Annotated in this window: 52 protein-coding genes and 1 pseudogene (2 of these 53 only partly in view); 24 read left to right on the forward strand and 29 right to left on the reverse strand. The window is 50.9% G+C overall.

Translation table 11 applies throughout. The features are described 5' to 3' along the window. Both ACPV3A_RS03155 and ACPV3A_RS03160 read right to left on the reverse strand, forming a co-directional pair. Window positions 1–347, reverse strand: the beginning of a protein-coding gene (locus ACPV3A_RS03155; RefSeq protein ID WP_426198113.1) for a carbohydrate ABC transporter permease. Its footprint begins 478 nt before the window's first position; the window shows 347 of its 825 coding nt (coding positions 1–347); the start codon lies at window positions 345–347; its stop codon lies off the left edge, out of view. Then, window positions 344–1,276 carry a carbohydrate ABC transporter permease gene (locus ACPV3A_RS03160; RefSeq protein WP_426198114.1) on the reverse strand — a complete coding sequence of 311 codons (933 nt, stop codon included), beginning with the start codon at window positions 1,274–1,276 and terminating at the stop codon, window positions 344–346. The genes ACPV3A_RS03155 and ACPV3A_RS03160 overlap by 4 nt, the downstream gene beginning before the upstream one ends. Window positions 1,277–1,595: 319 nt before the next feature. On the opposite strand from ACPV3A_RS03160, the gene ACPV3A_RS03165 reads away from it, so the two are divergent. Next, the gene (locus tag ACPV3A_RS03165) at window positions 1,596–2,195 is read left to right on the forward strand and encodes a TetR/AcrR family transcriptional regulator (protein WP_426198115.1); all 600 of its coding nucleotides are present in this window, start codon (window positions 1,596–1,598) and stop codon (window positions 2,193–2,195) included. 159 nt (window positions 2,196–2,354) lie between these two features. Then, entirely contained in the window at window positions 2,355–2,909 is a 555-nt protein-coding gene (locus tag ACPV3A_RS03170) for an HXXEE domain-containing protein (RefSeq protein ID WP_426198116.1), read from the forward strand. Between the two features lie 123 nt (window positions 2,910–3,032). Here the strand turns inward: ACPV3A_RS03170 and ACPV3A_RS03175 are convergent, their stop codons facing one another. The 7 genes from ACPV3A_RS03175 to ACPV3A_RS03205 all read right to left on the reverse strand — a co-directional run bounded on the left by ACPV3A_RS03175 (window position 3,033) and on the right by ACPV3A_RS03205 (window position 9,792). After that, window positions 3,033–3,695 carry a class II aldolase/adducin family protein gene (locus tag ACPV3A_RS03175; RefSeq protein ID WP_339218964.1) on the reverse strand — a complete coding sequence of 221 codons (663 nt, stop codon included), beginning with the start codon at window positions 3,693–3,695 and terminating at the stop codon, window positions 3,033–3,035. A 77-nt stretch (window positions 3,696–3,772) separates the two neighbouring features. Further along, a complete protein-coding gene (locus ACPV3A_RS03180) occupies window positions 3,773–5,053 on the reverse strand; it encodes a TRAP transporter large permease (RefSeq protein WP_426198117.1) in 1,281 nt (426 codons plus the stop codon). Beyond that, the gene (locus ACPV3A_RS03185) at window positions 5,053–5,553 is read right to left on the reverse strand and encodes a TRAP transporter small permease (RefSeq protein ID WP_426198118.1); all 501 of its coding nucleotides are present in this window, start codon (window positions 5,551–5,553) and stop codon (window positions 5,053–5,055) included. Before ACPV3A_RS03185 ends, ACPV3A_RS03180 begins: the two co-directional genes overlap by 1 nt. 30 nt (window positions 5,554–5,583) lie before the next feature. Beyond that, entirely contained in the window at window positions 5,584–6,570 is a 987-nt protein-coding gene (locus ACPV3A_RS03190; protein ID WP_426198119.1) for a TRAP transporter substrate-binding protein, read from the reverse strand. Between the two features lie 78 nt (window positions 6,571–6,648). Then, window positions 6,649–7,671: a zinc-dependent alcohol dehydrogenase gene (locus tag ACPV3A_RS03195; protein ID WP_426198120.1), complete on the reverse strand. Its 1,023-nt coding sequence runs from the start codon at window positions 7,669–7,671 to the stop codon at window positions 6,649–6,651. A 54-nt stretch (window positions 7,672–7,725) separates the two neighbouring features. Continuing rightward, a complete protein-coding gene (locus ACPV3A_RS03200) occupies window positions 7,726–8,382 on the reverse strand; it encodes a GntR family transcriptional regulator (RefSeq protein ID WP_426198121.1) in 657 nt (218 codons plus the stop codon). A 21-nt stretch (window positions 8,383–8,403) separates the two neighbouring features. Next, the gene (locus ACPV3A_RS03205) at window positions 8,404–9,792 is read right to left on the reverse strand and encodes a four-carbon acid sugar kinase family protein (protein ID WP_426198122.1); all 1,389 of its coding nucleotides are present in this window, start codon (window positions 9,790–9,792) and stop codon (window positions 8,404–8,406) included. A 242-nt stretch (window positions 9,793–10,034) separates the two neighbouring features. Between ACPV3A_RS03205 and ACPV3A_RS03210 the strand changes: the two genes are divergently transcribed. From ACPV3A_RS03210 to ACPV3A_RS03225, 4 genes are all read left to right on the forward strand, one after another. After that, window positions 10,035–11,228, forward strand: a complete 1,194-nt coding sequence (locus ACPV3A_RS03210) for an oxalate decarboxylase family bicupin (protein WP_426198123.1) — start codon at window positions 10,035–10,037, stop codon at window positions 11,226–11,228. Window positions 11,229–11,415: 187 nt separating this feature from the next. Then, window positions 11,416–11,868, forward strand: a complete 453-nt coding sequence (locus tag ACPV3A_RS03215) for a MarR family winged helix-turn-helix transcriptional regulator (protein WP_071223214.1) — start codon at window positions 11,416–11,418, stop codon at window positions 11,866–11,868. Continuing rightward, window positions 11,865–15,032: an MMPL family transporter gene (locus tag ACPV3A_RS03220; RefSeq protein WP_426198124.1), complete on the forward strand. Its 3,168-nt coding sequence runs from the start codon at window positions 11,865–11,867 to the stop codon at window positions 15,030–15,032. The genes ACPV3A_RS03215 and ACPV3A_RS03220 overlap by 4 nt, the downstream gene beginning before the upstream one ends. A gap of 266 nt (window positions 15,033–15,298) precedes the next feature. Continuing rightward, window positions 15,299–18,433, forward strand: a complete 3,135-nt coding sequence (locus ACPV3A_RS03225) for an ATP-binding protein (protein WP_426198125.1) — start codon at window positions 15,299–15,301, stop codon at window positions 18,431–18,433. A gap of 163 nt (window positions 18,434–18,596) precedes the next feature. On the opposite strand, the gene ACPV3A_RS03230 is transcribed toward ACPV3A_RS03225, so the two are convergent. Continuing rightward, window positions 18,597–19,277 (reverse strand): O-methyltransferase, encoded by a 681-nt coding sequence (locus tag ACPV3A_RS03230; protein WP_426198126.1) that lies wholly within the window; start codon window positions 19,275–19,277, stop codon window positions 18,597–18,599. A 130-nt stretch (window positions 19,278–19,407) separates the two neighbouring features. Here ACPV3A_RS03230 and ACPV3A_RS03235 point away from each other — a divergent pair, with 130 nt between their 5' ends. Then, window positions 19,408–20,295 (forward strand): LysR family transcriptional regulator, encoded by an 888-nt coding sequence (locus ACPV3A_RS03235; protein ID WP_426198127.1) that lies wholly within the window; start codon window positions 19,408–19,410, stop codon window positions 20,293–20,295. 55 nt (window positions 20,296–20,350) lie between these two features. Here the strand turns inward: ACPV3A_RS03235 and ACPV3A_RS03240 are convergent, their stop codons facing one another. Next, window positions 20,351–20,866: a TetR/AcrR family transcriptional regulator gene (locus ACPV3A_RS03240; RefSeq protein WP_426198128.1), complete on the reverse strand. Its 516-nt coding sequence runs from the start codon at window positions 20,864–20,866 to the stop codon at window positions 20,351–20,353. A gap of 192 nt (window positions 20,867–21,058) precedes the next feature. On the opposite strand from ACPV3A_RS03240, the gene ACPV3A_RS03245 reads away from it, so the two are divergent. Continuing rightward, on the forward strand, window positions 21,059–21,415 hold the full coding sequence (locus tag ACPV3A_RS03245; protein WP_426198129.1) for a VOC family protein: 357 nt from the start codon (window positions 21,059–21,061) through the stop codon (window positions 21,413–21,415). A gap of 195 nt (window positions 21,416–21,610) precedes the next feature. On the opposite strand, the gene ACPV3A_RS03250 is transcribed toward ACPV3A_RS03245, so the two are convergent. The 5 genes from ACPV3A_RS03250 to ACPV3A_RS03270 form a co-directional block, all read right to left on the reverse strand. Continuing rightward, window positions 21,611–22,540 carry a carbohydrate ABC transporter permease gene (locus ACPV3A_RS03250; protein ID WP_426198130.1) on the reverse strand — a complete coding sequence of 310 codons (930 nt, stop codon included), beginning with the start codon at window positions 22,538–22,540 and terminating at the stop codon, window positions 21,611–21,613. Next, window positions 22,540–23,451 (reverse strand): ABC transporter permease, encoded by a 912-nt coding sequence (locus ACPV3A_RS03255; RefSeq protein WP_426198131.1) that lies wholly within the window; start codon window positions 23,449–23,451, stop codon window positions 22,540–22,542. The genes ACPV3A_RS03250 and ACPV3A_RS03255 overlap by 1 nt, the downstream gene beginning before the upstream one ends. Window positions 23,452–23,461: 10 nt before the next feature. Beyond that, window positions 23,462–25,078: an ABC transporter substrate-binding protein gene (locus ACPV3A_RS03260; RefSeq protein ID WP_426198132.1), complete on the reverse strand. Its 1,617-nt coding sequence runs from the start codon at window positions 25,076–25,078 to the stop codon at window positions 23,462–23,464. Window positions 25,079–25,408: 330 nt separating this feature from the next. Further along, window positions 25,409–27,682, reverse strand: a complete 2,274-nt coding sequence (locus ACPV3A_RS03265) for a helix-turn-helix domain-containing protein (protein WP_339218981.1) — start codon at window positions 27,680–27,682, stop codon at window positions 25,409–25,411. A gap of 145 nt (window positions 27,683–27,827) precedes the next feature. Further along, complete coding sequence (locus tag ACPV3A_RS03270) at window positions 27,828–28,172, reverse strand: winged helix-turn-helix transcriptional regulator (RefSeq protein WP_426198133.1); 345 nt, start codon at window positions 28,170–28,172, stop codon at window positions 27,828–27,830. Between the two features lie 201 nt (window positions 28,173–28,373). On the opposite strand from ACPV3A_RS03270, the gene ACPV3A_RS03275 reads away from it, so the two are divergent. From ACPV3A_RS03275 to ACPV3A_RS03295, 5 genes and pseudogenes are all read left to right on the forward strand, one after another. Beyond that, window positions 28,374–29,549, forward strand: a complete 1,176-nt coding sequence (locus ACPV3A_RS03275) for an MFS transporter (RefSeq protein WP_426198134.1) — start codon at window positions 28,374–28,376, stop codon at window positions 29,547–29,549. Between the two features lie 157 nt (window positions 29,550–29,706). Further along, a pseudogene (locus ACPV3A_RS03280) lies at window positions 29,707–30,238 on the forward strand (cupin domain-containing protein); the annotation flags it as partial. A 576-nt stretch (window positions 30,239–30,814) separates the two neighbouring features. Beyond that, window positions 30,815–30,988 carry a LysR substrate-binding domain-containing protein gene (locus ACPV3A_RS03285; RefSeq protein ID WP_426198135.1) on the forward strand — a complete coding sequence of 58 codons (174 nt, stop codon included), beginning with the start codon at window positions 30,815–30,817 and terminating at the stop codon, window positions 30,986–30,988. A 136-nt stretch (window positions 30,989–31,124) separates the two neighbouring features. Beyond that, window positions 31,125–32,486 (forward strand): dipeptidase, encoded by a 1,362-nt coding sequence (locus tag ACPV3A_RS03290; protein WP_426198136.1) that lies wholly within the window; start codon window positions 31,125–31,127, stop codon window positions 32,484–32,486. Between the two features lie 1,503 nt (window positions 32,487–33,989). Further along, window positions 33,990–35,129, forward strand: coding sequence for a zinc-dependent alcohol dehydrogenase (locus tag ACPV3A_RS03295; protein ID WP_194543994.1), 1,140 nt, complete (start codon window positions 33,990–33,992; stop codon window positions 35,127–35,129). A 206-nt stretch (window positions 35,130–35,335) separates the two neighbouring features. Here ACPV3A_RS03295 and ACPV3A_RS03300 read toward each other — a convergent pair whose 3' ends face one another. Both ACPV3A_RS03300 and ACPV3A_RS03305 read right to left on the reverse strand, forming a co-directional pair. Continuing rightward, entirely contained in the window at window positions 35,336–35,707 is a 372-nt protein-coding gene (locus tag ACPV3A_RS03300) for a hypothetical protein (protein ID WP_194543995.1), read from the reverse strand. Window positions 35,708–35,794: 87 nt separating this feature from the next. Beyond that, window positions 35,795–36,715, reverse strand: a complete 921-nt coding sequence (locus ACPV3A_RS03305) for an aminoglycoside phosphotransferase family protein (RefSeq protein ID WP_426198137.1) — start codon at window positions 36,713–36,715, stop codon at window positions 35,795–35,797. A 208-nt stretch (window positions 36,716–36,923) separates the two neighbouring features. Here ACPV3A_RS03305 and ACPV3A_RS03310 point away from each other — a divergent pair, with 208 nt between their 5' ends. The 3 genes from ACPV3A_RS03310 (at window position 36,924) to ACPV3A_RS03320 (ending at window position 38,786) form a co-directional block, all read left to right on the forward strand. Further along, window positions 36,924–37,421, forward strand: coding sequence for a DinB family protein (locus ACPV3A_RS03310; protein ID WP_426198138.1), 498 nt, complete (start codon window positions 36,924–36,926; stop codon window positions 37,419–37,421). A gap of 64 nt (window positions 37,422–37,485) precedes the next feature. Continuing rightward, on the forward strand, window positions 37,486–38,478 hold the full coding sequence (locus tag ACPV3A_RS03315; RefSeq protein ID WP_426198139.1) for a helix-turn-helix transcriptional regulator: 993 nt from the start codon (window positions 37,486–37,488) through the stop codon (window positions 38,476–38,478). Between the two features lie 5 nt (window positions 38,479–38,483). After that, window positions 38,484–38,786 carry a putative quinol monooxygenase gene (locus ACPV3A_RS03320; protein ID WP_071223237.1) on the forward strand — a complete coding sequence of 101 codons (303 nt, stop codon included), beginning with the start codon at window positions 38,484–38,486 and terminating at the stop codon, window positions 38,784–38,786. Between the two features lie 63 nt (window positions 38,787–38,849). Here the strand turns inward: ACPV3A_RS03320 and ACPV3A_RS03325 are convergent, their stop codons facing one another. Next, complete coding sequence (locus tag ACPV3A_RS03325; protein ID WP_216530313.1) at window positions 38,850–39,677, reverse strand: AraC family transcriptional regulator; 828 nt, start codon at window positions 39,675–39,677, stop codon at window positions 38,850–38,852. Between the two features lie 119 nt (window positions 39,678–39,796). On the opposite strand from ACPV3A_RS03325, the gene ACPV3A_RS03330 reads away from it, so the two are divergent. The 3 genes from ACPV3A_RS03330 to ACPV3A_RS03340 all read left to right on the forward strand — a co-directional run bounded on the left by ACPV3A_RS03330 (window position 39,797) and on the right by ACPV3A_RS03340 (window position 43,050). Continuing rightward, the gene (locus ACPV3A_RS03330) at window positions 39,797–41,146 is read left to right on the forward strand and encodes an alpha-L-fucosidase (protein WP_426198140.1); all 1,350 of its coding nucleotides are present in this window, start codon (window positions 39,797–39,799) and stop codon (window positions 41,144–41,146) included. A 231-nt stretch (window positions 41,147–41,377) separates the two neighbouring features. Next, window positions 41,378–42,262 (forward strand): ATP-binding cassette domain-containing protein, encoded by an 885-nt coding sequence (locus ACPV3A_RS03335; protein ID WP_426198141.1) that lies wholly within the window; start codon window positions 41,378–41,380, stop codon window positions 42,260–42,262. Continuing rightward, complete coding sequence (locus ACPV3A_RS03340) at window positions 42,262–43,050, forward strand: ABC transporter permease (RefSeq protein ID WP_426198142.1); 789 nt, start codon at window positions 42,262–42,264, stop codon at window positions 43,048–43,050. Before ACPV3A_RS03335 ends, ACPV3A_RS03340 begins: the two co-directional genes overlap by 1 nt. 370 nt (window positions 43,051–43,420) lie before the next feature. On the opposite strand, the gene ACPV3A_RS03345 is transcribed toward ACPV3A_RS03340, so the two are convergent. The 4 genes from ACPV3A_RS03345 to ACPV3A_RS03360 form a co-directional block, all read right to left on the reverse strand. Beyond that, the gene (locus ACPV3A_RS03345; RefSeq protein ID WP_426198143.1) at window positions 43,421–44,218 is read right to left on the reverse strand and encodes a TetR/AcrR family transcriptional regulator; all 798 of its coding nucleotides are present in this window, start codon (window positions 44,216–44,218) and stop codon (window positions 43,421–43,423) included. Window positions 44,219–44,365: 147 nt separating this feature from the next. After that, entirely contained in the window at window positions 44,366–44,716 is a 351-nt protein-coding gene (locus tag ACPV3A_RS03350) for a VOC family protein (protein WP_426198144.1), read from the reverse strand. Window positions 44,717–44,851: 135 nt separating this feature from the next. After that, entirely contained in the window at window positions 44,852–45,589 is a 738-nt protein-coding gene (locus ACPV3A_RS03355) for an SDR family oxidoreductase (RefSeq protein ID WP_426198145.1), read from the reverse strand. Window positions 45,590–45,654: 65 nt separating this feature from the next. Next, the gene (locus ACPV3A_RS03360) at window positions 45,655–45,918 is read right to left on the reverse strand and encodes an Atu4866 domain-containing protein (RefSeq protein WP_426198146.1); all 264 of its coding nucleotides are present in this window, start codon (window positions 45,916–45,918) and stop codon (window positions 45,655–45,657) included. A 200-nt stretch (window positions 45,919–46,118) separates the two neighbouring features. Between ACPV3A_RS03360 and ACPV3A_RS03365 the strand changes: the two genes are divergently transcribed. Further along, window positions 46,119–47,048 carry an AraC family transcriptional regulator N-terminal domain-containing protein gene (locus ACPV3A_RS03365; RefSeq protein ID WP_426198147.1) on the forward strand — a complete coding sequence of 310 codons (930 nt, stop codon included), beginning with the start codon at window positions 46,119–46,121 and terminating at the stop codon, window positions 47,046–47,048. Window positions 47,049–47,153: 105 nt separating this feature from the next. Here the strand turns inward: ACPV3A_RS03365 and ACPV3A_RS03370 are convergent, their stop codons facing one another. The 3 genes from ACPV3A_RS03370 to ACPV3A_RS03380 all read right to left on the reverse strand — a co-directional run bounded on the left by ACPV3A_RS03370 (window position 47,154) and on the right by ACPV3A_RS03380 (window position 50,396). Beyond that, window positions 47,154–47,987, reverse strand: a complete 834-nt coding sequence (locus ACPV3A_RS03370; RefSeq protein ID WP_098748258.1) for a carbohydrate ABC transporter permease — start codon at window positions 47,985–47,987, stop codon at window positions 47,154–47,156. Between the two features lie 16 nt (window positions 47,988–48,003). Then, a complete protein-coding gene (locus ACPV3A_RS03375) occupies window positions 48,004–48,894 on the reverse strand; it encodes a carbohydrate ABC transporter permease (RefSeq protein WP_426198148.1) in 891 nt (296 codons plus the stop codon). Between the two features lie 101 nt (window positions 48,895–48,995). Then, entirely contained in the window at window positions 48,996–50,396 is a 1,401-nt protein-coding gene (locus ACPV3A_RS03380) for an ABC transporter substrate-binding protein (protein WP_426198149.1), read from the reverse strand. Between the two features lie 323 nt (window positions 50,397–50,719). On the opposite strand from ACPV3A_RS03380, the gene ACPV3A_RS03385 reads away from it, so the two are divergent. The 3 genes from ACPV3A_RS03385 (at window position 50,720) to ACPV3A_RS03395 (ending at window position 53,041) form a co-directional block, all read left to right on the forward strand. Beyond that, complete coding sequence (locus tag ACPV3A_RS03385; RefSeq protein WP_426198150.1) at window positions 50,720–51,205, forward strand: DUF1772 domain-containing protein; 486 nt, start codon at window positions 50,720–50,722, stop codon at window positions 51,203–51,205. Window positions 51,206–51,381: 176 nt separating this feature from the next. Continuing rightward, complete coding sequence (locus tag ACPV3A_RS03390) at window positions 51,382–52,068, forward strand: G1 family glutamic endopeptidase (protein ID WP_426198151.1); 687 nt, start codon at window positions 51,382–51,384, stop codon at window positions 52,066–52,068. 85 nt (window positions 52,069–52,153) lie between these two features. Then, the gene (locus ACPV3A_RS03395; protein WP_426198152.1) at window positions 52,154–53,041 is read left to right on the forward strand and encodes a DUF2268 domain-containing protein; all 888 of its coding nucleotides are present in this window, start codon (window positions 52,154–52,156) and stop codon (window positions 53,039–53,041) included. 72 nt (window positions 53,042–53,113) lie between these two features. Here ACPV3A_RS03395 and ACPV3A_RS03400 read toward each other — a convergent pair whose 3' ends face one another. Continuing rightward, window positions 53,114–54,340, reverse strand: coding sequence for an amidohydrolase (locus ACPV3A_RS03400; RefSeq protein ID WP_426198153.1), 1,227 nt, complete (start codon window positions 54,338–54,340; stop codon window positions 53,114–53,116). 32 nt (window positions 54,341–54,372) lie between these two features. Then, window positions 54,373–55,059, reverse strand: coding sequence for an ankyrin repeat domain-containing protein (locus tag ACPV3A_RS03405; protein ID WP_426198154.1), 687 nt, complete (start codon window positions 55,057–55,059; stop codon window positions 54,373–54,375). Window positions 55,060–55,184: 125 nt separating this feature from the next. Between ACPV3A_RS03405 and ACPV3A_RS03410 the strand changes: the two genes are divergently transcribed. Beyond that, complete coding sequence (locus ACPV3A_RS03410) at window positions 55,185–56,054, forward strand: LysR family transcriptional regulator (protein ID WP_194544013.1); 870 nt, start codon at window positions 55,185–55,187, stop codon at window positions 56,052–56,054. A gap of 91 nt (window positions 56,055–56,145) precedes the next feature. Here ACPV3A_RS03410 and ACPV3A_RS03415 read toward each other — a convergent pair whose 3' ends face one another. Next, a protein-coding gene (locus ACPV3A_RS03415; RefSeq protein WP_426198155.1) for an ABC transporter ATP-binding protein crosses the window boundary here: on the reverse strand, window positions 56,146–57,671 show its 3' portion. 325 nt of this gene lie beyond the right edge of the window; 1,526 of the gene's 1,851 nt are visible here — the last part of the coding sequence; its start codon lies off the right edge, out of view — the gene reads right to left on this strand; it ends in the stop codon at window positions 56,146–56,148.

The raw sequence follows: 57,671 nt of genomic DNA on the forward strand, positions 1-57,671 counted from the left end.
ATCATCATCGTTGACAAGAAGAGTCCGAACAGCAGTGCCTTGCCCTTAAAATTCAAAAATGCAAACGCGTATGCAGCCAGACTCGATGTAATAACCTGACTGATCATGATGGCCGTCGAGACGATGAAGCTGTTCAGAATGAAGCGAATGATCGGGAAGCCGGAGATGGCCTCCGTAAAGTTGCCCAGATAGAAGCTCGACGGGAACAGCGGTGGTGGAAAATTAGCTACCTCCTTCTCGGTCATAAAGGATGAGAACACCGTAAAGATGAGCGGATATAACACAATCAACGACAGGAGGATAAGCAGCAGATAGGTGAACATGGACGTGATTCCGCGCAGGGTCATTGGTAATGCACCTTCTTCTCCAGAACTCTAAACTGCAGCAGCGTAAGGAGCAGAATAATCGCAAACAGGATCAGAGCCTGTGCGCTGCCGATGCCAAACCGGAAATTGACGAAGGCATCCTGATAAATGGAGTAAACGATGACATTCGTAGAGTTGATCGGGCCTCCCTTGGTCAGAATGTGAATTTGCCCGAAGGCTTGAAATGCACCGATAACCGATACTATCAAGGCAAAGAAAATCGTGGGCGACAGCAGCGGCAGTACGATTTGGATAAAGGTCCGGATCGGCCCGGAGCCGTCCATTTTGGCGCTTTCGTAGATTTCCTCCGGAACTCCCTGTAAACCGCTGGACAGCACAATAAACAGAAACCCCATGTTCATCCAGATCGTCATGATCGAGATCGAGATCAGAGCCCAGGAAGGATCGGTTAACCAAGGGATCGGCCCCAGATGAACGAAGCTTAGAAAATAGTTCAGCATGCCCGCCGTAGGATGAAACAACAGAAACCATATAATCGAGCCGGTCCCGACGGAAATGACAATCGGCAGTGAGAAAACAAACTGAAACACCTTCATCCCTCGCAGCTTGTTGTGGGTAATGGCGGCAAGAAACAGCGACCAGATCAATGAGGTGGGCACGGTAAACAAAATAAACATCAGCGTTACGCCAAGATTCTTATAGAATGAATCGGTTGATAGAAGCCGGATAAAATTCTCCAACCATACAAATTCAACAACCTGACCCCGCGGATCCGTTATCGTCATGCTGAGATAAACCGATTTCAGCATCGGGTAGAACAAGAACATCATAAACAAGATGATGGAGGGTGCCAGAAATCCATAAGCTAAAGCATGCTCACCCCAGAGCCTTTTTCTTACTGCTGTGCTTTTAGGTTTCTTGCCATGTAAAACGCTTTCATTACTAGACAACCGACATTCCCCTTTCTTCGAAAATTTCTGCTTTGCCATTCGAAAAGACGCAAGGATTCGCAAAAAAGAGAACAAAAAAACACATAAACTGCATGCCGAAAAACAGACAAGCAATTAATGTGATTCTCCTCTTCTCCATCACATATGCAGATGCTCTTAACCATCCTCCCTTCATTATTATCAATAACAATGAAAATTTAGAACATTCCATGCCTTGATATTTCGAAAGTTGACAATACTTGGGAAACGATTGTGATATTGAGTAAACACTCAGTTTTTTTAAGATTCGTCATTACATGATAAAGGAAGCCATCTGCCTATGACTACAACCAATCGAAATACCAAGAAGGAACGGATATTGAACGCTGCTCTGAAGCTGTTCTCCCATCAGGGATATCATGCGACGACAACCAAAGAGATTGCCGCCGAAAGCGGCGTTGCCGAAGGGCTGATCTACTACCACTTCGGAGATAAGCGGAAGCTGCTGCTCTACCTTGTAAACAATTTTTCCTTTGTTACACAGCTTCAGGAGGAGGCGGGGGAATTGTCGAAGCTTCCTGCGGAGGAGGCCTTGTTTCAATTCGGCTTGGCATACCTTGGGTTCCTCAGGACAAACATGGATTATCTAATGCTCATTTGGTCACCGGAACTCATAAAGGATGCCGAGGTATCGAATGAGGTATCACAGCTGATCGGAGGTATTGGGACAGCAGGCAGCAGCATACTCAAACAGGCGGCGGGATCGAAGCATCAACCAGAACATACGGTTCAGACCGCGATGATGATGATGACCTCCTCCATCCTGGTCTATTGCATGCTCCATGCCCGCTTCGGACAGGAAACGCTCCCTCTTGGGGACGAATCGTATATTCGCGAGCTCGTTCGGCTGCTGATGCATGGTTTGACTGAAGATTCCTAAGCCGCCAGTGTTCATTACAGGAAGGATTGAATAGAAAAGCTGATCGCAGAACAGAACCAGCATCTCTGCATCAGCTTCTTTTATCCTTTGAATTTGAGTGCACACTCAGTTTATATAGATATCGAAAACATTGTTAGATTGAAGGGAGAAATGAAGATCATGCTGTCATTCATGTCAGATTGGAGTATCGTCATGATATTGTGGCTGCTGCCGGTTGTATTTTTCATTCACGATGGAGAAGAGATTGCCACGATGGAACGGTGGCTCAGGAAGAACAAGAATAACCCTGTGCTATCCAAAATCTCGCCTGTCTCCACTCCGTGGGATAAAAATATCACCCTGCAATTCACCTTTGCCGTTCTGCTGATTGGCTTTATTCTCACCGGCGTAACGCTCCTTACGTCTCTTAACTTCGACATCGGCAGTCCATTCAATGCGCTGTTCGCGGGATTTGTCACGGTGTTCCTGCTGGATGGCGTGAAACATGTGGGCGCGTCGATCGCCCTCTCGGCATACACCCCGGGTGTCATTACAGCCGCCCTCCTTGAAATTCCTTACGGGATTTATGCGCTCTATCACCTCCTCCATGCAGACATCATAGATATGACTTCTCTCACCCTCGGAACCATCATCGCCCTGCCGATCACCCTGCTGCTGGTATGGACGGGTCTGACGCTTGGAAAACGCATTGCGCCACCCCGCATAAATATGTAGGCTCCGACAAGCGATATGTAGAAGAAAAGCGACTACTCAACGTTCAAGGCGCATCTTATTGAATCTCAAAAAAGAATGCTTCCGGATCATCCGGAAGCATTCTTCTCAACTCTTTCGCAAATCCTACAAACTCCAATTGCGTCTAGGCTTATAACCCGCCTTCTCCAGAAATTCCCGCTCCGTCTCCGGTCCAAGACCCTGAATCCCCACCTTGGCGCTCATCGAAGTAATCAGCATGCGGCTGGCCATCTCCAGCGTTTGCAAGGCCATCCGCGCTTCGCGAATGGACGTGTCATAAATAACTACACCGTGGTTCTCGAGGAGCAGCACATTGGCGAGCTTTGCCTTTTCCCGGACGCCCTGGCCCAGCGCGTCACTTCCCGGGTGATAGTAAGGCACACGTTCGATTCGCTCAAGATAATACATCGTCTCGACGAACATATTGGACGGGAGCTCCAGGTCGGAGCAGGCAATCAGCGTAGTATAGAACGGAGAAGCATGGAGCACCGCACCGATCTCCGGACGGCTTTCGTAAATCGCCCGATGCATGGGCGTTTCTTTGGACGGTTTGCGCCCTTCTGCCCCATACACGTTCCCGGACAGATCACATTCGATCAAGTCTGCTTCCTCCAGTTCGCCAAGGAAAGTCCCGCTGGCCGTCACCACATAACGGTCCCCTTCCGTTCTGGCGGAGATATTCCCCGCATTGCCCCACGCGAGGTCATATTGCATCATATATTTACCGGTGTGCTGCAGTTCTTTTCTAATCGTTTCTACACTAGCCATGACATCTACCTCCTGTAATAAAGTCTGGATACTTCTCCATAAATCGCTTGCTAGATGAACATCAACTAACGTGCTTCCTATTTACCGCCTAGCAGATTCGGCAGGAACATCGACAATTGCGGAAGATACGTGATCAGCATCAGGTCAATGATCAACACAATATAGAACGGCACCATGCCCCTTGTAATTTGATCCAGCCGGATCTTTGCGATCTGGGCCGATATGAACAGATTAATGCCGAGCGGCGGCGTGCACATCCCGATCGCCAGGTTGACGATCATAATAATCCCGAAATGCGTCGGATCGATCCCGAATTCGGCCGCTACCGGCGCCAGCAGCGGTGCCAGAATAATGATCGACGCATTGGATTCCATAAACATGCCCACGATCAGCAGGAACACGTTGACCAGTAACAGGAACACGATCGGGTTATCGGATATGTTCACGAAGAAACCTGCAACCGCCTGGGGAATTCCTTCACGCGTCATGATCCAGCTAAACAACCCCGCGCTTGCAATGATGAACATAATCACGGATGTCGTAATCGTGGATTGCGTTAGAATATTTATCAGCTTGGAGAATTTAATCTCCTTATACACAAATACACCGACAATGAATGCATACGCAACGGCAACGCCCGCGGCTTCGGTCGGCGTAAAGATTCCGCCGTAAATTCCGCCAAGAATGATGATCGGCATAAGGACGGCCCAGAAGGATTCCTTGAAGGCCTGCCATACTTCTGCCGGCGTCTTTCTCTTCTCGCGCGCATAGCCTTTTCGTTTCGCGATAATATAAACGGCAATCATCAGCGATAAACCAATCATGATTCCCGGAATGAGACCCGCCATAAACAGATCGCCGATGGAAGTTTCGGCTGCTACTCCGTATAGAATCAACGGAATGCTTGGCGGAATGATAACCCCCAACTCACCGGACGTCGCTTGAAGAGCCCCCGTAAAGTTCTTATGATAACCCCGGGAGATCATGGCCGGAATCAGGATGCTGCCCAGCGCCGCGGTTGCCGCCGCGGAGGAACCGGATATGGCGGCAAAGAACATCGAGGTTACAATTGTTACTAGTCCAAGTCCGCCCGGCAAATGGCCTGTAAGTGCATTCGCCAGATTCACCAATCGTCTGGAAATCCCGCCAAATTCCATCAAGGTACCCGCGAACACGAAGAAGGGAATCGCCATCAGCGGGAATGAGTCCGTAGACGTGAACGAACGCTGGACCAGTACAAGCAGCGGCGTACCGCCTTCCCACCAGATTGCTACAGCCGACGCCATCCCCATCGAAACGGCAATCGGAACACTGATGGCGAAGAACAGGATCAGACATCCAAACAGTACGATAGGCATTATAATCCTTCCTCCTTCGCTTGCGGAACGGCATCGGACACGATCGTTTCCAGAATAACCGCTACCGCATTCATGATGAGCAGCACCGCTCCAATCGGAATGGCTGCATAAGGAATCGACATGCTAAGCCCCATCGCTGCCGACGATTGCACGGAGACCCGGCCCAGAATGTCGATGCCCTGGACCAGCAATAGAATGAAAAACACGATGCATATCGCCATGACCATGATTCGAATCACCTTTCGGTTGACTTCACTCACCAGCTCCGGCAGCAGCTCGATCGCTACCAGACGATGATGACGCAGCGCCAGCGAGGAACCCAGAAATACAAGATAAACCATCAAGTATCTGGCAAGCTCCTCGGACCAGTGAAGCGGATACCCGACAATCCGGTAAATAATCTGCATGATAATCAGGATGGACATGACACCCAGGATCATGGCCACTGCGATGCCCACGAGTTTGTTTAGCGTATCGATTGCTTTTAATGTCTGCCGCATGGCTTATCCCCCCTCTTGAAGAAAAAATGGTTATGGCGTATTGATGATTTTGTCGTACAGCTCTCTTCCGTACATGTTGGCAAAGCGTTCATGCACAGATTTAGCTGCCGCCTCGAACGGCCCCTTATCCACTTCCACGAACTCCGTACCGAATTCTTTAAGCTCATTGATAATCTGCTCTTCTTGTTCAAAGACCAGCTGATTCTCGTATTCCGTCGCTTCTTTGGCCGCTTCTTCAACAGCTTGACGCTGAGACTCATTCAAGCGTTGATACGTCACTTCACTCATCGCGAGCATCACGTAACCGTATACATGATCGGTCATCATCATATACTTCTGGACTTCCTGAATCTTGGAGCTGGCTGTAAAAGCAACCGGATTCTCCTGTGCGTCAATAACCCCGGTTTGCAGCGATGAATAAACTTCGCCAAAGGCCATTGGCGTCGGCGTCGCCCCCATTGCTTCCCAAGCCGCAATGGAAGCCGGAATCTCCGGCACGCGGATTTTCAAGCCGCGCAGATCGTTTGGCGTTTCAATCTTCTTGTTAGCAGTCAACTCGCGCGGGGTTCTCATCCAAAACTCCAGACCGCGGACCTCGGCATTATCCAGCAGGCTCTGCTTCAGTTCATTACCGACATCCCCATACAGCACGTTCTCCAAATGCTGCTTGTCCCGGAACAAATACGGCAGCTCCAAAATGGCATAAGGGCTGTAGAAATTCGATAATACGCCCGCCGGCAGGGCAAAATCCACCGATCCGATCTGCATCCCTTCGATCAGGTCTCGGTCATTCCCGAGCATCGAGCTGGCATACACCTCTACCTCGATCTCACCGCCCGTTTTCTCCTTCACCAATTCCGCAAATTTAAGCGCGCCCAGATGCCACGGATCGGATTCGCCCGTTATGTGACCGAGCCTCAGCTTGATCGGGCCCTCATCCGTATTCGGCTTCGTTATAAATAAAGCGCTTACAATGAGTAGTGCAGCCACCATGACAACTGCGAGTCTTTTCCACATTTGTCGTTCCCCCAATCTGATATGAAGTTCCTGCAGCCTCCGCCACTAGAAGCAGAAGCTGCGGGGAAATGTTGGTAATTAAAAGGTGACGATGACCTTCAGGGATGAGTCCTCCTTCTTGTCGACCAGGCGGAACCCTTCCGCGGCATCTTCATAAGACAGCCGATGGGAAATGACGGCTCTGGCGTCCACCGCTCCGCTTGCCAACAAATCGATGGCGGAAATGGTATCCTCGCGCGTGTACGTCATGCAGCCCACAATCTCCTTCTCGGTCTGCTGCAGATTCACGATATCGAAGGTTTGCGTGCCATGGAACATGGCTATCGTTACGCAGCGGCCGCCTTTGCGAAGCAAGGCAAGGGCATCATCCACGATCCCGGAGACCCCGGCTGCAATCAGTACCTTATCGAATTCGCCGGCAATTTCCACCTTCGCTTCCTCGGTCCAGCGTCCCTTGCCGCGAATGTTCAAAGTGTGGGTAGCCCCCATCACTTTGGCGGATTCAAGCGCATAATCCATGACGTCGGTCACCATGAGCGTTGTAGCACCGGCAGCCTTCGCAGCCGTCATGGCGAGCAGCCCGATCGGTCCGGCACCGAGAATAGCGACCTTGTCTCCGACTTCGATCCCGGCCTTGCGTACCGCATGGACCCCTACCGCGAAGGGCTCAACCAGCACACCCAGCTCATGATCCAGCTGATCCGGCAGTTTGAATACGCATGCTTCCGGCGCAGCAAAGTACTCGGCCATCGAGCCATACCAGCCCTTCAAGCCCGGCGCTCCCCGCTCGGCGCAATAATTCGTTCTGCCCGTCAAGCAGTAATCGCATTTGCCGCAGCCGACCTGAGGCTCCACGGTTACCCGATCACCAATCTGAAAGGATGTGACGTCCTTACCCACCTTCACGATTTCGCCGGACACTTCGTGGCCGATAATGACGGGCGGCTTCCGGAACAAGTGCAGTCCCTTGTAGGTATGAATATCCGATCCGCAAATGCCGGCGGCTTTGACCCGGATCAGAACCTCCCCTGCCCCGATCTCCGGTACGTCCACGTCTTTAACGACAACTTTGTACGCATCCTCCACATATACAGCCTTCATTGTCTCTCCCCCTTGTAGTCATTCAAGATGGCGGTCTGATCCCGTATCTCTCTGTTATATAAAAAGCGCTTGCTTCGATTCCTGCAAATGCTTGCGCATCACCTCGGCGCTGCTCTCCTTGCCGGTCATGAGCGCCTCATAGATCTTCCAGTGATCCTCCAGGAACTTCTCCATCCGGTGCGGATCCTTCCGCAAATGCCGGCGGGTGATTCGCTGCAGATGATCATGGTAGTTCAGCAGCACCCGGTGTATTTCCTGGTTGCCCGTACATTCGCAAATGATCAAGTGGAAATCATGGTCGGCTTGAGCGAAATTTTTGACATCAAGCCGGCTGACAATGTCGGCAGTTTCGGCAAGATTGCCCTCCAGCTCCTTCTCCTGCTCAGGCGTGAGTCTGGATTCGATCTGCTGGCAGTTGAACGTCTCCAGCGCAATCCGCAGATCGTATATGTCTACAATCCGGTTCACGGATAGATCATTGATGATGATGCCCTGCTTCGAGGAAACGGTGACAAAGCCCTCTGTCTCCAGACGCGTCAACGCCGCTTTGATCGGCGTCTTGCTCATTCCCAGCAGCTCAATCAATTCTCGCTCGGACAAGAATCGACCCGGCTCGAATTTCTCGTTCAGAATGCTTTCCTTAATCTCGTTATAGGCCACATCTTTTAACAGAAGAGAAGAAGCTGCCCCTTTGCTTTTATCCATCGTCATTCGTGTATTCTCCTATCTTGGCTATTGATCCGGTTCAGGAAAACCGGCATCCCGCACTTTGATAAAATAATCCGGCGATCCCAGCTGTCCGCCCTTAAGAGCCAATTCCAGACCGTCCAGGCTTGCGTCGTCCGAATATACCTTGCACAGCGGAGCCCCCGGGGATACGTCCCATATCATCTCCAACCCGTAAGCACCCATCTCGCTGGTGACAAAACCGGAGGTGTCTCCCCCAGCAATGACAATTCGGCGCAGCCCGGCTTGATCCATGACATGCTTGGTTAACTTCCCGAGGCTTCTGCCGATGTACTCGCCCGCTTCCGCTCCGGATAGTCCCATGGTCTTCAACCGTGTTCGTGTCTCACCGATCGCTTCATCCTCGGGGCCCAGCGCCGTGTAGAGCACCACGCTTTGTCCTTCTTGGAGCTTATCCACCGCTTGCTGGACAAGCCCCAGCCGGGCAGCATCATCTGTACCCCCGATCATGGCCGGCGTAATACGCATGCCGTGATACCCTTCGGCTATCGCACGCTCAATCTGAAGCTGACTAACCGGTGAAGCGCTCCCGGACACTACCAGAATGGCATCGGTTGGCCGAATGGTCGCATCAGGTTTGTTATTCTCCGACGAAGGAGAAGCAAGTCCGAGCTCATCCCAATGGGCAGCCAAAGCGTATTCGACGCCGGACGACCCGACAACGAATGCCCCCGCCCCTTCGGGTTTATCCTGAATCAGCTGGCCGCACCGCTTGAGCCTGTCCTCATCCAAGGCATCAAACAGCAGAATTCCCGGCTTCTCCCCCAGTTTATCACGATATCGGCGAAGAACCGTATCGTTGTCTCCATCCAGTTCTACAATATCCATTAAAGTTATGGAATCCGCCGTCTGCTGCGCAAGATGAAGACGCAAATCCGCCTCATGCATCGGCGTGGAAGGGTGCTTCGACATGACGGGATGCCGATCCAGACGGTACACCGTATCATGCATTTTCGCGAAATGCTGGCCAAACAGCGTATAACGTCCAAGGCGGGGCGCGCCGACCAGCAGCGGAACCGTCACCTGATCTGGAAAATAGTCTCTTGCCACCCCAATCGCGTGGCCGACACTGCCAACCTCGGGCGAAGAGTCGAAGGTGGAGCATGTCTTATAGTGGACGAGCGGCGCGCCGCTCATGGACAGCTTCTCAAATACCGGCCGGAGCTCGGCCTCCATATCCTCCGGAGATTTGGCTCGGCTTGTACCTGCCACCCCGATGCAACGGATGCCTTCAAACTTTTTCAGCCGATCAAGCGAAGGAGCTTCCAGAAACAATACCGTGCGGTAACCGCTTCGGGCCAGCGCCTCCATCGCATCCGTTGAACCTGTAAAGTCATCGCCATAGAAAGCAAGCAGCAGCTCATTGTGGTTCATGCTTGTCCCTCCCGAATCTATGATAGATCTATCATAGATCTATTTGAGACTTATTGTATTTGCAGCGCTTTCAAATGTCAACCACCTTTTCGTTTTGACGTGAGAAATATCATTGCGAAAACCGTCTTTGACTGACCTCACATTCCTCAACATATTAGCCAAGCGATGGCTCATAACCATTATGGATAGCCGTTTAACCGGGATATGTTACGCAAAAAACCTAGAGAGGGAGATATCGATTCATGGAGGATCAGAACCGGAACAGAGGAAATGACAACCGCGTACCCCAGCCGATACGCAGCGACGGAGCAGGCGGGCCGGACTATGGCCCGCGGGATGTGATGAGGGATAGCGAGAATCCCGACATGCTTGTGCCCCCGGCCACAGATGCGGGCTTGATGCCCAATCTGAAAATGTCGTTCTCCGACACGCATATGCAGCTAAATCATGGCGGCTGGTCCCGGGAAATTACGGTACGGGACCTCCCGATTGCAACCACGCTGGCTGGCGTGAATATGAGCCTTACGCCCGGCGGCGTCCGGGAGCTTCATTGGCATCAGCAGGCGGAGTGGGCCTATATGATCTGGGGCAGCGCCAGAATTACGGCCATGGATGCAAGCGGCAGAAATTTCATCGCGGATGTGGGGCCTGGCGATCTGTGGTATTTTCCGGCCGGTCTCCCCCACTCGATCCAGGGACTCGAGGAAGGCTGCGAATTCCTGCTGGTTTTCGATGACGGCCACTTCTCAGACCTGAGTACCCTATCGATCTCCGACTGGTTTGCCCACACGCCAAAGGATGTGCTGTCCGCCAACTTCGGCGTTCCGGAGAACGCGTTTAGCCATATCCCGAAGGAACAGGTTTATATTTTTCAGGATCAGGTGCCAGGTTCGCTCGAAAGCCAAGAGGTCCAGTCTCTTTACGGGAAGGTGCCGCTGAGTTTCAAGCATCGGCTGCTGGCGCAAGAACCGATCATAACTCCCGGTGGAAGCGTAAGAATCGTGGATTCCAGCAATTTTCCGATCTCCAAAACCGTAGCGGCCGCGCTTGTCGAGATCAAACCGGGCGCCATGCGGGAGCTTCACTGGCATCCGAATCAGGACGAGTGGCAGTATTACTTGACCGGACAAGGACGAATGACCGTATTCGCCGGCAATGGAGCGGCACGGACCTTCGATTACAGAGCCGGCGATGTCGGTTATGTCCCATTTGCCTTCGGCCACTACATACAGAACACGGGTACGGAAACCCTGTGGTTTCTGGAGATGTTCAGAAGCGACCGGTTCGAGGATATCTCCTTGAATCAGTGGATGGCCTTGACCCCTCGGGATCTGGTCCAGGATAACCTGAAAGTCGGAAACCAAGTCACCGATGCTTTGCGCAAAGAAAAGTGGCCCGTCGTGAAATACCCGGGATATTCGTATTACCCGAGGTAAGTTCCAGCCTCCCCGCGTCGAGGACATTGATCTGTAGAATTAACGTCATACAGACCTGCCCAGAGGATTTTATTCCAAGGCGGTCTGTTATGTGCCGTCATGCGGATATTGACTTTTCTTTCCTTCTGCCATATAGTTCATTAATGAAACTATTTCATACGTGAACTATTTGAGAGGAGAACTATCATTGAACGACAAGGCAAAGCAGTGGATCGACCGGTATGTCGATGTCTATCTGCTTGTATCGAGGCGGATCAACGCCCAGATTCGAGAGCAGCTCGGCGAGGATCTGACCAGTGACCAGTTTCAAGTGGTACGCTTGATCAACGGCACGGATCACTGTACTTCATCCTATCTGGCGGAAGCTCTCGCGGTTGGCAAAAGCTCGGTTACGGCTATCGTCAACCGTCTCGTGGATGCCGGCATTATCGACAGAACCCGGGACGAAGCAGATCGCAGGCTGGTGTATCTGACATTGACGGAATACGGACATACGATTTTTGAATCTGCCCAGGAGCAGATGAGGGAGATCGTCTCCCCTTACCTGCAGCATTTTGAAGAAAAAGATATCGAAATGTTTATCTCGATGTTCGAGAAACTGGGGCAATTGATGTTTGAATCAGGGGGGAGAAAGAATTGAAAGCCATACTGAAAGCAAGATGGGCCATTATCGTTCTGTGGCTAGCTGCCGCAGTTGTGCTGTTTTTGTTCGCGCCGTCCATGTCGGATCTGGTGCGGGAGAAAGGGCAATTATCCGTACCGGACGGTTATACCTCTTCGCGCGCGGCGGAAATTCTCAAGGAGGCCTCCGGCGGCGAGGGTGGGGAAACCCTGCATCAGGTAGCTCTCGTCTTCAATAAACCCGATGGGTTAAGCGAATCGGATAAGGAGAGCATCCGGGAGGGTGTTCAAGCTTTAAACGATAATAAACAAAGCCTCCATATCGATTCCATCAATGAACCGTTCACGCAGACGGAGCTGGAAGACACACTCATCGCCAAAGACGGCAAGACCATCATGGTCGCGCTTCAGGTCAGCGGCGGCCAGGAAGCCGTTAAAGAGCTGCCACAGAAGGTTATTCAGGTGCTGGAAGGCGTTCAAGCCGATCATTACCTGACAAGCGAAGGCCTCATTAATGAAGACACCATCGTCAGCTCCGAGGAAGGCCTGAAGAAAACGGAATACATTACAGTTGTCTTTATTCTCCTCATTCTGTTCGTTGTATTCCGTTCCTTCGTGGCACCGTTCGTCCCGTTGTTGACCGTAGGGCTCAGTTATATCGTGTCGCAGTCGGTCGTTTCTTTTCTTGTGGACCATTTCAACTTCCCGATATCGACCTTCACTCAGATCTTTATGGTAGCCGTCATGTTCGGGATCGGGACCGACTACTGTATCCTGCTGATCAGCCGGTTTAAGGAAGAACTCACTACGTCGGAGGATACCAAGACGGCGATCATCGAGACTTACCGAAAAGCAGGCGGCACCGTGATCTATTCCGGGCTTGCCGTATTTGTCGGCTTTGCAGCCATCGGGTTATCCAAATTCATTCTGTACAAATCCGCGGTTGCGGTTGCAATCGGCATCGCCGTTATGCTCCTGGCATTGGTTACCGTCGTTCCATTCTTCATGGCGGTGCTGGGCAAGAAGCTTTTCTGGCCGTCACGCGGCAAGCTGGAGCATAGCGAAAACAAGCTTTGGGGGGCGGCAGGTTCCTTCTCACTTAAGCGTCCTTGGGCTGCATTGCTGGTCGTAGCCGTTATCGTTGCCCCTTTCCTGGCTACATACAGCGGCAAGCTGTCGTTTAACAGCCTGGAGGAAATCGGGCCAAGTTACGCTTCGGTCAAGGGCTTTAACATTATTTCCGACAGCTTCGGCCCCGGACAATCGCTGCCATCCACCATCGTGATCAAGAACGATGACCGCATGGATACGGCGGAATACATGGGACTCGCTGAAAAAATCAGCCGGGAAGTAGAAAAGGTTGATGGCGTGTCCAGCGTACGCGGGCTCTCCCGGCCAACCGGCGAGCAAATCAACGATTTCCTCATTCCGACTCAAGTGAAAACGTTAAATGAAGGATTGGGAGAGTCCAAAGACGGACTGACCCAGATTCAGAATGGACTATCCGAAGCAGGCAAGCAGCTCAGCGAGAATACGCCGAAGCTGAATGAAGCCGCAGCGGGAGCCAAGGAGCTGACCAAGGGAACCGCCGACCTCAAGGACGGCATCACGGAGCTTGGCCAAGGCCTCAGCGCTATCCAAAAAGGAATCCAGAGCGGCAGCGCAGGCGCAGGCGAACTCAAAGCAGGGCTTGCCCAGGCTGCGAAAAGCGCGAAAGAGTTAGCTGCAGCTCATGCCCAGCTACTCCAAGGTTATAAACAGCTTGATACCGGATTAGCAGCTCTTGAAGGCGGCGTTGCCGGACTTCAAGAACAGCTGGGCGGCGTTGCGGCTGCACTGAGTGGACTTGAAGGCTCCTTCACGGGACTGGAGAGCAACCACCCGGAACTCATTCAGGATGCCGACTATCAAACCATCAAAGGTACCGTTACGCAAACAGCCGCAGGCACAGCCGAGCTGGCAGCAGGGTTAGGACAAATCTCCGAGCAGCTTAAAGGCGCGTCAGCCGGCTTAACGGAAGCCAACGCCGGCTACGCCAAGGCAGCCGCCGGGCAAACGGCGCTTGCCAACGGTCTTCAGCAGCTTGTGACCGGTATCGCCGAGCTTCAATCCGGCCTTTCGCAGGCAGCTAACGGGCAAGGACAGATCGTGAGCCAAATCCCTTCCATTACAGGCGGTCTGGACCAGCTGCAAGACGGCCAGAAGCAGCTTGCCGACGGCTTTGGCGATCTAACCGGCCAGATCGGAGAACTAACGGAAGGCCTGAACGCCAGCGCGGACGGATTGAAGCAAATTTCGGACGGACTGCATTCCGCACAGGATTATCTGCAGCAGATCCAGGACGTTCAGGATGAAGAGCTCAGCGGGTTCTTCATTCCGCAGGAAGCCCTTGAGAATGAAGAGTTCCAGACGGTATTCGATACCTATCTCAGCGATGACCGCAAAGTAATGACGCTGGATGTGGTTCTGGCAACCAATCCGTACAGCGAAGAGGCGCTGGGCAGCGTCGAACAGATTCAATCCGCTGTAGATCGCGCAGTAAAAGATACGAAATTGGAGAATGCCGAGGTTGCCATCAGCGGCATTACCAGCACGAACAACGATTTGCAGAACATATCGAATGAAGACTACACGCGAACCGTGATTCTCATGCTGAGCGGAATCTTCATTATCCTGGTCGTGCTGCTGCGCTCCATCGTGATGCCGATCTATCTGATTGTTTCACTGGTCATCACATACTTTACCGCTGTCGGCGTTACGGAGATGATATTCGTTCACGGCTTCGGGTATTCCGGCATTACCTGGGCCACGCCGTTCTTCAGCTTTGTCATGCTGATTGCGCTTGGGGTGGATTACAGCATCTTCCTAATGGCGCGTTTCAACGAGAACAAGTCCTGGAATGTTCAGGATGCCATTCTGCATGCCATGCGCAACATGGGTACTGTGATCCTGTCCGCAGTAGTCATTCTTGGCGGTACCTTTGCGGCGATGTATCCGTCCGGCGTACTGTCCATGATGCAGATCGCAACGGTTGTCCTGGTTGGACTTGTGCTATACGCACTCCTGTTCCTTCCATTCTTCGTACCGGTGATGGTCCGTATCTTCGGCCGGGCTAACTGGTGGCCGTTCACCCCGAAGGAGCAGGATGCAAAGAGCCCTTCCGGACATGACGTAGGAATGTAGCCATTACAAGGGTGACCCCAATCTAACAATGATCACCATAACCGTCTTTTTCCTGATTCATGACAGGTAAAAAGGCGGTTATTTTCTATGCCATTTCAATAAAAGTGAACGGAAACCTTAACCGTGAGTACTTGGGACTACTACCAAAGAACCGAACGAATGCTTTTTGTTGGAGAATAGCTATACGATCGTCACATTTTCTCGTATATTAAGAAGAAGAATTCTCGGATTTCAAACCATACCAAAACTAAAAGGGAACGTGAACAGTGCCAACACGATCTGCAAACCATACCTATCGCATTCAAACTAAAAAGATTCTACAGTATATATTGGCCGTTGCTGTTTTTCTGTCCGTGCTCCTCAGCCTTCGGTGGTATTGGATCGAGGCCTTCGTTCCTCCCCACCATCCGAAAGCTTCCCAAGGGGTGCTCGACTTACGCAGCTGGGACCTCACTCATTCCAAATCCATTACATTGGATGGAGAATGGAAGTTCTATCCTGACATGCTTGCCACAAAACAAGAACTGGAGCAAACCAATCCGCAGCATCGCTATGTGCAGGTACCGGGAAATTGGCGGGGGAGCCAAACGGAGGAATCCGGATCTGCCTATGGTACCGGAACCTATCGGCTTCGTATTCTGGTCGATCCATCCTTAACCGCTCCCCTTTCGTTCTGGATCCAGCAGATCCAGGCTTCGGCGAGTGTCGAGATAAACGGCCTTAAGATGGGAGAGATGGGCAACACCGGAGAGGACGGCAAAGACAACTATTCACCGGCTCGAAGTCCCTTCGTTGTCGATTACGCTCCCGCCAAACACACGCAAGACATCGATTTGATTATACGCGTGGCCAACCATGAGCATCCGCGCCAAGGCGGAATTGTAAATTCCATCAAGCTGGGATCCAGCCAAGCCATCCATGGTGAACGCGGACTTTCCATCGATCTTCAGCTCATTACATTCGTTGTGCTCATCCTTCACAGTCTGTATTCCTGCATCCTGTTCTTATTCAATCCGCGGGAATGGACGCTTCTTGATTTTTTTCTGCTGCTTCTCACCGCATCTGTGACGATTGGAGTGTCAGATGACGATTTACTGCTGAAATGGCTGTCCATCAATTACGATTGGGATCTTAAAATCTCCATATTGTCTTATTCCTGGCTATCTTTTTTCATATTGAAGATGACCAGAAGTTTCACCATAAAGACCCGCAGCCGATGGTTTACCGCATATTGCGTTTCCCTGCTTCTATATTCCGGATTTATTGCAATCGCGCCTGCTTCGCTTGTTTTTTGGACTGTGGAGTATAAAGTTTTTGCCATTTTTTATATATTGCCAATCATCATCTCGATCTATATGTTCGGGAGAATGGTGGCTGCAAGCCGGGATGACGCGATCTTTCTGCTCTTGGCAGCCAGCGGCGTTTTCTCCAGTGTTATTTGGGGAGCACTCATTAAATATCAGGAACTTCCAAAAGTGTATTACCCCGTTGATGTCATCGCGGCCATCATCGGTTTCTCTGCCTATTGGTTTAAGCGTTATTTCCGCAACGTCGATAAAATCAGCAAGCTCAACCGCGAATTGCAGAAAGCGGACAAAATGAAAGACCGGTTCCTGGCCCAGACGTCACATGAGCTGCGAACGCCGCTGCACGGGATCATGAATATCGCCCAGAGCGTCTCAGACAGGGAACAGCATAATATGGACAATCGAAGCTCGGAGGATATGAAGCTCCTTGTTAAGGTTGGACGCCAGATGTCGCATTTGCTGAATGATCTACTGGACGCCGTAAGGCTGAGGGAAAAGCGAATCGTACTGCATGCCGAGCCGCTATCCCTTCCCTCTATCGTAAATGGCGTTATCGATATTCTGAAGTATCTGCTCGAAGGAAAAGCCGTGCAGTTGAAAATGGATATAGACACATCCGAAGCCCTCCCTCTCGTTATGGCTGATGAAAAGAGGCTGGTGCAAATCCTTATGAACTTATTACATAATGCCATCAAACATACCGAGGAAGGATTCATTGCCGTAACAGCCAACGCCAAGAACGGGCAAATGTTCATCAAGATAACGGATACGGGAACGGGAATGGATCAGGAAACACAGCAGCGGGTATTTCTGCCATACGAACAAGGCGATCCCGGATACGGCGACACCAACGGCATAGGTTTGGGCCTTAGCATCAGCAGAGAATTGGTGGAGCTTCATGGCGGCTGGATGACGGTTCACTCCGAAATCGGAAAGGGCTCGACGTTTACATTCACGCTTCCTTTGGCGGATTCGACTGACGTAGAGATGGCCCCGAACCTATCGGCCGTTCGGCTTGAGGCCTATGAAGAGATGGCGGCAAGCCGGAACGACCTGAATGACCAGCCGCTTCTAACCGCAGAAGTCCCGTTAGTGGAAGAGCAGATGAACATTTTAGCCGTTGACGATAATTTTGTGAATTTGAGAGTGCTTGCAAATATATTGATGACGGAACCTTACCACCTGCAATTAGCAACATCGGCCGGGGAAGCGCTGGAATTGCTCGGAACGAAACCATGGGATTTAGTAATTGCAGACGTGATGATGCCGCAGATTTCTGGTTACGAGCTGACACGGAAGATAAGAGAACGTTATTCCCCTTCCGAACTCCCTGTGCTTCTGTTGACGGCGCGAAGCGAGCCCTCCGACATGTATGCGGGGTTTCGAGCGGGTGCCAACGATTATGTCACGAAACCAGTGGATCCGATGGAGCTTAAATACCGTATCCAGTCATTGATTACGTTAAAGCAGTCCGTGAACGAGCGTCTGCGTATGGAAGCTGCCTATCTGCAAGCTCAAATCCACCCGCATTTTTTGTTCAACACCTTGAATTCAATCCACGCATTGAGTGAAATTGATGTGGAAAGAATGCGAAAACTTAACGAGGCCTTTAGTTCATACCTGCAAATCAGTTTTCAATATCAAAACTCCGGCAAATTTGTCTCACTATCGGAAGAACTCGAACTTGTACGCGCATATTTGTACGTTGAGAAGGAGCGACATGGCAACAGGCTCCATGTCGTATGGAACGTGGATCAGGACATTCACCTCCTGCTCCCTCCATTAACGATTCAGCCTCTGGTTGAGAATGCCGTACAGCACGGTATTATGCAAATCGCTAAGGGCGGAACCGTACACATTCGTATTGAACGTCAGGAGCTTTCCACGCTGATTCAGGTCAAGGATAACGGCATGGGAATGAGCAGAGAAAAGGTACAGGGGTTGCTGGATGCTCCGCGAGAGGACAAGAGAGGAATTGGCCTGTACAATACGAATCGCAGATTGATTCAGACGTATGGGAGCGGTCTTTCCATTCAAAGCGAGGTCCGTGAAGGGACAAGCGTATCTTTTGTCATTCCCGATTCGGAGCAATAGCGTTTCTTAACCGTAATAGGAGGGTATCCCGCCAGATCTAAGATCTTGGGACACCCTCCTTTTTTTCAAATACAGACGGATCCGATTGCTGCGTGTTCTTATTCCTTCTGCCATTAACCCGATACAGATCGCCGTAAATGGAACGATGCTCCAGTCTAGCAGCTTACGATACAACTCCGATATAAAACCCGTCATACCCCTTACTTCCCACCGTTTGAATCGCCGTGCCGGAAATCGCGGAGTGGGCGGACAGCATATCCATGAATTTGCGGATACCGTGCACCCGAGGGTCTGTGCTGTGATGATCGATCACTTCTCCATTCCGGATCACATTATCGCTAATAATGATCGTACCCGGCCGTGAGAACTGTAACGCCCACTTCAAATAATTCGGATTGTTGGGTTTATCGGCGTCAATGAAGATCAGATCGAACGGCTCCACCTTCTCCTTGGCCAGCTGCTCTAGCTGCAGCACAGCATCGCCTACCCGGATTTCCACCCTATCCTCCAGTCCGGCCAACGCAATATTGGATGTGGCAATCTCGGCATGATGCGGATCGAGCTCCAGTGAAATCAGCCGCCCCCCATCCCCAAGCGCTCTAGCCATCCAGATCGTACTGTAACCTCCCAGCGTACCAATCTCCAAAATTCGTTTCGCACCCTTGATCTGAACGATGAGGTTCAGCAGCTTCCCTTGAGCCTTGGATACATCAATCTCCGGCAATCCGGCCTCCCGATTTGCAGCTAAGACCCTCTCCAAAACCTCATCATAAGGAATCAAATGTTCTGTGATGTAGTCGTCTACTTTATCCCAAGTCGCAGCTGTATCATCCTTCTTTTTCATGCCCGCTTCCTCCCTTATTCTCCATATGGATCTTACAAAATCATTGTATGTGATTTATTGTTATAGATATAATATATATTTAAAGGACTTATATAACTTAAATATATGAATGAATAGGAGTGCGGCACTCATGAATTTACACGCATTACGGCTCTTTCACGTTATCGCCACAACGGGCAGTGTTACCCGTGCTGCTGAATTGTTGAATATAAGCCAACCCGCCATAACAGCCCAGATTAAAAAATTCGAGAAGGAACTCTCCCTTACTCTGTTCAAGCCGCAGGGCAGGGGCATCGGATTGACGGCAGCCGGAGCCGAGCTCGTTCCGCTTGCCAAAAGACTCTTCTCCGTCGAGCAGCAGATTGAACAATTCTGCCTGGATTACCGCAGCGGTTCGAGGGGACAGATCCGCATGGCGGCTACCTATCTTCCTTCCCATTTTCTTCTGCCGGCCTGGCTTGCGAAATACAAGCAGCGGTACGAAGAAGTAGAAATGAGCATAACCACCACGAATTCAAGCGATGCACTTAAGCAGCTGTTACATATGAATGTCGACCTTGCGATATACGGCGGTCTGCCAGAGGAATCTCCGAATACGATACAGATCGAGGAGCTGTTCCGGGATGAGTTATGGTTTGTCGTATCCCCCGATCACCGCTATGCCAATCAGCGTATCTCCTTGGAAGAGATGATGAGAGAGCCTTTTGTTATGCGGGAGGAAGGCAGTTCAACGCGAGAACGTTTATTTGCCTTATGCCGTACCCATAGCGCACCTTCCCCGCGGATTATGCTGCAATTCAACGGTCTGCACGAAGCGATTATGGCCGTCATTGCCGGATACGGTGCAAACTTTGTGTCCTCACTCGTTGTACGAGAGTATGTGGAGCGCGGCGAACTAAGCCGGGTCTATGTCGATGGAATCGAGCTTCAAAATATCATAGCAGTCTGCACCCGCAAGCATGAACCGTTATCTGCTGCCGCCATGAACTTCGTGGATATGATCCGGAATCAGTCATAAGTAACCGTTACATTTCATTACCATATTAATGTGAATGATAACCAAAACATTCCATTCATGACGTTAACAATCTGTTTAGTACCGACCTCATGGCAGCCTCACTGCCGTCATGTTCCACGACTTGCGCAAACGCGGCACGCAATGCCTCCGCCAGAATGATGCCCAATTCTTCGCCAGCCTCTTCTCCTGATGCTGCGGCCAGTTGACCGAGATAACGGGCAACGGGATTGTCTCCTTTACGGGGATCGGGCTCAGACAGCAATCGCCCCGTTTTAAGGCGAATCATGCTGTCGTAAGCGGTCAATAGAGCCGATTTCAGGCGCTGATCGGGAGGGGCTGCATCGGCAACAGCTTCCATGCGATCCAATATTCGAAGTGTTACGTCATCCCGAAGCAAGCCGTAAAATTTCTTTTTGGATTTGTAATGATGATAARGAGCTCCCACGGTCACTCCGGCATCGGCAGCAATGTCGTCAACTTCCGCTTTGTGGTATCCCATCTCGGCAAAACGCTTCAATCCTGCCTGTATGAGTTTGTGCTGCGTGGTACCCGGTATTGGTATATGACTCATGTAACTCCCTCCGAAACGTTCATGTAAAGATATCTAAATTCTAACATAGCAACTCTTTAAGAGATATAATCTTGATAGCGGTGAATAGCCATTTCTAAAAAAACAGCTTGATTATACAACATAACTCAGTTATGTTAAATATAACCCAATTATCCTACATCACGAAACTATACTTTAGTTCGAGGTGAGACCATGGAAGGACACGTTATTTTTTATTTTGTTCCGGTCAAAGATATCAAGACAGGCAAGAGCCTCTATCGCGACACGCTCGGTTTGGAAGAATCATGGCGCGAAGGAGATTACACGGTCGCCTTCAAGCTTCCCGGTACCGACGTTGAATTGATGGTTGAACAAGTCTCGGAAGGAGGCCCGGATGCAGCCGGACCTGTTTTTCTCGTGCCATCTGTTCGGGAAATATACGAGAACAATCCCGGCAAGCTGCAATTTATCGGCGAACCGGGTGAAACACCGGACGGCCTCTGGTTGAGTGCCAAGGATGATTCCGGCAACGGAATCTACTTCACGGATGAAAGCCTCCATGAATCCTGATCCCATTTGCGCCGCTGGCCCCCCTGCCCTCTAGGGAGTGACGGCGGCAAACGCCAATATCCATCGGCTTCATATACTGCAGTAACAACAAGAACATACAAATAGGGACGTCCCGCCAGATCCTGGGATCTTTCGGGACTGTCCCTATTCTTTGTCTACTCCTCCCAAGCTTGATTAGTAAATTTACCGAACGTGTTAACCTTTAATGGAGCCGATCATGACGCCTTTCTCGAAATATTTTTGCATAAACGGATAAATGAGCAGAATCGGAAGCGTCGATACAATAATGACCCCGTACTTGATCTGGTCGGCATAACGCTGCGCATACCCCCCTGCATCCCCTCCTGTTCCGGCACCGCTCGAGAACACCTGGTTTGACAGCAGAATATCCCGCAGAACGATTTGCAGCGGCTGGAGCTTCGTGTCCCGGATATAGATCAGCGCGGTGAAGAAGTCATTCCAGTGCCCCACCAAATAATAGAGTCCGATGACGGATACCAACGCTTTGGACAGCGGCAAGGCCACTTTAAAGAAAAAGGTAAAATGGGAGCAGCCGTCCATGACAGCCGCCTCATGCAGCTCCTGCGGCAGCGAGTTCTCAAAAAAGGTCCGGGCAATGATCAAATAAAACACATTCACGGAGAAGGGGAGAATAAACACCCAGATGGTGTTCGTCAGACTAAGCCCCTTCATCAACAAATAGGTGGGAATCAGCCCGCCGTTGAAAAACATCGTGATCACGAAAATAAACATAATGAGCCGTCTGGCGCGGAATTCCTTTCTGGATAGCACATAAGCTGCCGGAAGCGTGAACAGCATGTTAACCAAGGTGCCGAACACCGTATAAAACAGCGTATTCCGATATCCGGTCCAAATCCGCATATCTTTGAAAATCTCCTGGTAACCGAAAAAACTGATATTTTTGGGGATAAACAGGACCTTCCCCGTCGATACGAGCGTTGAGTCGCTGAACGATGCAATGATGATAAAGTACAGCGGATAGGCGATCAGCAGAAAAATTATACTGCACAGAAAACCTAATGTGATCTTAAACGCTAACTCCTTGCCGTTTAAACGCGTTCTCGTATGTTCATGTTCCACAACCGTTTCTCCTTCCCCGATCATTAGAATAGGCTCGTTTCCGACATTTTCTTCGAGATCGTGTTCATCGCATACAAGAATACGAAATTGATGAGCGTGTTAAACAGACCGATGGCCGAAGCCAAGCTGAATTGATTGGAGATGATCCCGATTTTATAGACGTAGGTGGCAATGACCTCCGAGACGGGAAGGTTCAGCGAATTCTGCATCAGAAATATTTTCTCGAAGCCGGTCCCGAGGATATTCCCCATGCTGAGGATAAACAGGATGATGATGGTCGGAATGAGGGCGGGAATATCTACATACCGGATCGTCTGCCATCGGCTGGCCCCATCGATTTTGGCGGCATCATACAGCTGGGGATCCACGGTGGACAAGGCTGCAAGATAGATAATGCTGTTCCAGCCGCAGTGCTGCCATATGTCGGAGAGCACATACACCGGAATAAAAGTCGAGGTGGATGCCAACAGATTGATATGTCCCAGCCCCACCGCCTTCATGAAGTGACCGACAACTCCGGTTTCGGAGGATAGCAGCACATTTAGCATGCCGACCAGCACGATAATGGATATGAAATGGGGCAGGTATACGGTAGTCTGCATCAGCTGCTTCATTCTTTTTCTGCGGATCTGGTTAAGGATGAGGGCCAATATGATCGGAGCCGGAAAGCCAAGCACGATCGTGGCCAGACTGATCAGAAACGTGTTCCGCATCAAATCCGTGAACAGGTAACTGTCGATGAATTGCTGAAAGTAAGCAAGCCCTCGCCACTCGCCGCCGGTCAAGCCTTTGCTGAAATCGTAGTCCCGAAAAGCAAGCTGGATGCCGTACATCGGGATATAGTTAAACAACAGGATGACGATAATAGCCGGAAAAATCATAATCCACAGCTGGTAGTCTCGTCTGAAGGTGTTCTGTCTTTTACGGGATTCCATATCCTCCCTCCTAGTTTTGATTCATGTACTCGTCGTAATATTTTTGCATAATCTCTAGATTCTGCTTCAGGCCTGCTTTCTCGCTTTCCTTGATGTACGCGTCCCATTCGGCTTCCACGCCGCCCTTGGTCACCCATTTGGCAAAGCTGGATTCCGCCAGATTCATCACATTCGTGTTGTTCAGGCTCATGCCGTTATTGTCCATGGTGGAATACTTGATGAACATGCCGGGGAACACGTCTTTATCGGGATCCACGTCCAAGGCCGCCTCCAGCGGCTCCGATTGACCCAGCACCTCCTGCATATCGGTGCCAAGCGTAAGCTCTAAGGTATCGGGGATATAAAATGCGCCGTGGTCCGCCATCGTCGAGGTCCATTTCCATGTGCCCGGATCCATCTTGGCATCGGCTGGAGGCAGAACGGCATATGTACCGTCTCCGTTATCTTTAATATTCGGTCCGAGGGATCCGAACAGCACCTGCATGCCCACCTCGGGCGCATAAAGCTCGTTGATGAATTTCATGGCCGCTTCCTTGTTCTTGGTCTTGGCGGACATGACGATCTGGTTGGTACCATAATTCAGGGAGTAATGATCGTAGCTCCATGACAGCTTCCCTGCATAATCTGCCGACACCTTCATCGGTGGCATGGAAGCATACTGCGGTGCCAGCTGCTCGCCGAACCGGTCGGACGCCACCCATCCCCAGGTAAAGCCGACCTTGGCCGTATCCCCTTCCCCGCGGGAGATGGATTGAAATTTCGTATAATCATGTGTGAACACTTCCGGGTTAATCAGACCCGCCTTGTACAATTTATTCAGAAAGGTGACCATCGTTTTGTACCGTTCATCCGTCAGGAAGTTCTTCACTTGACCGTCTTCCACAAAATAGCCCTGTCCGCTGCCGTCCGTCAGCGTAATGCCCATGCTGCCCAGAAGCACCGCCGGGTTAAAATATCCGCCGATGCCTCCCGGCCAATCCATCGGAATCTCGTCATTCGGATCGCCATTGCCGTTAGCATCCTTCTCTTTGAAGGCCACCAGGACTTCATACAGCTCATCCCATGTGGTCGGCATGCTCAGGCCAAGTTGATCAAGCCACTGCTGGTTAATGAACTGCCTGCTGGCGGTAGCGGGCCAGAACCGCTGATATTTCGGGAGACCGTAGATTTTGCCGTCCGACTGCGTGGCAATCACTTTCGTATCCGGCTTTTCATTAAACATGTTCTGTACGTTGGGCGCCTGATCCAGCATGCCGGACAGATCCTGGAATAAACCCTGGAATTGCGCAAAGTCCGCATCCGTAATGACGTTCGGCCCGATGAACAGATCCGGAATATCGCCGCTGGCCAGCATCGTCCCTTTCTTCTGTCCCCAATCCGCGGTAATCTCCTGCCATTCGATGTCCACGCCCGCCGTCTCCTCAACCTTTTGCAGCCATTCCATTTCAGCCAGCGGCTTCGTGAGCGGATGCTTGGTAATGATGGCGGTGAGCTTTACTTTTTTGCCTGTTTGATCCCCGGGTGTTTCGGCTGACTCGTTCGTGTCACCTCCGGACCCGCTGCATCCTGTTAACAACATGGCTGTGATGGCGACGAGCGAGATGAAAACGTTTACCCTTTTCTTCATTCCATTACCTCCTGGTTTCGTTTGTTGGTCTGGTCCATGAGGGTATGCGGCCATATATTGGCCTTGCCTTGGGACACATTTCACTCTAAACGGAGGGGAAGAGCCCCGTAAACGGACAATTTTTTAAGCATCTTCATTTTTTGAAAGCGCTTATAATAAAATGAATGAAAGCGCAACCAATCCGGATCGCTACAGGGAATTCAAATATTGTATACGTTCAAAAAATGAAGCTGCTCAGCTTCACGAAAGCGCCCGCACAAGAAGCTTATAACCAAAAGGTTCGTCAAAAGACCGCTGTAAGCTGCCTTATCCAGCATCAGCGGTCTTCGTTTATGCTTTATGTGTATTTCGATATTGTCCGGGTGTCGTACCCACCATCTTTTTGAAGGAACGGATAAAACTCGAGGTGTTGGTGTATCCGACCTGTTGGGAAATGGATTCAAGGGTCTCCTCGCTATCCCGTAAAAGCTGAATGGATTTCTGGATGCGAAGCTGATCGATATACTCTTTGAAATTTTGCCCCATCGTTTTCTTGAAGTGATGACTGAAGTTGGAGACCGACATATCAAAATAATCGGCCATCATCTGCAGCGAGCAGTTTGGATCCATTCCTTTCTCCGCTATGAGGGACAGAATCTCCTCCTGCGTTGCCGTACGGGACACGGGGAGCGTTTCGCTGATCATCTCGCATAGCTTGGCATAACTCTCCCTGATAATCCCGATCATCTGCTCCAGCGTATAACGGTGGTTAAATGCCGCCTCGGTGAGCCGAAGCAGGCTCTGGTCGTCATGACGGAACCGTTGGAGGCCGTTGAAGATGACGGTAACCGTATTGAGATACACGCTCCGTATCATATGCGGCGGCAGGCTGTCACTGCTTAAATAACCGATCATTCGCTCCGCCAAAGAGGCCAGCATGGCCGCATCGTTCTTAAGGATCGCAAGTTCGAGGGATTGCAGGATTTCGGCAAAATAGGACACGGCTCCGGTTTGGGGGATCTCGAGGTTATCAAAGGTCAGCACGGTCCCGATCTTCCGGATGCGCAGAAACTCCGCTGTGCGGAGCGCCTGCAGGTAGGAGAGATGGAGGTCCACCGGCGATTGGGCAGCGCTAGACTTGCCGATGCCAATCGCCGTCTGTTGGCCCGTACGCTCCAATATTTCATCCTGAAGCCGCTCTACGCAAGATTTGATAGGGAAATCGGCTGTATGGGAGCACACCAGAATCAATTCCTGCTGATAGATGCTCTTGAAGAAGTAACCTTGGGCATCATCAGGCAGCAGTCCCTCGTAATCCCGGCAGCAAGCCAATATCTTGTCCAGCCCTGCTCCATCCGCTTCGCAGCACAACACGGCAACCGTGTAGTTATCATGATGAAACCGGATGCCGACCCTGCGGGCTTCCTGTTCAAAGTTCTCCCAGTCAGGAATATGCCCACTCACCAGCTCAAACAGCAGGTTGTCCCGCATAATCGGCAACGATCCCCTCACATGCTCGTCCAGCTTGCTGTTAGCCTGCGAAAGCTCCTCCAACGTATACTTAATCGTATCAATCTCGTTCATCGGTTTTCGCTCCAGTGGTTCAAACACATGTACGGCGAGATCAACCAGACGGCGAATCGGCTGGTAGTTCTTCCGGATGGATACATAGATGATGAACACTTCAAGCAGCAGAATCAGCCCGACCAGGATAGCCGTATTCAGCTGAATCGTCCGAATGCCCTGCAGGGACTTAGATACCGGCAGCAAACTCACATATTTCCAGCCATTCTTATCCGATACCGAGGACGATACCAGATAGTCCGATCCGCTGATGGTATGAATACCCGAAGAGGAAACTGACTCTTCCCCTAAACGATGCACAAGCTTCTTGAAATCATCGGAAGATTGGTAAGACGTATCATTGGAGGATACCAATCGCCTTCCCTGGCCGTCTAGCACAAAAAAATCGCCGCTGTAGGTTTCCGAAACGGATTTCATCATCCGGACAATCGTATCCTCCCTAACCATGATCATAACGGCCCCGGGGGAATTCGAGCCCCCTACCGGCAGCGGCTGCACGAAGGTCAGCATTCTGACCCGGTTATTGCCGGGCACGACCACATTCTCCACAGGCCTCACGACAGGAGAATGAAGATCATTCAGAGTCTGGATCATATCTTCGTGGGCCCAGTTTTCATAATAGTAACCAACACCCGGAATGGATAGGTCGTCCAGGCTGTATGCGCTTCCAGTTTTGGAAAACAAATAACCGATGTTCTTCACATACAGCAAGGTGTTGTAAATAAACGCATCGGTTGCATTGTATTTTTTCATCTCATTGGCAATAAGCACCCGCTGGTAGTCGCTTTCCTCCGCCTTATACATCTTGAATTCCCGGTTCTGCACCAGCTCAAACGGTAAATTGTACACATATCTTGTAAACGTATCCATCGATGTCATGAACTGCTCCGTAATATGCGCATTCCAGTCCATTTCCTTCTCTTTCACCACTTCTGCCGAATAAGGATAGTAATAGCACAGGATGACGATCACGGGAAACATCAGCACAAGCAAATAGGAAATCAACAATTTTGTCAGCAGGTTAACCTTATGGATTCGCAAGCGGTGACCACCTCCCTATCCTTCGAACCAAATCTGAAAATGTTATCTATAAGAATACGTAATTTTCAAAAAAAAGAAAACTCATTTCCTGTTATACACTTTCGGAAATGAGTTTTTGATATGTGTACTATAGTTGTTGCAGCAGTCATGAGGATTGTTCCACTCCCCATTTTTCGGCCCACTTCTCCATCTCCTTCAAAGAATCCAGGAAGTCCAATCCCTTGTCGGTCAATGAATATTCCACGGAGACCGGAACGGTAGGAAATACCTCGCGTCTTACGATCCCGCTGCCTTCCAAATGCCGCAGCACATCCGTTAAGGACTGCGTCTTGATGATGGCTGCATCCCGGTGAAGCTGATTAAACCGTTTCGGTCCTTGGGCTAATTGCGCAATGACTAGAAACGCCCATTTGGCTCCGAGAATTTGCAGCACTGAGCAGATATGATTGAAAGCCGGCGTTTCCTGCAGCTCTTCTCTATCAGATTCCACGATCTCACCCCATCGCTAACTAATCGTAAGTTAGTCAAAATGATTGGATAATATCCAAATACTTTGCCTTCTTACATAATATATGCGTCTTACTTATAATACAAACACAAAGAGATTTCAAGTTATACCAACCCGCCTTGCGGCATGTGCTAGCCATGATCGCAGAGGGTATTGATCTTCTAACGAAGGGATGAATTGGATATGAATCGATTTACGATATATTTATTGGCGCTTGGGGTTTTTCTTACTGCCACCTCGGAACTGGTCGTCTCGGGTATTCTGTATGCGATCGCAGACGATCTTCATATTTCTTTGGCCTTTGCGGGCCAGCTGATTACCGCGTATTCGCTTGCTTTTGCGATCGGAACACCGTTTCTGGTGTCGCTCACCGCTCGGTTCAACCGTAAAAAAGTGCTGCTCGGCTCTCTTCTGCTGTTCATTGCCGGCAGTCTCGTTTCCTATTTCAGCACCGAAGTCTGGATGCTCATGGGCTCCCGCGTCATCCTGGGGGTAAGCTCAGGGGTGTATCTGGTAGCCGCAATGGGTACAGCAGCCAAGCTGGTACCCCCGGATAAGTTAGGCCGTGCCATCGGTACCATCGTGCTGGGTTTTAGCAGCGCCATGGTGCTGGGCGTTCCGATCAGTATATGGATCACGAATCTGCTGAACTGGCAATCGATCTTTCTGCTGCTGGCTCTGCTCAGTCTGCTGGTCGCCTTTGTCCTGATCAGACTCCTGCCGGATGTTGAAGGGGACGCTCCTGTTCCCTTTTACCAGCAATTCAAAGTGCTGGGGAGTGTCGTAATCGTGAGCGCGCTGCTGCTTACGTTCTTCCGGGAATCCGGCAACTCGGTACTGTTTACGTATGTTACGCCATTTATCCAGGATATTTTCCATATCGCGCCATCAGGAATCAGTATCATAATGCTTGGCTTTGGACTTTTTGGAGCGATCGGCTCGAGGCTCGGCGGATATGGGGTCGACCGGTTTGGCCCTGCGAAAGTGATTACGCTCAGCACGCTCATTCATATCGCGGTATTCTCGCTTCTTCCGCTGCTCGCCGGTAAATCGTTCATAGGACTTGTGCTGATGGGAATCATGGTGCTGTCCATGTTTGCGGCGGGTCCGGCCGTTCAGAGTTATTTTATCCAGCAAGCACCAGGCTCTTCTAATCTGATCCTCAGCTTAAACACCTCCATTGTCCATCTCGGGTTAGCCGCAGGCGCGGGCGCAGGAGGCTTCATGGTCAATACGACATCCACGCTTCAATATCATCCATGGCTCGGTGGATTCGTGCTCGCGCTTGGCCTGGCCGCAGGACTGGTCAGCTTCTCGGCCGGACGGAAGTCGCCGGTTACCATCCCGAAATCGGCCTGACCTCGCCTGCTCCATCATATGAAATTTGCCCAAGCCACCCTCACAAGGGTGGCTTGCATGCTGCTGGTTCCAAAAATGGGCTCACGTATGCTTGCCTATGGGAATACCGTATTTTATGGGTCAAACGCCTATTACATTATGAAGGGCAGGAATCACAGTGGCAGTCTCTTATATGGATTTCACCTCTCCATCTGTTCGCTATACTTATGATCTGAGAAACAATCAAACATTCAAGAAAGACAATCAGAATTTCATCTATTCTCTCTCCGTAAAAGAATTGAACACGCTCGGAAACGCCTCCCTGCTGGATATTCACCTCAGCACAGGCAATGTGGTGGAGCCGCATATCCACCAGAATGCATCCGAGCTGGTGTATGTCATTACCGGCGCAGCCATCGTCTCCATGGTGAATCCGTTCACGAAGGAGCTGCTGAACTTCAAGGTAACGCCCGGTCAAGTAGCCCTCGTACCCCAGGGCTGGTGGCATTATGAAATGGCGACGGTTGACAACACGCACCTGATCGCGGTCTTTGACGCACCGGTGCCTGAATTCATTGCAGGCTCCGATCTCTTGCGATTGACGCCAGCCAGCGTGTTCGCGCACACGTACTGCCTGGATGAAGACAAAGTCAAAGACACCCTGGCACCGATTACCGATACGGTTGTCATCGGTCCGCCCAAAAACTGCCCGCAGCAGGGGCAAGTGCAAGGGCAGATGAAGCATCAACAGCCTGCGTCGCATCATAATCAGCACTATTACCATCAAGAAACCTCTGGTAATCGGGACTATGAGCTTCTTCAGCAGCAGCAACAGCAATTCCAGCAACAGCAGCTGCAATTTCAGCAGCAACAACAGCAACAGCTGTTCCAGCAGCAATTTCAAGCCCAAGATCAACCCCAGCATGGAGCATATGCTGCTGAACCGCCGCTAACACCACCTCAATTACAAGAGCAATTCCGTTCGCAACAGCAATTACAAGAACAACAGCGTCAGCAATTACAAGAACAACAGCATCAGCAATTACAAGAACAGCAGCGTCAGCAGTTCATTCAACAGCAGCGTCAGCTGCCATTTTTGCAGCGCCAGTTAATTGGAAACGGCTGGGATCAATTCTGAGTAACCCTCTGGGATTATAGAACTTCGAAAGGAATACGCAGCATCGCTATTAGGCCAGTGATGCTGCGTATTTCTTTTTTTATATGGAAATATATTATTTAGGAAGACCGGATCCTCCCTTATTTCTAGCTTCCGGCTGGGGTATGGCATGATCGCTGAAGCGGCCATACAAGAAGAACTGGCAGAGGGGAAACTTCAAGCACGACCAATTCCGTCCTGGCTGCCCGAGCGCCGGATTTATGCCGATCGCCACCGCAATAAGCTGATCAGTCCGGCGCTGCGGATGTTCTGGAGAAACCTTTTGGACAATAATTATGTATGACAGCGGCGGATGGGATTCCAAACAAGCTTCCGATTTAATCAGGCGCTAATATTTCGTATTCTCCGAAAAACGGTTAGAATAGTAAGATACGGCATCTTTTCGAATGCCAATGTAAATCGAAGGAGGATCTATATTCATGAGCGTTGATTATAAAGCGTATTTCGCTGAACACCGCGAAACCCATCTGAATGAGCTGAAGGAATGGTTGTCCATTCCGAGCATTTCGGCCCTGTCCGAGCACAAAGACGATGTGGCAAAGGCTGCCGAGTGGCTCGCAGGCAAGCTGACCGAAGCAGGCCTTGAGCATGTGGAAGTGCATCAAACAGCAGGACATCCTATTATTACGGCAGACTATCTGCATGCCGAAGGCAAACCGACCGTTCTCATCTACGGTCACTATGACGTACAGCCCGTAGACCCGCTTCATCTGTGGGAAACCCCGCCCTTCGAGCCGGCTATCCGTAACGGCAAATTGTATGCACGCGGAGCAACGGACGACAAAGGCCAGCTCTTCCTGCATGTCAAAGCCGTCGAAGCTATTTTGAAGCAGGAGAAGGAGCTTCCGGTCAACATCAAGTTCTGCATTGAAGGCGAAGAAGAGGTGTCCAGCCCGAACCTCCCGCTCTATCTTGACAACAACAAGGACAAGCTGGCTGCGGACGCGATCGTGATCTCGGATACGTCCCTGCTCGCACCTGGCAAACCGGCCATCTCCACAGGCCTTCGCGGATTGTGCTCCCTGGAGTTGTCTCTGGAAACGGCCAATACCGACCTTCATTCCGGTACATATGGCGGCGGCGTACCGAACGCCCTGCATTCGATGGTGTCCTTACTCTCTTCGCTTCATGACGAGCAGGGCCGTGTCGCCGTAAAAGGCTTCTATGACGGGGTGCTGGAGTTGTCCCCGGAAATGCGCGAGGAATTTGCCAAGCAGGAATTCGACGAGGATAAGCTGAAGCAGGATCTCGGCCTCGATTCCCTGTATGGTGAGGAAGGCTTCTCCTTCGTTGAACGCGTGGGAGCGCGTCCGACCCTTGAGCTGAACGGCGTATACGGCGGATTCCAGGGTGAAGGCAGCAAGACGGTCATTCCGAAGGAAGCCCATGCCAAAATTACGTGCCGTCTGGTAGCAGACCAAGATCCGCAAGCGGTACTTGACGCAATTGAAGCCCACTTGCATGCCCACACTCCAGTCGGTTCGAAGATTACGTTTAAACCGAAGGAAAAAGCATTCGCTTTCAACATCGATCCGTCCCATCCAATGCTGCAAAAAGCCGCAGACGCGTTCGAGCATGTCTACGGCACGCGTGCCCTCTTTACGAAGGATGGCGGGTCCATCCCGATCGTGGAGAAGCTGTCCAGCACGCTGAACGCTCCTGCCGTCATGATGGGCTTTGGCTTGCCGGACGAGAATCTGCATGCCCCGAACGAGCATTTTAATTTGGAAAATTTCGATAAAGGCTTGCTGACGATCGTTGAGTATTTGAAGCTCGTGTAAACTTTTGACGCCAACAGTCCGAAGAGTAACATAACAATCTTAAAAAAAGAACGCGTATGGCGGGATAACCGAATCCCTGCCAACACGCGTTCTTTTGCTTTATGAAAAGCCCTTATGTCATCTGTATACCGCCGAATCGGCCTGCAGCTTCGTTTTACCGAAGAAATCGACCACGGGATGTCTTACAATACTGTTGGGATGCCGGAGCAAGTGGCTGCTATCACCAACAGACGGTTACTATCACCAAAACATGCGGATCCAAATACCAATTTACTGCTTTTATCACCAACACGAGCTGCTATCCCAAACAAGTGATCCATCACACAACTTGCAGCTACCATCACCAAACAAGCTAATCCATCCCTAACAGTCGGCGACTATCACCAACAGCGGCTACGATCACGAAAACATGCAGATCCAATTACCAATTTACTGCTTCTATCACCAACACGAACTGCTATCCCAAACAAGTGAATTCCATCACACAACTTGCAGCTGCCATCACCAAACAAGCTAAGCCATCCCTAACAGTCGGCGACTATCACCAACAGCGGCTACAATCACGAAAACATGCAGATCCAATTACCAATTACTGCTTCTATCACCAACACGAACTGCTATCCCAAACAAGTGAATTCCATCACACAACTTGCAACTACCATCACCAAACATGCTAATCCATCCCTAACAGTCGGCTTCTATCACCAAAACATACGGATCCATCCCTACAGTCGGCTTCTATCACTAACAGCGGCTACGATCACGAAAACATGCAGATCCAATTACCAATTTACTCTTCTATCACCAACTTGAGCTGCTATCCCAAACAAGTGAATTCCATCACACAACTTGCAGCTGCCATCACCAAACAAGCTAATCCATCACTAACAGTCGGCTGCCATCACCAAACAAGCGGCTTCCAACGGACTACAGATCCGTTATTCGCCATATTTCAGGCGATTATCTTATCCTAACGGACACCAAGTCCGTTATTTAACCTTTTTGCTGCTGAAAAACGGACTTTTTATGCAAATAACGGAACTCATGTCCGCAAGTATCAAAGTTTAGCTCTTATCAGAGCAAATAACGTATCCTGTGTCCGGTAAATCCCATTTGACTCATTTGGCACGTTTGCTACATTTATCCCCTTTGACACGTTTATCACGTTTATCCCCTTTGCCAAGTTTGTCATCAGTTTGTGCAGCCTGTTCACTTTACACGTTTGTCATCAGTTTGCGCAGTCGGTTCACTTTTACACTTTTGTCATCGAGGTTCGCGCAGCCGGTTCACTTTTACACTTTTGTCATCGAGGTTCGCGCAGCCGGTTCACTTATACGCGTGCCCCTAGCGACCATCAGAAGTAATTAGCACTGGTCTTTCTTCCACAAACTATGTTTTTGCGCGTATCAGCGCATAGGCATGAATAGCGGTGGGGATGTTAATACAATTGGATATCGGGTATTAAAAAAGAGAACTTCTGTACAACGCATAAGGAGGGAACGTATGAGAGCAGTCACATTTCAAGGCGCAAAAGACATTCAGGTCAAACATGTAGAGGATCCATCCATTCGGACCCAGGATGATATTATCGTCCGCATCACCTCTACAGCCATTTGCGGTTCCGATCTTCATATATACCTAGGAGCTATGCCCGCGGCTAAAGATTTCGTGATCGGCCATGAGCCCATGGGGATCGTAGAAGAGGTCGGTGCCAACGTAACCCGCGTGAAAAAAGGCGACCGCGTCGTTCTTCCGTTCAATGTTTCTTGCGGTCACTGCTACTATTGCAATCATGATATGGAGAGTCAATGCGACAATTCCAATCGCAACCCGGATGTCCATGCCGGAGGGTTCTTGGGTTACACCGAACGCTACGGCAACTACCCTGGCGGACAAGCTGAATATTTGCGCGTGCCGTACGGGAACTTTATGCCGTTTGTCATCCCTGAGTCATGCGAGCTGGAGGATGAAGCGCTTCTGTTTTTGTCTGATGTTCTTCCTACTGCCTATTGGAGCGTGGAGAATGCCGGCGTGAAGCCGGGCGATACCGTGACGGTGCTCGGCTGTGGACCGATCGGTCTGATGACCCAGAAATTCGCCTGGATGAAGGGGGCCAAACGGGTAATCGCTGTGGATCGTCTCCCTTACCGGCTGCAAAAAGCAAAGCGGATGAACAACGTGGAGATCTTCAATTTTGAAGACTATGATGATATGGGCGCATACATCCGCGAGATCACCAAGGGCGGCACGGATGTTGTGATCGACTGTGTTGGTATGGACGGCAAGAAGTCAACCATGGAAGCCATCGGTCAAAAGCTGAAGCTCCAGGGCGGAACGTTAAGCGCAATCGATATTGCCATCGATGCCGTTCGCAAATACGGCACGATTCAGCTGACCGGCGTATACGGTTCATTGTACAATATGTTCCCGCTCGGCCATATTTTTGAACGGAACATTACCCTTACCATGGGACAAGCCCCCGTCATCCATTATATGCCGGAGCTGTTCAAGAAGATCACCGCCGGGGAATTCGACCCAACCGAGATTGTATCCCACCGTCTTCCACTGGAGCAAGCAAGCGATGCCTATCGGATATTTAACGATCATGAAGAAGACTGCACCAAGGTGGTTCTGAAGCCGTAGCGTAATTCCTCAGCAAAAAGTTAAACCAAGCATCCCTGTCACAATCTTTTTCTTGGATAGCAGATGCTTGGTTTTTTTTGTGTCCCGGTTCATGGAATGTAGTGAGCAAAAAATTTTACCGAATGCGTGGTTGGACGCTTCGACATAACCTCACGTCTCAAGGGATACGCGTCGCCAACGGCTAACCATGCGCTGGTTGGGCTTGTCTATTCACTCGCTTTTCTAGGATTCACCCGAATGATCGTCCCGCATGGATCGGATATCCAGTAGCCCTGCGAGTTCTCGTAAACCTCCACCTCATCCCTGCGATCCACCTGGTGCTCTCTCAAATACGAAGCGGCCGTCTCGGGATGATCCGTAGTGACCTCTAACCAGACATCCTGCTGAGCATAGTGAGTCATGCAATCCAGCCATAGATTGTTCGGACCGTGCTGAAAGAGGTGTGAACCATCCTTGAAGCCCAAATAAGGCAGCTGCAACACCTCTTTGTAAAAATGCACGGTTTCCTCATACTTGTACTTCGGAATTTTAAGGGCAATATTGTTTCCGCCGACAAACCGAATATCCGTTGATGACATGAGTACAAACCTCCATCTGTTTTTTTATATCGTATCATGCTGTTGCATCAATAAATTCTTCTAGATTGCTATCCTGTCAATGATAGGCTAAGATGACCCCGGCATCGGTTTATACCAATTGGGTATATGCGTCTGGAATCCCTCATACCAGTTCAGTACCTCCTGAGCCTGATTCAGCATAACCCCCACTTCCTGCTCACCGAATGGAATCGCCCAGTGTATCGAGGAAATCTGATTACTCGCGATATAAAGCGCCATTAACCTGAAGAATGAATCCGGTACCTCTCCACCCTGGAAATATCCGTGAATACGACCGGAAGCAAACCACGGGCTAATCGCAGCATCCCACGTAATCCGGTTAAACTCCTCCCAAGGATCACCGGAATCCGCCCGGTTGAAATCGATGATGCCCAGCTCGCCTTCAGGCGTAACCACCATATTGCCGACATGATAATCTCCATGCTGAAAAGAACGGGGCCGCTCATCAAGCAAATATCGGTGCTCCTCCATATAACGAATGATGTTCTCAGCACCTGCGAGCCGGATACCGCAGCTCTCATAATTTTTGATGTACCTATCCATCTTGGAATTATAATAAACCGCCCACGTATCAAAGCCGCTCTCAGCCGGAATGCGATGCATCTTGCACAAATATTGGCCTGCCTGAACGCCCAGCCGGTACTGCTCCTCAGAATCCAGCAATGGAATGGCGTCCCTGGCATCTTCTCCCGAAACCCATGTGAACAGGGAAAACACTTGGCTGCCATCACGGCATACACCAAAATCAATCGGGCGGGACATACGCATTTCGATAGGATCCAGCTTTTTTACCGTTTCAAACTCCCATCGCTTCCTCTCGTATTGAGAGATGTCGGATAGCCGGAGGAGCCACTCCTTGCCTTGCGTATCCTGAACATAATATTTACGATCTGCCGACCAGCCCTTGTCAATCGCTTGAATGACAATCCATTCCTGAGCTCCCGGTATTTCACGAAACGTTTCCTGCATGCTGTCCCCCCCTAAACTCGATACCTTGCACGAGCTTTAAATCTCATACATTATAAATGAAGAAAGTTCTGTAGACCATCAGATCAATATTCGACTAACACTGGAATAAATAAATTCGTATCGCCCATAATCACTGACCGTAACTGTCAGGAATGGTGTAATATACTCGACTTGCAGCACACATCCTAAACCAAAGCGAGGGTTACACATGAACATGAGCTTAGAGGATTTTAAGACTGAATGGTTAAAAGAGGCGCATATCACCGAACAAGTCATGAACGCTTTAACCGACGAATCGCTCAAAACCGCTATGACGGAGCAGCATCGCACGCTCGGACAGCTGGCCTGGCATTTGGTGATGTCGATTCAGTACATGACCATGCTCGGTTTGCAGTTTAAGGGCCCGTACCGCGAGCAGGAAATCCCCAATTCGGCCGCCGAGATTCAGGACAGCTACCGCCGGATTCGGCATGCCTTTCTGGATGCGGTTCAGTCCCAGTGGAGCGAGGAGGATCTTCGCGCTACCCGCGAATTCGACGGAGAGCCATGGACAAATTCGGCATTCCTGCATTTCACCCTGGTTCATCAAGCGCATCACCGCGGACAGATGACGGTGCTGATGAGACAAGCCGGGCTGCGGATTCCCGAGCTCTACGGTCCGACCTACGATTCCTGGATCGACAAGGGCATGGACCCGCTCGTGTAGAAAAGATACAATCTACTTAAAAGTAAACATTCGGGATCATCCCGTCTGGAAGGAGCGCATCTAGATGTCCAAAGCGGATAATATGCTGTCGATCCTGTGGATGCTCCGCTCGGGCAAGAAGATGACCGCGCAGCAAATCGCCGATGAGCTGGAAATCCATGTCCGAACGGTGTACCGCTGCATCGATTCGTTATGCGCCAGCGGCGCGCCCATCATTGCCGATTCCGGGCCGAACGGCGGCTTTCGGATCCTCGGGCAGTTTACGGAATCCCCGCTGATGTTTGACGCCGAAGAGCAGAAGGCATTAGTGCACGCTTCGATCTTCGCCAAAGAAACCGGCTATCCGTATACGGACGCGCTGGAGCGGGCAATCGGCAAGCTGAAGCTTTATACAAATGAAGAGCAGCTTCATCAGATCGAACGGCATAGCAGCGGCATCTCGGTTCTGCAGCCTCCTGTCCATACCGGGCTTCAGCCGTTGCTGCAGACGCTGGAGAATGCCGCAGCGCAAGGACAAACCTTGAAGATGTCGTATTCAAAAGGCAGGGAGGGCGAGCGCGTTGTCCGAAACTTCGACCCCTACGGCATCATCCATTGGAAGGGTCAATGGTATGCTGCCGGCTTCTGCCATCTGCGCCAAGAGATTCGGAATTTTCGCGTGGATCGGATCATCGGGCTGGAGCTGACAGAACATGTATTTGAACGGCCCGCTGACTTTTCGGCCAAGGATGTACTGCTTGGCAGTCTTCTGCCCGATTCAGGCAGCCGTGAACCGCTGATCCATGTCGTCATCCAAGGCCATGAGCATGTTCTGAATGAATTAAGCCAGCATTGGTTATTTGGACATACTCTTGTGAAGCGCCGTGATGGAGAAGCTCATTTCCAGCTGGATACGTCTTCGCTGATGTCCTATGTCCCCTATTTTCTTCTCCCTTACGGCAAAGCTTTAACCATTCTGGAGCCCACATCTCTCGTGCTCAAACTGTCAGAGATCACGACAAGCATGGCGCTCCATTACGAACGCATGTTAAGCGACATGACCAAAAAGGAAGGGTGAACCCGATGGAGAAGTTCGCGATGTACGGAAAGCTGATTGCCCATCCCGGTAAACGGGATGAACTTGCGGAGATCCTGCTCGAAGCAGCAGCGATGCTTAGCGATAACGAAGACTGTGAACTCTATATCGTCAACGTTTCGGACAGCGATCCGAATGCCGTATGGGTCACGGAATTGTGGAGCAGCCAAGACGCGCATGCCGCTTCGTTGCAGGGAGCCGATACGTCCGAGCTGCTGCAGCGCGGGCGCCCGCTGATCGCCGGCGCAGAGCCGCTCAAGCTTAAGCCGCTTGGAGGAAAAGGTTTTTAGGCAAACCTGATCAGAAGAAAAGAGGCTATCCCCGAATCGATTTCAGGGACAGCCTCTTTTTTGCTATATATTGTTCCGATATTCCGAGGGGCTGTAACCAACCTCTTTACGAAACGTTTTCGAGAAATAGTTCGCTGATTCAAAGCCGGTGGCGTCCGCAATTTCTTTGATGCTCAGTGGGGTCGTTCTTAGCATGAGCTTGGCCTGCTCCATCCGCTTGAGGCTTAGATATTTCTGCGGCGTGATCCCAAAATGCCGTTTGAAGTACTTAATAAAATAATTCGGATGCAAATGCAGCGTCCCCGCCATCTGCTCCAGCGTAATTTCTTCATGCAGGTGATTCTTAATGTACTGCTGCACTTTGTGGAGCCTGCCCATATCTTCCATTTTGTCCGTATGAATCTGCGGCTGCTGGTGCTCGAACACGCGGGACAGGATGTCCAGCATCACCGACTTTTCCTTTAACCGCGCAGCTATGGTACCGGTACGGTGCGCTTCCACCAGCTGCTGGAATAATGACGGAATCTCCGCATTGCCCGATAAATCATAACAATATGGAACGTTCAACCAGGAAAACACGTCGGAATCGCCTACGGTCGCCGAGAAGTGCGACCAGTATTTAAGATAGGGACGGCCGCTAATGACGGAGTAAGATTGCCTGGTCCGTGCCGGCATCAGAACCAATTGACCCGGAACGGGATACAGCTCCTCATCGCCGATCTTCACCCATCCTTCCCCATCCAGGATAAAATAGAGCTTGTTGTAGGACACGGTGTAGTCGAATTCCTTCCACTCCGGCCAGCACTGCGTTCTTTCGGCCTCCCAGATCTGAACCTGCATGTTCAGGAGCATCTGCTGAATGGCTTCATGTTCATTTCGTTCATTCTTCATCTTCGATTATCCTCTAAAGTTATTATAATACCCGTCAGAGTTAAGTAATTATCTATTCATACTAACACATTCTTGTTAAAATCAAACTCGACAATTCCAAGAATCGGAGGTTTGAATCCATGACAACGACTACCACTCCAACCAATCAAGTCATCCAAGATCGCAACCAGCGCGTGCAATGGTTCCAGAACGACCGCTTCGGCATGTTCATCCATTGGGGGCTCTACTCCATTCCGGCCAGAGGCGAATGGCTCCGAAGCACGGAACAGATGAGCATCGAAGACTACCAGACCTATTTCGATGAATTTGATCCCGTTGACTATAATCCTCGGGAGTGGGCCAGAGCGGCCAAGAAAGCAGGGATGAAATATGCGGTGCTGACGGCCAAGCACCATGACGGATTCTGTTTGTTCGACAGCAAGCTGACCGAATATAAATCAACGAATACCAAAGCCGGGCGGGACCTCGTGCAGGAGTTTCTGGAAGCATTCCGTGAAGAAGGCCTTAAAGTCGGCCTCTACTTCTCACTGATTGACTGGTACCATGAGGACTATCCGGCCTATGGAGACCGCATTCACCCGATGCGGGCGAACGAAGCCTTTAAGCGCGATCCGAAAAACTTCGACCGATACCTGGATTACATGCATGGGCAGGTTCGGGAGCTGCTGACAGGCTACGGCAAACTCGATATCATGTGGTTTGACTTCTCTTATGATAACATGCGCGGCGAGGTGTGGCGCGCCACCGAGTTGATGAAGATGATCCGCGAACTCCAGCCGCATATTCTTATCGATAACCGGCTTGAAGGCAGCGGCGAGAGCGGGGGCAGCATCTACACTACCGATCCTTCCGTTTACAGCGGAGATTTCGCTTCGCCTGAACAGATCATTCCGCCGCACGGCGTCGTGGATCAGACAGGTGCCCCGATCCCATGGGAAGCCTGCATCACGCTGAATAACAACTGGGGCTATGCAGCCGCTGACCGCAATTACAAATCGGCAACCACGATCATCCGCAAGCTGGTGGAATGCGTCAGCAAGAACGGCAACATGCTGCTGAATGTCGGACCCGACGCGAGGGGCGCCATTCCTAAGGAAAGCCTCGACGTGCTGGAGGAAATCGGTGACTGGATGAGCAAGAATGGCGACAGTATCTATGGCTGCGCGGCCGCCGATTATCAGAAGCCGGATTGGGGTCGGTACACCCAAAAAGGAAATACACTGTATGCCCACGTTTTTGAGGAGTCCATCGGACCGATCAATCTCATCGGCATGGCCGACAAGGTGAAGAAGGCCCGGCTGCTCGCGGACGGATATGAATTGTTCCTCAGCCGCCCATGGAGCGCCGCCGAATTCGTCGAAGACGCATTCGTGAACTTTGCGCGTCCTGAACATTTCACTTATCCGCTCCCCGACAAACGCAATACCGTCATTGAACTGGAGCTTCATGACGAATCGGATCGTTCATAGCGCCAAGCTGGCCTATACCCTGGCTTACATTCCTGAATAGAGCCTGGCACGATGTTTTGTTACATCGTGCCAGGCTCTTTTTTTATACCCAGAAGCTCCATCATCCCTGTAACCTCATGCAGCGTCCAAACTTAAAAAAACATATTGCAAGATAACTGTTTATACAATATACTAATTATCAATTAAACTGTTTATTATATATACAATTAAATTCAAGGAGTTGAACCTAACATGAGTAACCATGCTGTTGAGATTCGTCAATTGCGTAAAAGCTTTGGACATCAAACCGTCCTGGACGGGATCAACCTGAACGTGCCGGCAGGAAGCGTATTTGCCCTTCTCGGTCCCAACGGCGCCGGCAAAACCACCTTAATCAACATCCTATCGACCTTGGTGACACCCGATGCAGGCAGTGTGCGGATCAACGGATATGATCTCGGACAGGGCAAGCAGGATGTCCAGAAGTCCATTAGTCTGACCGGCCAGTTTGCTGCCGTCGACGAAGTATTGACCGCGGAAGAGAATCTGCGGATGATATGCAGGCTGTCGGGTTTATCCGCAGCGGAAGCACGCCTGCGAACCGCCGAACTGCTCGAACAATTCGCTCTCGTTGCTGCTGCAGCCAAGCGCGTGAAGACGTATTCGGGCGGAATGAAAAGACGGCTTGATCTTGCGATCAGCCTTACCGTGCCGCGTCCCGTTCTGTTTCTGGATGAACCGACCACGGGACTGGACACACGCAGCCGCCGTACCCTGTGGGATATCATCCTGCAATTGAAGAGTCAGGGCATCACCATACTGCTGACCACGCAGTATTTGGAGGAAGCCGATCAGCTTGCGGACCGGATTGCGGTCCTGGATAGCGGACGAATCGTTGCTGAGGGGAGCCCGGCTGAGCTGAAGACCCAGGTCGGAGGTGAAATGCTGGAGCTCCGCAACGTACACGACGAGGTGATTCACAGGATTCCGACAAACGGCAGCATTAGGGATGTCGCGCAGACGCTTCAAGAGTTGACTCGCCTGCTTCCTAGCGAGACGCGTGTAAGTCTTCACAGACCCAATATGGATGATGTATTCCTGTCGCTAACCGACAAGAAATTGGAGGAAATCGTATAATGAGAGCAACAGCTTCGAACTCAAAAACAACGTCTTTAGCGGTCACCCAAACCGTCTTTATCGGTCGCAGCTTACGTCACAGCATCCGAAACGCGGAAGCGATGATAACGGCGATGGTGCTGCCGATCATGTTGATGCTGCTGTTCACCTATGTATTTGGCGGCGCCCTCGATCCCAGCGGACAGTATGTTAACTACGTGGTTCCGGGGATCATCCTGCTATGCGCCGGCTTCGGATCGTCCAGCACGGCCGTCGACGTCTCCCAGGATATGACCAATGGCATCATTGACCGCTTCCGAACCATGCCCATCCAAAGCTTGAGTGTCATTACGGGACATGTAGTAGCCAGCCTTGCCCGGAACGTGCTGGCGACAGGCGTTGTTATCGCAGTGGCTCTGCTCGTTGGATTCAGACCTTCGGCCGGACTTCTGGATTGGATTCTCGCCATCGGTTTGATCGCGCTGTTCATCTTTGCCTTCACTTGGCTCTATGCCGCCATCGGCCTCGTTGCAGGCAGTCCGGCAGCCGCCGGCAGCTATGGATTCGCCCTGCTATTCCTCCCCTACCTCTCCAGTGCCTTCGTTCCTACCGAGACGATGCCGACATGGCTCCAAGGAATCGCAAGCTACCAGCCGATCACCCCGGTCATCGAGTCCATTCGCGGGTTGCTGACGGGTGGATCTGTCCAGGATCACATCGGCTGGGCAATAGGATGGTGTCTGTTCATCCTTGTCGCCTCTATGGTATGGGGCATGTGGACCTTTAAGAGAAAAGCTGGTCGACGTTAAATATGCTTTAAGCGCGGTAACCATTCAAGCATGCCCCGGACCACACACCGCATAGAGGGAGCAGTACTCACACTATAGTATTGCGTTTTTAAGAGCCTCATAAGGGACTTCGTCCTCCTTCCAGCGGCGGTCATGTCCGTCCGGAAACGTTATTTACCAACCAGACCATGGCCCCCGCATCAGGCTTAATCAACCAGCAAAAAACCGATCCTCATGCGAGGATCGGTTTTTTTACTCAGCTGCGGCACACTTTTTCTGCATGCTCTTACAGCATACTCTTACTGTGTACTTTCTTAATGCACTTTCTTTCTGTCTGTACTCTCTTACTCCACGCTCTTACAACCACGACCTGTAACTTTGACGAATATCATTACTTGTCCGACTGTCCGTTCTGTGTCTTGGCCTGAAGATAATGATCAATGCCGTCCAAAATGCGTTCTAACCCGAAATCAATGTCGTTGCCAATCGGATTCTCTTCCTGGTTCTCCTCCGTATAGACCCCCGACATCACAACCGGATGCAGAAATGGAAACCGATCCGGCGTTACAAGCTGTTTCAGTGCAGCCGTATAATCGAGTCCGCTAAATTGTTCCGGGGTGGATCCTGCCTGCACGGCACGGTCCAGATCCCGCTGCATCATGCCGCTTGATCTTGAATAATTGCTTAACAGGAGAATCAAAGACATCCGCTCATAATCATTTAACGGCATGTCTTTCATGAAACGCAGACCCCAGTCGATAAATCGCAGGTTATTCGGCGTAATGGGAATACCCATAATCGGAATGTCGCCGTACCAAGGGTGGTCCCGAAATACCTGCATCGTCGATTTGACGTAGATTCGCATATTCTCCCGCCAATCTGCGGAATCTTCCGGTGGAATGGGGATATCGCACACGGCGTCCTGCATCAGAAGCAGCAGGTCGTCCTTGCTGGAAATATACCGGTACAGGGACATGGCAGTAAAACCCAAAGCGGATGCGATCCGGTTCATGGAGACCGCCTGAAGCCCTTCCTTATCAGCGATGTCGATGGCCGTCTGCACAATCTGCGTCAGGCTCATCTCCCGTTTCGGTCCCCGCTGCGGCGGCTTTACCAATCCCCAGCTCAGAGCCGCCCCTCCGGGCAGCCTGGATCCAATATCCGGATCCATACTCTCATCTTTTGACATGATTTGTGTATCCTTTCTGCATTCTAGCTTCTGATGTCCATTGCTAATTGTTTATATTATAAACAGTATATCATATGCGTTGATTCTTATGTACAGAGTAAAATGTGAGCATACTTGCGAGGATACCAAACTTGACGCACCGTGCACTCATACATGTGACAATATGTTGACCAGCTTGCCGAACGGATCGCGGACAAAAAAGCGCCTTACTCCCCAAGGCTCATCAACGGGTCCATATTCAATGGAAAAGCCCGCTCGCCTCATCTCTTCCAGCACAGCCTCTATCTCATCCACTTCGATTGACAGATCCGGGACGGGCGTGCCGCCTCCTCCCTCGGAAGCAAAGCTGATCTGTATGCTCATCCTCTCCTGCGAGCCATAAGTGGCAATCCAGCCATGATCCATTAACATATCCAGACCCAGCACATCTTGATAAAACGTCTTGGCTGCGGCGACATCCTTCGCTGCGACATTCGCGACAATGCGTTTAACTCTCACTAGTCCTCCTCCATTCATCATGCTAAAGATATCATTGCATCTATGCTATACGCGCCCTCATGTAACTACACGACTAAGTATAACAAATCCTTCCAACAAAAAAAGCTGTTGAGATTGAACTCAACAGCTGATTCGTTAGCTCCCTGATGCGGTCGGCCTGATGATGATTTCATTCACATCGACTTCCGGCGGCTGCTCGATAGCATATACAATCGCTTGCGCAATCGAAGTCGCCGGAATGGATATTCTTCGATATTCCTTCATGACCTGTCTGGCCGTATCATCGGAGATACTGTCGGCCAGCTCCGACTCCGTTACCCCCGGCGATATTTGCGTGACCCGTATACCGCTGCCGACCTCCTGGCGCAGGCCCTCCGAGATTGCCCGAACCGCATGCTTGGTAGCACAATAAACGGCTGCGGTTGGCGATACTTCGTATGCCCCGATGGAAGCTATATTGATAAATTGACCAAAGCCCTGCTTCTGCATCACCGGCAGCCCTGCCGCAATGCCATGGAGGACGCCGCGGATGTTCACATCGATCATCCGGTTCCACTCGTCCACCTTCAAGGCCTCCAAGGGTGACAGAGGCATAACCCCAGCATTGTTGAGCATGACATCCACCCGCCCGAATCGGCTCACCGCCAAGTCGATGAAGGATTCCATTTGATCGAGATGAGCCACATTCAGCGATTGGTAAACAGCTGAGCCGCCTTCCCGATTCAATGCGGAAGCAAGCTTCTCCAGCCTGTCCGTCCTTCTCGCCCCAAGAACCACATGGGCACCGTGATGTGCCAGCAGCCGGGCTGCCGCTTCACCGATCCCGCTGCTTGCGCCTGTAATGGCCACGACTTTTCCTTTAACGTTAGACATACAGCTCTCCTCCTGATACCTGTTCTGTACTTCTAAGCCAAACCGTTCTCTTCTATCTCGCACGTTTAGTTTTCCCGAACCAATACCATCCCTGCATGATAGAGAACGCCGTCCCGAAAATCGCCGTCAGCCGTGAATCCGGTATCATCCACATATTCGATGTGATTGCCTTGAATGAAATAGCGTCCTTGATAAGCGCTTTTCCGCCGGCCCCGTGCTTCATCATAACGACCGTTTGGCAGCAATTCGTGGCGAATGTATCCGTCCTTGGTCACCCACATGCCTATATAGGGATGCTGAACCTCATTCGCTTTAAGAGCTGGATCCATTCCAATACCTCCTCATTACTCTTATCTGATCCTCTTGAGTTTCATGCATAACCGTCCTGCCTTCAACCATCGAGGATACTCTAATTATGCCTTCATGGAGTATTTATCCGGTAGCCGAATCCACCACGATTCTTGCCTATTCCTGCAAACCTTATTAAGATTAAAACAAATACCATCGGAGGAGGCTCAGCCGAACCGGGATGTTAGATCATGGAGGAAGCAATCTACAGAATGAACTTGCAGGATACATCGAAAAATACACGGGTACGGACGGTACCCATACTACGCCTATACCCAATCTATCTTTAATACGGGCAACCGACGGGACGGAATTGATCCACACCATTCACGAGCCCGCACTGTGCATCGTAGCTCAAGGCAGAAAATTAATCATGCTGGCACAAGAAAGCTATTTTTATGACTCGTACAGTTATCTTGTCGTCTCGCTGCAATTGCCCATATCCGGCCAAGTGATTCAGGCATCACCGGAGAGGCCCTACCTGTGCCTTAGACTGGATTTGGATCGACATCTGATCTTCGACCTCATTCCATCCTGCCCAGAGGCTCTTCCTAAGAAAACCGACTCCACAAAAGCCCTCTTTGTCAGCTCGATGAATCAGGCTCTCCTGGATGCTGTCGTCCGCCTCGTGCGCCTTCTGGATACGCCGGAGGATATTTCCGTCCTTGCTCCCCTGGTCACGAAGGAAATTGTTTATCGAATCCTTCAAGAGGAACAAGGCCAATCCCTGAAACAATTTGCCGTCAGCGGCAGTCATGCGCAGCGAATCGCGGCAGCGACCCAATTGATTGAGCGGGATTATAATCAGCCCCTTCACATCGCTGATCTGTCCGCTGCCGTCAATATGAGTCCTTCTTCGCTTCATCATCACTTTAAGGAAATCACCGCCATGAGCCCGCTGCAATATCAAAAACAAATCCGATTGCAAGAGGCGCGCCGACTTATGCTCTCAGAAACATCCGAAGCTGCGGATGCCGCCTTTCAGGTCGGCTATGAAAGTCCCACTCAGTTCAACAGGGAATATGCCCGCATGTTCGGTTTGCCTCCGATCCGGGATATCAAGCGTCTGCGCGAGTCATTGGACCGCGGCCCTAGGCAGGGCCATGCTTGATTTGACCAGACAGCTCAAGGGAACGATTTCGCCAAACACAAAAAAACGGCATGGCTGCCGTTTTTCTGCTTTGGGCATCCCATGCCCTGCATTCTGTGAATTTCCCTATCCCTTCGTTCCGCCTTGCAGCCCGAAGCCCTTGGACATGAACTGCTGGGAGAGAATATACATGATGATCGCCGGAATGGCGTACAGCACCGAGAAGGCGGCCAGGCTGCCGTAATCGACCATGCCATACTGCCCGAAGAACTGATAGAGCTTCAGGGAAGCCGGGAACTTCTCCGGCGACTGCAGCAGGATATACGGAACGAAGAAATTGCCCCAGCTGCCCGAGAAGGTAAATATCGCGACCGTACAAATACCCGGAACCATCAGCGGCGCCACCACCTTGCGCATTCCCGTAAACACCGAAGCGCCGTCCACCCAGGCGGCTTCCTCCAGATCGCTCGGCACGGAATCCATGAAATTCTTCATCATCCAAATCCCGTACGGCATGGACGACGCGACATAGAACAAGATGACACCCAAAATATTGTCATACAGCTTGAGCCCCAGGAACAGCTGGTACACAGGGACCATTACGGCCGTAATCGGCAGCGATGTCATAAACAGAATGGTCAGCATAAAGGGCTTTTTATATTTCATCTGATAACGGGATAGCGGATAAGCTGCGAGCAACGCCAGAAGGACAACCAATACGGCTTGGCCAAGCGACATCACCAGACCAATCAGATAAGCGCGCTGGTTCTCGCTGCTGGTCATCACCTCTACATAGTTTGCGCCGGTAACCTTGCTGGGCATCTTCAGCGATTGCATCGCATTCGGATCGACGGAAGCCACGAGCACCCAGAGCAGCGGCAGCACAAAGCAAATACCGATCCCCGTTAGGATCGCGTACGGCAGAATTCGATAGATTAATTTACGTTGTTTGGCATTCATATGATCTCACCTCTGGTTACTCTTTCATCGACCTGATATACAGCAGGCTTAACACAATCCCGATCAGCAGCAGCAGCAGCGAAATGGCGGTTCCATAGCCTAATTGATAGTTCACAAATGCCTGATTGTACATGAAGATCGGCAGGGTCGTCGTCGAATTGCCCGGACCGCCCCCGGTCATCGCATAGATGAGTCCGAACACCCCAAGCGTCTGCAGCGTAACCAGCATCATGTTGGTTGTAATGGTGCTTTTAATGTAGGGAATAATGATGTGCGTGAAGATTTTCCACTTGGAGGCTCCATCCACCACCGCCGCTTCCTCGATTTCGTTAGGCACATCATCCAGCGCTGCTTGAAATACCAGCATCGAGAAGGCGGTGCCGTGCCAAATGTTCGCAAGAATGATGGTCAGCATCGGTACGGTAAACAACCAGGTCACTTCCGAAAATCCAAAAAAAGTGATGATCGCATTCAGCGTGCCTTCATCCCCGAAGAAACTGTACAAGCAAAGAGCACATACAATCTCGGGCGTCACCCATCCTGCAAGCACAATCGTTCCAATCACTCGCCGAAACGTTTTGTTTCTCTGCTTCATCAGCAGCGCGATCAGAAATCCCAGCACCTGCTGCCCGATCACCGCCGAGCCGATGAGAAAAACCAGCGTGTTCCATATACTGAGATGAACCGTGGGGTCCTGGAACATCCGGGTATAGTTGTCAAGGCCGATAAACTTAAGCTCCCTCGCCGCTTCACCGGTTAACGCCAGGTTGGTGAAGGAATAGAAGAACGTTAATAGAATGGGATATATAAAAAACACGAGCATAATCGCGATTGAAGGAAGCAAAAAAAAGAGCCAGGTATACGTTTTTCTTCGTTTCGGGTAAACGTCTACGGACAGACTGCTCATGTATCGTTCTCCTTTTCGTGCAGATGATCTGAAACACCGCTTGCCCAAGCCTCCGCGATACATGGAGCGCTTGAGCAAGCCGGTTCTGTACGTATAGCCGATTATTTCTCCAAGATTTGATCCGCTCCGACAATGCGGGTGACGTCCTGCGCATATTTATTCATGGCATCTGCAGGAGATGTTCCGGTTGCTACGGATTCCACCATGGTCTGAATCTGCGTCGACACTTCCGGATACTTTTCCTGGGCCGGTCTAAACTCTGCGTTCTGCAGGTATTCGGTCGCGATTTCGTTAAACGGCATTTTCGTATATTCCGGATCCTTGGCAACATCGGCACGGACCGTGATATTCCCTGAGGACATGACAAGCTTCTGCGTATTTTCCTTGTTTAGCGCATACTTGATAAATTCCCAAGCCTCGTCTTTGTTCTTGGAGTTGCTTGGAATCGACAGCGCCCACCCTCCGGCTAGCGTAATCGATCCAGGGTCCTGCCCTTGGCTGGTCGGCATCGGCGCGAAGCCGAGCACATCTTTGTATTCAGGCCATGGCGCCGCGCCTGATTCCATATAGTTACCTGTGATCCAGGATCCATCCAGGGAAATCGCCAGCTTGCCTTGCGGCAGGTATTCGCGGGAAGCCGTGTTGCCTGCCTGACCATTCAATACTTTGGAGAGCGGGGGTCCAAGCTTCTCTTTATTGACCGTCTCCACAAAAGTCAGCGCATCCAGAATGCCCTGGCTTTTTGTAATCCATTTGCCGCTGGCATCGTCATACAGCCTTTCTCCAGTTCCGTAGAGCAGCATTTCATAGGTTTGCATGGAGGTAGCTTCGCCTGTAGCCTTGCCCATGTTCATCCAGATCGGCACAACGTCAGGCGCCTTCTCCTTGATCGTACGCGCAGCGCTTAAGACCTCCTCCCAGTTCTTAGGCTGCCAATCCTCCGGAAGACCTGCCTGTTTGAAAATGTCCTTGTTGTACCAGAGGCCCCTGGAATCCGTATTGTACGGTACGCCATAAACCTTGCCATCGCTGGCAGTAACCCCCTTCTTCATCGCTTCGATGAAGGAACCGTTGCCCCAGTCTTCCCATCCCGCCAATTTATCGTCAAGCGGTTCGAGATAACCTGCGCTTGCATCAGAATTCAGGATAAAGGTATCCTCTGTCACGATATCCGGCGCCGTATCCTTTGACTTGAGCGCCAAGGCCACCTTGGCAAAATAATCGCCTTCCGAGGCCTGAATCGGTGTCGGCTTAATCTCTACGCTTTTGTCAGGGTAGCTGGCCGAAACTTCCTTGAGCCATTTATAGAACGCTCCGTTCTCGCCGATCCCGTCATCCCGAAACGTTACAGTAATGATTTTCTTGGCCGTCTCTCCATCCTTTCCCGGCTCCGGATCGCCGGTATCGGCCGGCGCTCCCTTACCCCCGGTACAACCGAATAACAAAGAAACGCTTAATAAAGCCGTCGTTACTAGCCAAAAACCCCTCTTGCCTGACTTCATACTACTCCCTCCTTTTGGCTGCAGCACATTTGATATATTATCCAAATTCTGTATACGCTTACGAGAGCGTATATATAACTCTATTTTGAAAATAGTGGGGATATTCTGAACTTTTTTTCTCATAACGTGCGGCGTAGTGAACTAATTACCAGAAATAGAAAATATTAATATATAATTCAGAGTCTATTGATTGATTATAATTTTCTGCGTATTTAGGTCTTTACTTTTGCTGGAAATCCAATTATATTTGTATGTACAAACAATTAAATGAATATACTGGAACCAAACCAGTAATAACCTATGACATTGGAGGTTTACTATCCATGAGTGACCGCTTAATTTTTTTGTTGGCTTTATTCTCGGTAACCGGATCGGGACTCATAGCCGGGCTGTTCTTCGCTTTCTCGTCTTTTATAATGACAGCGCTAGCCCGAATTCCCAATGAACAGGGGATCCATGCCATGCAGTCCATCAATGCAACCATTCTCAATCCTTTGTTCGGCACATTGTTTACAGGCACTGCGTTAACCAGTATCGTGCTTGCGGTCGTATCCATCATGCGCTGGGGGGAACCCGGCTCGTTGTATTTGCTTGCCGCCAGCCTGCTCTATTTAGCGGGATTCATCGTAACGATGGCGTTCAACGTCCCGCTAAACGACGCACTGGCCGCTGTTGACCCAGGAAGCAGTGCCGGAGGTGAGGTATGGAACAACTACCTGAGACGCTGGGTGCCCTGGAATCATGTGCGAACCATCACTTCTTTAGGGGCGATGATCCTGTTTGTTTTTGCCTTACGGCATCTCCCTTAAGACGGGTTCACAAGAATGGGGCAACTATAATCCATCGCTCTTAAATGCCCGTTTATCCCTGCGCTGCTCTCTTCATTGGTGAACCACATTCATTTAAACTTTCTAACAGAAAACCCATACCAACTCTACCGATTCTTCATTAGATATACTATCAATCTAGTAAAGGCGGTGGAGAAATGGGGATTCTCACGATAGATCAGTGGAATCACACTTGCCAACTTGACACTTCAGCCAAGCCGCGTCGTAACATCGGATGGATTTCAAGCAATTGGAGCGGATACAGCCTCAAAGGAAAAAAAGGTGCTTACAAACAGATCTCCGCCAAATGGAATGTGCCGTTTGTTCGTCCAAGCCGTGCGGCGACCTATTCCTCAGCATGGATTGGAATTGACGGCTTCGGCAATAGCAATCTGATACAGACCGGAACAGGTCATGAATTCATAGACGGTAAGGCTTACTATTATGCATGGTGGGAGATCCTCCCGGCCTCGGTTACGATCATTCCGCTGCCGATTCAGCCGGGTGACCGGATGCATGCCAGCATCAGCAAGCGCAGCGGTTCGAACTGGTTGATCTGCCTTCGAAACGTAACCCGAAATTGGGCTTTTCGGACATTACAACGATACGATGGTCCGCAGACCTCGGCGGAATGGATCGTTGAAGCGCCACAGGTCAATGGGGCTCTTGCAACAATGGCACGATTATCTCCTGTCGTCTTCTCCTGCTGCCGGGTCAATGGGAAAAGTCCAAAGCTGACTGCTGATAACGGTGGCATCATGCTCCAGAATTTAAAGGTTACCTCCATTCCTTCTAATCCGAACCATGCAGGGGACGGTTTCATTGTCAAAAGCGTTCGTCAATAAGGGGCTTGACCTTCACGCAGCGTAAAGGATTATCCTCAACATTATACGAAGCAGCTATTGCTTTCGATAAGAGGAGGAAATCAGTATGCAATTGATCGCCATCGATACACTAACCCATCAACAACAAGCTCTGGAATCTGAGCCTGAGCTGCGGATCACCGCATATGAGCAGCTCGTGAATAAGCCGCTTCAGCCGTTTATGGACACGATACGCAAGCGTATGCCTCAAGGACAGGACGATTACGATATGACGCAGCTGCTGGGATTATTTCGCTCGGCAGATCATCCTGAGGAGGCGCTCCAGGCTTTGTCTCGCTTGGAACAAGCGATTTCCTGGAGCCGATGCAAGGAAGCCGTGATGAAGGCATATGCCGCATTAAAGCCGGAAGCTCACGGCATTGAGCTGGGAGATTTGCTCTTCACTCTGGCGCTGGGTGATCATGAGCGGTTCGGCCCGCATCCCGGATATACAGGTTCAGGGGGGACGCCGGGACAAATCATGGTGGTTGTGTGGCCGAACGATTATAACCTGCCAAGGCTGGCAGCCATTACGGCACATGAATTCCATCATAACGTGAGGCTCTCTTATGAGCCATGGAGTGCCGAGACAACGGTCGCTCAATACCTAGTGCTGGAAGGACTCGCTGAAGCTTTTGCCGCCGAAATGTACGGCGAAGATCACTTGGGACCCTGGGTTCATGCCCTGAACGAAGATCAGCACAGCGAGCTTCTGCCACGTTACAGGGAAGCTCTGCAGGTAACCGGATTCAATGAGATACGAGGTTACATGTTCGGGGATTTGGAAGGGGATCTTTACGGCTTTACGAAAATGGGCATTCCACCCTATGCGGGGTATTCCATCAGCTACCGGATCGTAACCGATTATTTAAGACAGAGCGGTAAATCCGCGGTCGAGGCGACTTATATTCCCTGGAGGGAAATCATTGCGAATTCCCTTATTTTTAGGGAATAACAACCCAAAGCCCATAACCAACAACAGCCGCTGCACGCCGGAAAACTCCGGCAAGCAGCGGCTGTTTTTTTATCATGATTCGTAAACCGGTTTTCCCTTGAACAGGACGGCCCGGCGGCGTGACCGTCTGGCAACGGCTTCGGCGGAACAGCTGGCTTCTACGATCACCGCGTCCGCCGCATCCCCGACGTTAGGCCAGGCATAACGGCCGTCCTGGTCTAACGGCGTCACCCCTCCCGTAATAAACCCGAGAGCCTGTCCGAGCGAACGCTCATCGTACATATGGAAGCGTTCGGCCAGCGTGCCCGCTTTGTCCAGATTATCCCCTTTGCCGAACGGGGACCAATGGTCCATAATGCTGTCTTGCCCAAGCGAGATGTCTACGCCGCGGCGGTGCAGCTGCGGAATCGGAATGGTTCGGCCAAGCGGTACGGAAGAAGTGAGCGAAATGCCCAGATCCGCCAACCGAATCGCCACCTCATCCACTTCGCTTGGTGAGACGTCCGCGAAAGCCAGCGCATGGCTGAGCGTAACCCTCCCGTTCCAACCCGCCTCTTCCGTAAGGTCAGCTACACGCTTAAAGGTATTCAGCCCTACATGCGACGACTCATGCAGGTGCAGGTCAATGCCGGCGTTGGCTTCAACGGCGAGTTCCATCACGGTGTTCAGTGATTTTTCCATATTTTCATCCACCGTTGTGGGATCCAAACCACCAACAAGCGCTGCTCCGTTCCGGAGCGCATCCCTGACCAGAGAGACGGACTGGCTGCGAAGCAAGCCGTGCTGAGGAAATGCTACAATCTCGACAAAAGCTTTTTCCCTGTATCCTTCAACCGCCTGCAAGGTGGCCTCTAAATTTCTCAAGCCGACAACAGGATCCACATTGCAATGGGAGCGGATATGGGTAGACCCGTAGCGCAGCAGCAGATCCAGCAGTCCCTCCGCTCTTTCCTTGGCAGTAGGCAGCAGCTCCGGAAGCAGCCTCTCCTCCTCCTCGATTCGGCTGAAGATTCCGTGAGCCGGACGGCTCGGTGCCTTCCATGGGCCCCCATAATAGGTTTTGTCCAGGTGGATATGCATATCTCTAAATGATGGGAGCATTAGATCCCCCTGCATATCCCGTGTCGGCAGTAACGTATCAGGCAAAGCATCCGCAGGGCGGATCTCTGAGAAAGCCCCATTTTCTATTTTCACATGAAAGAGCCCCGTTTCGGTTCCGATCACAACATCATCCTCGTAGCGGTAACCTGTTTCCAGACGGACATTCAGCAGCCAATATGCAGTGCTCTGTTCGTTCATAGCGTTCATCCCCTTCTCGCTTATACCTGCCTCTATTTGCCTTGCCCTTCGTTTACAGCGTCCAATAAGATGCGCTCGATCTCTAGATATCCCCGCTCCCTGGCATGCTGCAGAGGAGTTACGCCATTCCCGTCGGGAATCCGGGCATCCGCCCCATGATCCAGCAGCAGCTTCACGATGCGCTGATATTTCTCACTGCCGTCACCGAGAATGACAGCCTCCAGCAGTGCGGTCCAGTTCAAATTATTTATATGGTTCACATCGACGTCGGTCCGGGTCAGCAGCTCCTGAACAATCTCCACATGTCCGCGGTCAGAGGCCGGAATGAGAGCCGTCCCGCCATAACGGTTCGTCAACGTCACATCGGCATCGGCTTCGATCGCGAGCCGCAAAATTTCCATCATTCCTTCTGCACCGGCATACAAAAATACGTTATTCCGTTGGTGATCCCGAATATTGATATCGGCGCCTGCCTGAATCAAAGCCTCTACCGTTCCGACATGATTGTGATAGGTCGCAGCCATCACGGCAGTTCTTCCCTGCTCATCCGTCGCATTGATGTCTGCGCCGGATTGAAGAAGCTGTCGTACTTGCTCCGTATTGCCTTGCTCGGCATATTCAATGAGTTCACGATTCATATTCTGCACCTCTTCTTTCTCCGGATTGGATTGACAGGCCGACAGGAAAAGGATCAATAGAATCGCTGATAAACGCAGCACTCGATGCTCCCTCCTCTTTCTATCGTGTATATTGGTATGCTAACATGAGACAGAACCATATGAAAAATACTTAAAAAATTGAATTCACTAAGGTTTTTCATATACAAGGAGGATGGTTTCAACCTATGGACATCAGACAGCTCCGGTATTTTATTGCCATCGTGGAGGAAGGTACGATCTCGCTTGCCGCCAACCGGCTTCATATATCCCAGCCGCCTCTCAGTCAGCAGCTGAAAGCGATGGAGGAAGAGCTCGGGTCCGTCTTGGTATATCGCCGAGGAAAGCGGCTCGAAATCACCGAATCGGGTAAAGCGCTGTACAAATATGCGCTCCAAGTAACCCAGCTTATGGAAGAGGCCAAAGCCGAGGTTAAAGAGGTCGGAAACGGCGATAAGGGCACGCTGAGTCTTGGTATCAATACTTTATCCTCGGTAGAGCTGCCGTCATGGCTGCATGAGTTCAAGGCAAGATATCCCCAAGTCTCGTACAAAATTCAGCAGAACGAGTCGTATCAGCTCTGTGAACTCGTAAGAAACCGGTCGCTCGAACTAGCGATCGTCCGCCTGCCGCTCGAATTGGATGATTTCTCGATCCTTCATCTGCAGACGGAGCCCTTTTATATGCTCACCTCTGAGGCATCCACCGAACAGGAGACAACCCTCTCTCATATTGCGCAGTATCCGCTCATTCTGCCAAGCACGGAAGGATTGGGCGTATATTATACGATCCAGATGGCTTTCTCGGAACAGAAAATCCAGCCGAACATTGCAGCCGAATGCTCCGACATTTCGCTGCTGCTGCGCTTGGTCGCTTCAGGTTTTGGCGTGGCGATCGTTCCCGAAACGCTGGTCAAGCAGCACTTGCCAACATCTGTTCATGCCTTCAAAATCAAGGACACTCCGGCAGCGGCTTCCACAGCCTTGATCTGGCTGAGGGATCATCACGTCTCCAGAACGGCTCTGAACTTCATTGACTTGTTGACAAGTGCCCTATAACTGCTTGCTTACTGCTTCTATAATCTGCCGCTCATACAAAAAGAGGACAGAGCTAATGCAAGCTCTGTCCTCCGGCAAGAAATTAATGCAATTATCTTGTACGATACAATGAACCGGCAGCCTCGTGCTCCTGCTTCTGTCCTTGGGAGTGAAGATACAGCTCTTCATAATACCCATGGGAGTTCAGCAGTTCCTGATGCGTTCCTTGCTCTACGATCCGGCCTTTGCTCATGACCAAAATCCGGTCCGCCCCCATGATCGTAGATAGGCGATGGGCAATGACAAGGGTCGTTCGCCCCTCGGCCACAAGTTGAAGGGCGTTCTGGATCAGCTGCTCCGTATGCGAATCCAGATTGGCGGTCGCTTCGTCAAGAATGAGAATCTTGGGCTGGAACACAATGATTCGGGCGAAGGAGATCAGCTGCCGTTCGCCGGCGGACAAGCCGCTGCCCCGCTCCGATAACCGGGTGTCATAGCCTTCCCTCATCCTCATGATGATCGAATCCGCACCGATAAAGCGGCAAGCCTCGATCACCCGTTCCCTCGAGATGGTCTCGTCGAACAGCCGTACATTGTCCAGCACCGTCCCGGAGTAGAGATACGGCTCCTGCTGAACAAGGCCTACCATCCGGTGCAGATCGGACTGTGCCAGCTCCCTGATGTCGATTCCATCAATTCGAATGCTTCCTTCATTTACATCATAGAAACGGCACAGGAGACTGATAAGCGAGCTTTTTCCCGCGCCGGTGGTACCGACAATCCCGATCATCTCTCCAGGGTTGATATGGAGATCCAGGTCCTGAATGACCGGTGCCCCGCCTTCGTAACCGAACGTGATCCGATCAAATTCAACGCGTCCCTCGACACTTGCTTTCTCGATGGCCACCGGCTTGCGTTGATCCGTAACCTCAGGCTGAATCGCCAGGAGACCCCATATCCGGTTAATCGCCACCGTTGCCGATTGCAGCGTGTTCCACTGCTGGGTGATCGTGTTGATCGGCTGAAAGAATAAACGGATATACGTTATGAAGGCATACAGCACGCCGAACTCCAGCGTCGTTCCCAGTACGGCTTGTCCGCCGAGCCACGTCACGAACGCAATCGCCAAGTTGTTCAATATTTCGTAGGAGCGGTTAAACAGCACATTCGTCCGGATCTCCCGAATGTTCGCTTTGAAGTAAGAGTCGTTCCGTTCCTCGAACTGCTTCTCCTGCTCCTTCTGCTGATGGAACACTTGGATCAGATTCATCCCCGATAGATTCTCGGCCACAAAGGCCACCAGCCGGGATAACCGCGTTCTGGCCATCTGATAGGTGTGGCGCATATAACGCCGGAACGCAATGGCAATCCCCGCAATGATCGGCAGCAGGATCAAGCAGTATAAGGTCAGCGTGACATCCAGCTGGAACATCAAGACCAGAATGAAGATCAAGGTGAAGCCGTCGCGGAACAGGCTGAGCAGCACCTGGTTAAAAAACTGATTGATCGCTTCGGTATCACTGGACACATGCGTAATCAAGCTGCCGCTCGGCACTTTATCGAAATATGACATCGACAGCTTGGATATATGGGCAAACAGCCGTTTGCGAATGCTCGCTACAATGCTCTGCCCCGCCT

It is taken from the genome of Paenibacillus sp. Dod16 (assembly GCF_049893405.1).
In the GTDB taxonomy this organism is placed as follows: Bacteria; Bacillota; Bacilli; order Paenibacillales; family Paenibacillaceae; genus Paenibacillus_AQ.

Coding starts and splice junctions, on each gene's coding strand:
- ACPV3A_RS03325 (WP_216530313.1), bottom strand. CDS start 39,677: ATGAAGAATGAACGAAATGAACATGAAGCCATTCAGCAGATGCTCCTG.
- ACPV3A_RS03355 (WP_426198145.1), bottom strand. CDS start 45,589: ATGTCTAACGTTAAAGGAAAAGTCGTGGCCATTACAGGCGCAAGCAGC.
- ACPV3A_RS03235 (WP_426198127.1), top strand. CDS start 19,408: ATGAATTTACACGCATTACGGCTCTTTCACGTTATCGCCACAACGGGC.
- ACPV3A_RS03335 (WP_426198141.1), top strand. CDS start 41,378: ATGAGTAACCATGCTGTTGAGATTCGTCAATTGCGTAAAAGCTTTGGA.
- ACPV3A_RS03260 (WP_426198132.1), bottom strand. CDS start 25,078: ATGAAGAAAAGGGTAAACGTTTTCATCTCGCTCGTCGCCATCACAGCC.
- ACPV3A_RS03385 (WP_426198150.1), top strand. CDS start 50,720: ATGAGTGACCGCTTAATTTTTTTGTTGGCTTTATTCTCGGTAACCGGA.
- ACPV3A_RS03305 (WP_426198137.1), bottom strand. CDS start 36,715: ATGCAGGAAACGTTTCGTGAAATACCGGGAGCTCAGGAATGGATTGTC.
- ACPV3A_RS03170 (WP_426198116.1), top strand. CDS start 2,355: ATGCTGTCATTCATGTCAGATTGGAGTATCGTCATGATATTGTGGCTG.
- ACPV3A_RS03185 (WP_426198118.1), bottom strand. CDS start 5,553: ATGCGGCAGACATTAAAAGCAATCGATACGCTAAACAAACTCGTGGGC.
- ACPV3A_RS03245 (WP_426198129.1), top strand. CDS start 21,059: ATGGAAGGACACGTTATTTTTTATTTTGTTCCGGTCAAAGATATCAAG.
- ACPV3A_RS03345 (WP_426198143.1), bottom strand. CDS start 44,218: ATGTCAAAAGATGAGAGTATGGATCCGGATATTGGATCCAGGCTGCCC.
- ACPV3A_RS03290 (WP_426198136.1), top strand. CDS start 31,125: ATGAGCGTTGATTATAAAGCGTATTTCGCTGAACACCGCGAAACCCAT.
- ACPV3A_RS03195 (WP_426198120.1), bottom strand. CDS start 7,671: ATGAAGGCTGTATATGTGGAGGATGCGTACAAAGTTGTCGTTAAAGAC.
- ACPV3A_RS03370 (WP_098748258.1), bottom strand. CDS start 47,987: ATGAATGCCAAACAACGTAAATTAATCTATCGAATTCTGCCGTACGCG.
- ACPV3A_RS03255 (WP_426198131.1), bottom strand. CDS start 23,451: ATGGAATCCCGTAAAAGACAGAACACCTTCAGACGAGACTACCAGCTG.
- ACPV3A_RS03275 (WP_426198134.1), top strand. CDS start 28,374: ATGAATCGATTTACGATATATTTATTGGCGCTTGGGGTTTTTCTTACT.
- ACPV3A_RS03390 (WP_426198151.1), top strand. CDS start 51,382: ATGGGGATTCTCACGATAGATCAGTGGAATCACACTTGCCAACTTGAC.
- ACPV3A_RS03205 (WP_426198122.1), bottom strand. CDS start 9,792: ATGAACCACAATGAGCTGCTGCTTGCTTTCTATGGCGATGACTTTACA.
- ACPV3A_RS03365 (WP_426198147.1), top strand. CDS start 46,119: ATGTTAGATCATGGAGGAAGCAATCTACAGAATGAACTTGCAGGATAC.
- ACPV3A_RS03295 (WP_194543994.1), top strand. CDS start 33,990: ATGAGAGCAGTCACATTTCAAGGCGCAAAAGACATTCAGGTCAAACAT.
- ACPV3A_RS03190 (WP_426198119.1), bottom strand. CDS start 6,570: ATGTGGAAAAGACTCGCAGTTGTCATGGTGGCTGCACTACTCATTGTA.
- ACPV3A_RS03285 (WP_426198135.1), top strand. CDS start 30,815: ATGATCGCTGAAGCGGCCATACAAGAAGAACTGGCAGAGGGGAAACTT.
- ACPV3A_RS03360 (WP_426198146.1), bottom strand. CDS start 45,918: ATGGATCCAGCTCTTAAAGCGAATGAGGTTCAGCATCCCTATATAGGC.
- ACPV3A_RS03375 (WP_426198148.1), bottom strand. CDS start 48,894: ATGAGCAGTCTGTCCGTAGACGTTTACCCGAAACGAAGAAAAACGTAT.
- ACPV3A_RS03250 (WP_426198130.1), bottom strand. CDS start 22,540: ATGATCGGGGAAGGAGAAACGGTTGTGGAACATGAACATACGAGAACG.
- ACPV3A_RS03395 (WP_426198152.1), top strand. CDS start 52,154: ATGCAATTGATCGCCATCGATACACTAACCCATCAACAACAAGCTCTG.
- ACPV3A_RS03210 (WP_426198123.1), top strand. CDS start 10,035: ATGGAGGATCAGAACCGGAACAGAGGAAATGACAACCGCGTACCCCAG.
- ACPV3A_RS03410 (WP_194544013.1), top strand. CDS start 55,185: ATGGACATCAGACAGCTCCGGTATTTTATTGCCATCGTGGAGGAAGGT.
- ACPV3A_RS03330 (WP_426198140.1), top strand. CDS start 39,797: ATGACAACGACTACCACTCCAACCAATCAAGTCATCCAAGATCGCAAC.
- ACPV3A_RS03200 (WP_426198121.1), bottom strand. CDS start 8,382: ATGACGATGGATAAAAGCAAAGGGGCAGCTTCTTCTCTTCTGTTAAAA.
- ACPV3A_RS03380 (WP_426198149.1), bottom strand. CDS start 50,396: ATGAAGTCAGGCAAGAGGGGTTTTTGGCTAGTAACGACGGCTTTATTA.
- ACPV3A_RS03300 (WP_194543995.1), bottom strand. CDS start 35,707: ATGTCATCAACGGATATTCGGTTTGTCGGCGGAAACAATATTGCCCTT.
- ACPV3A_RS03180 (WP_426198117.1), bottom strand. CDS start 5,053: ATGCCTATCGTACTGTTTGGATGTCTGATCCTGTTCTTCGCCATCAGT.
- ACPV3A_RS03165 (WP_426198115.1), top strand. CDS start 1,596: ATGACTACAACCAATCGAAATACCAAGAAGGAACGGATATTGAACGCT.
- ACPV3A_RS03400 (WP_426198153.1), bottom strand. CDS start 54,340: ATGAACGAACAGAGCACTGCATATTGGCTGCTGAATGTCCGTCTGGAA.
- ACPV3A_RS03310 (WP_426198138.1), top strand. CDS start 36,924: ATGAACATGAGCTTAGAGGATTTTAAGACTGAATGGTTAAAAGAGGCG.
- ACPV3A_RS03230 (WP_426198126.1), bottom strand. CDS start 19,277: ATGAAAAAGAAGGATGATACAGCTGCGACTTGGGATAAAGTAGACGAC.
- ACPV3A_RS03175 (WP_339218964.1), bottom strand. CDS start 3,695: ATGGCTAGTGTAGAAACGATTAGAAAAGAACTGCAGCACACCGGTAAA.
- ACPV3A_RS03340 (WP_426198142.1), top strand. CDS start 42,262: ATGAGAGCAACAGCTTCGAACTCAAAAACAACGTCTTTAGCGGTCACC.
- ACPV3A_RS03320 (WP_071223237.1), top strand. CDS start 38,484: ATGGAGAAGTTCGCGATGTACGGAAAGCTGATTGCCCATCCCGGTAAA.
- ACPV3A_RS03315 (WP_426198139.1), top strand. CDS start 37,486: ATGTCCAAAGCGGATAATATGCTGTCGATCCTGTGGATGCTCCGCTCG.